The organism is Thalassolituus pacificus (assembly GCF_025318105.1).
GTDB classification, from domain to species: Bacteria; Pseudomonadota; Gammaproteobacteria; order Pseudomonadales; family Oceanobacteraceae; genus Venatoribacter; species Venatoribacter pacificus.
The window spans coordinates 16,054-73,724 of the sequence record NZ_JAOANI010000015.1 but is presented as its reverse complement, the minus strand read 5'-3'; the positions used below and the strand labels follow the sequence as shown (position 1 = coordinate 73,724).

Here is a 57,671-nt window from a genome sequence, read left to right as displayed (position 1 = left end):
AGATTTTCCGGGTGCGGATCTGATCACGGCGCGCCATGGTGCAGTCATGCGGTTCTGCGAAAGTCGGGCCATCGTGTACCAGTTTCATTTCTTCACCGGAAATATCGATCAGCTGATCATTTTCCGGGTGCAGTGGGCCAACCTGCAGGAAGCGGTCTTTGGAGAACTTGCATAAGGCAACCAGCCACTGGCCATCGGCTTCGTTGGTTTCACACAGTGAGGCATGAATATGACCCGGCTGATACTGCACATCCAGTTTCTGCTTGATGTAATTAACATTCTCACCGTTATAGGCACGTACCGCATCGGCCATATTCCACTTCACGACCTGACTGTCGATAAACAGTGTGGTGTAGGCATTGCCACGACCATCGAAGGTAGTGTGCAGTGGCCCAAGGCCCAGTTCCGGTTCTGCTGCAATGGTGTCACGCGGATCTTTGATTTTGCCGTTAAACAGGTCTGGCAGTCTGGCAATTTCGATCATGGATACGGTTGGTGACAGCTTGCCGTTGGCAATAAAGTACTTACCATCGGATGAGGTGTTACAGCCATGCGGGTTTTTCGGTACAGGAATATAACGGGTAAACTGGCTGTCTTTGTCGCCTTTTTTACGGCCATCCAGTACCGGCACTTTAGAGTCGCCCAGAGTGGTGAATTTACCGGCTTTAACCGCTTTTTCTGCAGCCTGGATATCAAATACCACAACCCAGTCACGCTCATTCCGCATCATGCCGCCCAGATCATAGGCTTTTTCTGAGTTGTAACAGGTGGAGGCAGCAAAGCGACCTGTGTAGTCGGCATCACAGTTGTCCAGGTTACCGTCAACCATAATCTGAAATGCCATTTCCATGCTTTCTGCGTCAATGACGTTAAACATGGTGTAGCTGTAATCAGCCTGCAAATCGAAATGCTTGCCATCGTTCGGATGTGGCATAACAAACTCAGCATTAGCAAACACATACTTGGTATAGGGTGCTTTCTGCAGACGCAGTCCGTGGATAGCCTGAACATTAGGCACGGTCAGCATCTTGTCACACTTCATAATATCCAGGCGGATACGGGCCACACGGCTGTTGGCTTTATCGTTGATAAAAACGTATTTGCCATCGTATTTACCATCTTTCATGGAGATGTGCGGATGGTGACAGTCACCATTCAGGAACTTCGCACTGTCACCCATTACGGCCTTACTTTCGTTGGTGATGCCCCAGCCGGTAGCCGAGTCGATATTAAATACCGGAATCCGCATCAGTTCGCGCATGGATGGAATACCCAGTACGCGGACTTCGCCCTGGTGACCACCACTCCAGAATCCGATGTAATCGTCCAGTTCACCTGGCTCTACATGGTATTTCTTTTTGGCGTCTTTGGCGGCGGCGGCAAAGGCTTCGCGGCTCATGACTGCAGAGCCAAGGCCTGCTGCGCCGACCAGCGCAGCACCGGCACCAGTGAGGGCGCTGGCACCGAGAAATCCGCGGCGGCTCAGTCCGGTTTTTTCTTTTCCGGATACATTTTTATTGCTGTCATCTGTCATGGTCTATCTCCTTGAAAAAAATTGGATTTTTCAGTTTTGCGGATCCATCTGTACCACCGGGATGCGCTGTGGAACGGGTTTATTTTTTTGCTGTTTTTTACGTTTGGCAACCAGTGGCGGACATTTATGATCGTTGTGATATGTCATCTGGCAATCAAGGCAGTAGTGACATTCGTTGTGATTAATATGACCATCAGGGTGAATCGCCTGGATCTCGCATTCATTGGCGCAGAGCTGGCAGGGCTGGCCACATTCTTTGCGGCGTTTCAGCCAGTCGAACAGGCGGGCTTTACTTGGTATTGCCAGGGCAGCTCCCAGAGGACAGATATAGCGGCAGTAGACTTTGCGCGTAAAAATATTGATAACCAGCAACAAAACAGCGTAGAAAACAAAGCCCCATTCACGGCTGAATTTGAGCATGATGGCGGTTTTAAAAGGTTCCACTTCGGCATATCGTTCTGCGGTAGAAAGTGACTCCAGAGACAGCCCGAATAAACCCAATAAAATAATGTATTTAACGGCCCATAAGCGTTCGTGCAAAGCAAAGGGCAATTCATACTGGCGGATTTTTAATTTACGGGCGGCTTCGTTAATCAGCTCTTGCAGAGCACCGAACGGACACAGCCAGCCGCAGAATACTCCCCGTCCCCAGAGCAGGATGGTGGCTGCTGTAAATGCCCAGAGAATAAATATAACGGGATCGCTGAGAAACAGCTCCCAGCGGAAGTCCTGCATCAGTGAATGAACAAAGGTCAGTACGTTGACAACCGACAGCTGGCCGAGGCAATACCAGCCAATAAAGAACACGGTAAATAACAGATAGCCCCGGCGCAGCCAGTGCAGAAATGCAGGCTTGCTGGTGAAATAATCCTGCAGGAATAAAATCACCAGTAAAACACCCAGGGCAATTATCAGAACTCCGATCTGGAAACTCTTCTGATACCAGATGTTCAGCCACAGAGGGCGGTTGGCTTCTTCAATGGCAGCCAGTTCTTCGGCTGTTAATGCTGGCCGTTCGAAGTAGGTTTGTGGCAGTTGATAACCCAGTTCGAAACTGGTGAATACGCCATCCACCGGGCCTGTCTGGCGGCGTACCAATAACTCAAAGGTCCAGTCAGTGCCAGGGTCAAAATGGCTTTTGTCACGGATAATAAACAGCGATTTTTCTTTAAACTCCGGTGCACCGTCGGCCATGACATCGTACAGACGTTGCTGGTCCAGATCGCGGAAGGAGATAACATCACCAAACTGACGCAGCTGGATGCGATCAAAAATACCGCCGCGCACATAGCCTGATCCTTTAAATGAGAACATGCCGTTGGCCAGCACAGCAATGGCGTGCTCGCCGGGTTTCAGTTCTTCCATCAGGAAACGGTACTGACTGTCACCCAACAGGTTGCGGCCAATAGTTGGCGCGTTCAGATAGGCAACATACAGATCAATAAAGGTATTGTTGAGCTGATCCGCTGTGGCTTTTTCCACCTGCTCGGCGTCGGTGCCCCTGAATGATTCGTCCACCTGGGAGCGTAACAGGTGCATACGACGGATGGAGCCGTCTCCGGTCAGCTGCTGCCAGCCGGCGTTACTGTAAACCTCTGGCAGAATATTGGCGGGCTTCTGTTTCTGTGACAGTTGCGCTTCGACCAGTCCCAATGATGCGGCGACTGTGTGAGTGGCCTTCATGATGATTTCATTCACAACCATCACGGTAACGGTGGCACCGGTGATGGCATCGACGGTCACGGCGTTTTCATCATTGGTGCTGCCAACCACGACGCGCTGATCAGCCCTGACGCCCTGATAGGCTACGCCAAAATCAACCAGCTTCTGTTCCGGAATACCGACCAGCAGAATTGGCTCGTGGTGTTCCAGCAGCCAGGCATCAAGAATAACGGCCTCAGGACTGAGGATAACCTGCATATTAATCGGCTTGCCGGAGTAGGCAGGAATATTGGCTACGTTGATTGTTTCAAACATATAGCCCAGTAAACGGTCGTTTTCTTTGATGGTCCGGATACCGAAATCACCTTCGGGAGACGATATCTCTGTCGCCTCAGGCAGAATAAGGCGGAGGCGTTGCTGTGCGGTGTCTTCTGATTTATCGGAGGGCTTATGAGCCTGTAGGCGTTTCTGCTGTCGATTTTCTGCTTTGTGTCCACCGTTTTCTGAGGCTGCCACTTCCGGAACCGCTGCTACGGAAATACTGAGGACAAAAAACATCAGGACAAAAAAAGGCCATAAATAATGTTTCAGGGGGCTGTCAGGTGCTGACATCATACAATTCCTATTCAGCGTCAGCCTGATGTCTGGAGTGAGCATCAGTCTGGCTAATGCGTCAAATTGTCGCAGTCACCGGACACAGCCAACATACCCCATCGGAGGTAGGTTGAAGGACTCAGGTCAATTTTTTGTGTTTTTAATCAATAACCGTTGTTGTTTGCCGTTAAGTATTCCTTTGCGGAGAAAAACAAAGGTGCGGTGAGAAGCATTAAACGCTCGCATGGACGAGATGCGACAGTCATTCACGGAAATACTGATACCTGTAGAAGTCGTAAAATTTTTTGTCGGCGGCGGAATAACCTCACATGGAAGGCCACATTCAGACGCTGTTGTATTTTCAGAAGAGAAACCATTGACGTATAGGCAGGCAGAAACACCAATCTGGTGGGCAGGTTGGTGTTCTGTTTATCGGGCTGGCTGGAATCCGTTAACGGCTAACAGGTTTTAATAAGCCCAAATGATAACCATCAGCATAATCCAGGCGAGAAATGCGGCGGACATTATCGTATAGGTTGCAGACATGCTGACCACATCATCCGTATTGCGGTGACAGAGCGCGCTAGTTCCAAGGTAGAGAATGACACAGGAAGCGACTAATCCGACACCTGCAAAAATGCCGGTAATTAAAGCGGAAGGAATAAGTAATCCCAGAGAAGACAGCCACATAGGAATGGGGGCAATAGCCGCCAGTAAGTAGGCGTCGTGATAGTTAATGGCCAGATCGTGGCTTTCCAGTACCGAGTGAATAAGCCATCCCATTACAAAAAAGGTCAGTAATTCTGCGAGAAAAAATGTGGTGGTAATGAAATGCCAGTTTTTCTCCGCAAAGCCCTGAATGTAGCTGTTGTCGTAATGGGTTCCGGCATAAAAAAGAAGAACCGGGGGCAAGAAAGACAGCGGCAGAACCAGCTTCCAGGCCAGAGCCGGTATAGAGATATTCATTGTCTGCATTTTTTCCCAGCCTTTCGCTGACCAGGGCATTATCAGTTCTGACAGGTTCATAATTCCCTCCATATATATCATGCTATGATGCATCTGTTTTAGATCACCTTTAATCCGGTGGCAAGCATATCGGGCCGTATTGCTGAAGCTGTCTGAGGATCAGATTCTTTATGAATAAATTGAATAAGCAGGATTATCAGAGCCTTTCGGACTTTCGCTATCGCCTGCGTACCTTTCAGCGTCACAGCGAGAATATCTGCAAAGCTCATGGGCTGACTTCGCTGCAATATCTGTTATTGCTGCATCTGAGAGGATTTCCAGGACGGGAATGGGCGACGATCAGTGAATTATCAGAAAAGCTTCAGGCTAAGCATCATGGCACGGTGATGTTGGTCGACCGTTGTTGTGATCTGGGTCTGGTAGAGCGCCGTGAATCCATAACAGACAAACGATGCGTTGAGATACATTTGCTCCTCAGAGGAGAAGAGATTGTAGATAGCATTGCCTGGCAGCACAGGCCAGAGCTTGAGCTGTTGGAACATGAGTTTTCTCTGGTGCGCCCAGAAAAAGAGTTTTGAAGCCTGAAGATTTACAGTGTTGAATCTTCAGGCTGTCTGCTTTCAGTTGCTTTTTAATCACAGGTTCCGGATCGGCTTTTCTTCTTGCTTTAAGCGTTTTCGGAAAATTCCGGGTAAAAACAGCATTAAGACAGTAAGCAATGAGAAGCTACCGGCTGAAGATGAATCGCTGTTGTCCTTGTCGTCAGGGATTTCGACGTCAGGAGTGGGTGTTTCAATGTCAGGAACCAGAGTTCCAATCAGGAATGTTTTACGAACGGAATCCCCAGCGGTATAGGGAATATCCAGATTGATAATTTTATTGTCAGTTTCTGCAGTGGTATATTCCACGGGATTGATCGTGACTTCTACTGATCCTGTTTTTGTTTCAGGGGAGTAAGAAATTTTTGTGATTTTATCATAAATATTAAAGTATGCAGGAGGTTCTTCAGAAAATTCTATTGAAAACTGTAACTGATCGTACCCTCCCGTTATTACTGACATTGCATCCAGACTGAATTCCAATTCTTTATATGCAATATCTTTCTTGTCGTCTGTTTGTAATAGAAAAGTGTCTTCAGGAGTTACTTCGTGTGCTTTTACCGAGGCTGCAGAGATATTGATATTATCTCTGCTTTTAAAGATAAATACGGAGTTGTCAGATAATTTCATTCCCTGAGCGGCGCTGGCATCGTTCTCATACTCGGCCTCATAGATATCAGCTATACCATCTTTATCAGTATCGTAGGGGCGAATGGTTATCCCGATTTCGTCAGTATTCATTTTACCGTCTTTATCATTGTCAGACGAATCCGGATTCAGATTAAGAAGCCCTGCTTGTATGTCGGTAATGCCATCGTTGTCTGTGTCTTTTCCATCGTCAGTTATCATGGAGGTGGCGACAAACTGTGGCTGAACAACATAAGGGAAAACCCCGGAGATGCGACTTCCGGGAACACCATCCGGGCCATCAGTCTCGTTATCAATTGTTTCGATCTTTAACTGACCAGATGGTGTTTTAATTATGCTGAAGGTAGTGCTGGTCTGACCAATCGGGTAGTCGGCCATTTGCAGATAAATTTTCAGCGCATAATCAATCCTGTAAGTGCCGTCATTATTGTCGGTAAAAGGCATGGTTATTTCTTCGGTACTGGCTATATCCAGTTCGGTATCATCTTTTCTTTCTGGCATTGCTGACAGGTTAAAAAGCTGATAGTCGGGAGTGACCATGTACATTGCATAGAGTTTGTCACCTGCCCAGGTGACTGTTTTTGCGTCAAAGTCCCAGATCCAGAGTGGCTGCCCTATGCTTTGACCAAGCACAATATATTCAACACCATTCAGCTCGGTTTTTGGCAGGGTCAGCATCTTAAGCGCTACAGGATCCGCCGTATTCATTGTAAGACTGTAGTAGCCAATGTACTGACCGCTCAAATTCGTCGCAGGTTCATCAGCAAAAGTGGAGGTGGAGAAAATAAGCAGCGAGCTTAGCAGTATTCTTTTCGTGTGATGGTTCATGTAATAGTCTCCTTCCTGCCCTTAAATGATGTTGTTTCCTATCAACAGGGCAGGATTTCTGTGTCAAATTGAAAATCAGTTGGTGGTACCGTGCCAGTCAAGTTCGATGTCGAATGGGAAAACCCCATAGATTGCTTCGCCCGGTACACCGTCACCATCAGAATCCAGAGTCCTGATCGTCAGACCTGTGCTTGTCTGGGTTATTTCAAATGTTGTGGTTGTTGCTGATGACGGATTCCCAAACAATGGGTTATAGGCCTGGAATACATAGTCTGCGGTGTAAGTACCGTCGCCATTGTCAATCAGGGATACCGGTTGATGAGCTGCATAACGGAGCGGAATCAGAGATAGTGGGCTGACAATATAGCCAGATGTAAAAGCAGCAGTCTGCTGATCAAAATTAAATTCCCAGGAGTAGCTTTGGTAGCTGTTTGCCATTACAAGCCCGGTATTTGTCCGGACTGTCAGGTCATAGTTTCCGGAATGAAGTCCGCTGAGTCCCGGTGTTCCGGCGTTGACCGCTGCAAATTGCAGCAGCAGAAGTCCGGTTAAAATTAATGGGTTGGTTTTCATTACTCTTCCCTCGTCTTATTAATGGGCACCAATGACACTGTCATCAGCAGAGTAATAATTTCACAGCTATTTGTTGATGCTAATGATAATTGTCATCATTTGCGAATTTGTACTAATAATAAGCCCGATAGTAAAAAAATAACCAGATAAAGATCCAGGGCTCCGGCGCTGCTACTGAACCCGCCAAGCGTGTTAATGGCTACGGCTACCGTTATAGAAAAATCATGGTTAGGTAATGGCGACAAATTCCATTCCGAATTCTGTGGGATTGATAATCGCAAAGAATAATCGTCGATCCGCTTCCAGTTGGCGTTGGGGATCAGGGTAAAGCTATCGGCAATATTGCGGTCCGATTGTGCGTACACCAGTAACTGACCTTCGGCAGATAATTTTTCTTCAAATCTGAGAGTCAGTTGTACATTTCCGGTATGTCCCAATGCCTGGTTTCTGGTAACCAGGCCAATACTTATCAGACCGTAGCGATAATCCAGACCCGGCACACCAAGGGTGACATCTTTTATCTGCTGACTGTTGCTGTCGGATGGAGACTCATCAATCATTAGCGCGGTATGGATACTATTAAAGCGCCAGTTATCCTTAACGCTGATCGTTACGCTTTGCCCTGACGGAGTGCCTTCAGTAGCGGCAAATCCAGGAATAAGATTCAGTAAGCCGATACCGCCAGCTATCTGATCATTCATTGCGGATTCTCCAGGCTCCAGAGCATCAATGATGGAATCAGAATCAGAGTCCAGTGGACTATCCTGCCAGTGAATACCCAGCTCCTCTGCATCAGGGATGCTATCTCCGTCGGTGTCGGTTTTATCCGGGTGCAGGCCGAGGGCAATCTTTTTTTGTGCAGAAAGACCAGTATCATTATTATTTTCTGAAACAGCCCAGCCATCCATTTGCGGTTGTACGGTCATTGGAAACACCCCGGAAATCTGGCTGCCGGGAATACCGTCACCACTACCATTATTTTCGTTATCAATGGTTTTTATTGTGAGTGTTCCGGCAGGATTGCCTGTGACCGAAACAGTCGTACTGGTATCTGCCCGGGGATTTCCGACATTGGGATTGAATATCTGAAATCCATGGTCAATACGGTATATACCATCGGCTATCTGTGTGAACCTGGCTATGTTGTGCTCGCTACTGGCATTGCCAATATCCTGAATCTCATAAGGAAAACCAACACTGAGCATGGTTCCCTGTATATCAACTTCGCCCCGGTCAAAATCCCATGTCCATGTGACGGGTTTAATACCTTTTCCCAGAATGGTGGCCGATTGCTCTGAGCAAACCCCTGGACAGCCCCACATGGTAATATCATAACTGCCATAGTAAACCCCGCTCAGCTCTGAGGCTGTAGCGGTTTGGATCATCATGCCGTGAATGAATAAGCATGATAATACTGTTGAAAGATAACGGGCTGAAAAAAATCCGCTCTTTTTATTCTTACCATTCATAACTTACTCCCAACATATAGTTACGCGGCGGGCCAGGAATAAAGGCCGGTACGTCAGGGTCATCAGGGGAGTAGCCTCTGACAACATAGGCGCTCTGATAGACTTGGTTGGCAATATTATTAGCCTCGACGAATAGCTTTATCCCTGCAGAGGATTGATATTGGAGTTTGCTGCCGAACAGCTGATAGGCATCTTGCTTTAATCCGGAGTTAGAGTGATCCACAAAGGTAGATTGCGGCTGAGCACGCCAGTCAATGGATACAGAAAAGTTCTGGTCGATATTAAATATGACTTCAGCCGCCAGTTGGTGCTGTGGTATCCCGGCTATCCGGTTTCCTTTGTAGCGGCCATCCATAAAACGGAAATCACTCCAGTTATAACTCAGATACCATTGACTGAAATCGACTGGGCCAAAGGAGGAGGTCGTTTGCCTGATTGCTGCCTCTGCACCCCGGTGTACCGTGCCATGGGTATAATTTACGGTGGTTCCGTCGATGGCAAAGTCCTGAACTTCCGATATCAACTCATTATTTACTCTGGAATAGTAACTGCTGAACTCCCAGTTAAGACCCTCTCTGCTACTCCGGATTCCCACTTCAGCGGTATTTGCGGTCTGTAATCTCAGGTCCCGAATGATGATATATGCATTCAGAGGGTCATTGGGGTTGGGACTACTGGTGGCTAGTTGCCAGAATGTCGGGGCTTCGGATGAACGGCTGATGTTGGCAAATATCAGGGTTTCAGATTGTATTTTATAAATAGCGCCGATCTTTGGGTTAATGGCCTGATATTTGAACCGGCTGTCGAGAATACCCTGTAGACGGTCATCAATGTTTCGTTGATTAATGACGGCCTGTAGAGCAGTAATAAATTTAAATCTATCATTTATGTGCTGAATGATTTCAGCTCCGGCGACACTATTGGATGCATGCTGGTCTAGATCGGCAAATACTTGTAGATTCTGGCCATTATCAGGATGAATTGAAGTATATTTTCGTGGCATATTTCCGTAATTAAAATAGGAAAAAAGACGGACTTCAGTTGGATGGCGGGAAAACCAGTAAAAATCATCTGAGAATGACAGATCCAGACCAAAATTATTTTCATAGGTATCCATGACAATGGCCGGGTTTCGGAATTTATCGTCTATTTTTTCAGCGTATGCTCCGAGGCTGAATGTACCGGCTGAAGAGGTTACTGAACTTTTGTTGGCCAGGCGTAATTGCCGGGTTTTTCTATAAGGATCGCGCTTGTTGACGTCCATGAAGCGATCAAAGGCCGTGTTGTAATCCCCCATTACCGATGATGGATCTTTTTTACTCCGTTCTTTACTCAGCATAAAGGGAATATCAAAATCATTCTGAGCAATATTCAGATAGGTTCTGTTTTGCAGTATTGCTGACTGCCAGCCGGAATTCAGTGCCAGCGTCTGGCGATTGGCTTTACTGTGAGAGCGCCAGCCATCTGACATGGATTGCTCGGCCCTGACGTAAAAATCCCGGCTGTTATTGTATTGCCCACCGGAGAGAGATAATTTTTTGAAATTAAAACTTCCGGCTTCAGCAGATAGCTGCAATTCCGGAGAATTCAATGCTGTCCGCGGGTGAAAATTAACAGCTCCGCCAAGGGTTGTCGCACCATAACGGGTAGCATTTGCCCCTCGGTAGGTGGTGATAAATTTTGTCTGACCCGGATCGCTCAGGCCAATGATAAATGACCCATCTGCCTGATTCGTAGCCAGTCCATCGTGAAGAATCTGGATGCCACGCGAGACGGGGTTGTCCTGGATGCCTGAGCCGCGGATATTTATTCGGGGCTGATCATTGCCGCCAAAAAACTCCTGAACAATGATGCCAGGCTCCATTTTCAGTACCTTGGCCAGAGATGACAGGCTGCCCCGGAGCGTTGTGATATTGATCAGGTTCGTTCCGCCGGGAACCTGATCCAGCCTTTGGCGTAAATCCACACCTTCTGACTCTGCCGGAGTTTCTGTAGATTCAACAATCTGCTTATCGAGTTCAGTTGTTTCCTGTGCCAGTGCCTGTGCGGAGCCGAACAGCAGTAGCGCAAGGATGATTGATCTCCTGCAATGCCGACAGCCAGTATTCATCTGGTCTTCATGCATAGAACATTGCCTTTGCCAGAATCACAATCAGGATCATGTGCGCAAAGACACTGTAGTGTGTAATCCGGAATCTGCGTGAGGTCATCCGGTTGCAAAGTGATGCCCGAATTGCCAGAACAAAATGTATCAGCACACTCAGGGCAAGAAGTATCTTCAGGGTCAGTAATACCGAAAAAGGTTGGGCAAATAGTGGCAGCCAGAGATTGCTGTAAACCCTCCACAGCATGCCGATCCCGGAAGCAAACAGCAGTACAACCACGAAGGGCATAAAACGTCTGGCCCGAACATGAATACCGGCTTCAACCAGAGTCATCATGTTTTCGGGTAAATGCTTCCTTATAGGTTCCAGAAAGACCACCTCAAAGAATACGACGCCAATAAACAGAATGGCGCACAGAAGATGAAGTGTTTGCAACAGAGCGTGTTCCATAAGAGCAGTGTCCAAAATCCAATTAAGAATGGTTATTATTATCGGATTGGGTGGTGTACACTAATGACAATTATCAATACTACGGTAAGCAGAGGGAGGAATGTCTTCGTTATCCAGCAACAAACTCTTCAGTGTGCTTAGCCATCAGGAGATTCTGCAGCTGAGTCATGGCGCTAGCACCCTGACGTATTCGAAAGGAGAGCATCTCTTCTGCCAGAATGACATTCTGAATCACTATTACTTTCTTGAGTCGGGGCACGTTCGGCTTTACCGCCTGGGTTACGACGGTCAGGAGAAGGTTTTCCGTGAAATTACAGCGGGTATGGTATTTGCTGAGACCGTTGCATTTGCACCCGGAAGGGTGGCTCCTCTTAATGCGCTGATGGTAAAAAAGAGCCGCGTAACAGCATTAGACAGTCACCGGCTGGCCGAGCTTTATGAGAAGAGCAGTACACTTGCTGTGACGTTGATTGCTTTTATGGCCGAAAACTTATCATTGGCGGTAAACAGAATCGATCAGCTGACTGTGAATAAGGCCACACAACGATTGGTTTTATATCTTGCTGATCTTTATCAGCTTCAGGGAAGTCAGTGGCTTATTCTGCCGTATTCGCAAAGTATTCTGGCAAGGCAGCTGAATATCGAACCGGAAACACTTTCAAGATTGCTGACAAAATTTCGCAGGAATAATCTGATCAGCGTTAATGGCAAAGAGTGCGTAATTCTTGATCCTCAGGCTTTGTGTGAAGAAGTAAGCCTTCCTCCCGATACCTTTGAGAACAACACGTCCTGCTCTGACAGCTTCCGCTGCTGTGGCTTGTAGCTTATTTGAGAAAAAGAGAATTATGTTGAGTAAAAAAGACCTGCTGGACAGGTCGAAATAACCGTCCGGCAAGAACTTTTATATGCTTCTCAGTAGATATCGTGCTGAGTGTTTTTCACGTTGAATTTACCGGTTGGGGTAATCAGGCGTTTATCCTTAATTACCTTTTTCAGTTTCAGTGTTTTGTCATCAACAACCACAATCGCGGACGGTTCTTCCTGGCCGTTCCAGACCGAGAACCAGACTTCATCACCGTTGGCGTTGAATTCTGGTTGTACCACACGCTTGGCGCCTTCTTTGATGCCCGACCATTCACCAATCGGCAGCACTGTGTAACCGGCTTTCAGATTGTTGATGTCAAACACGGCGACAGACTGGCTGACGGTGGCATCCGGATGGAAGGTGGTGTCCAGATATAGGTGTTTGGATTTCGGGTGAGTCTTAATGAACAGGGAGCCACCGCCCTGGCCTTTTAGAGTTTCCACTACTTTCCAGGCCTGTTTAGGATGCTTGTCCGGGTCAGTACCAATAAGGGAAATGGTTTCATCGCCCAGGTGACTGGTGGCCCATACCGGGCCAAACTCCGGATGCACAAAGTTTGCACCACGACCCGGGTGTGGGATTTTTCCTACATCAACCAGGGCGGCCATTTTGCGCTCTCTTGAGTCAATAACGGCAATTTTGTTGGACTGGTTGGCTGCAGTCATAAAGTAGCGGTGTGACACATCCCAGCCGCCATCATGGAGGAAGGGAGCAGTGCCGATGGTGGTTATGCTGAGATTATTGATGTCTTCGTAGTTGACCAGCATCACTTTGCCGGTTTCTTTGACGTTGACGATAAACTCCGGATGTTCATGCGAGGCAATAATGGCGGCCACGCGTGGTTCTGGGTGGTACTCCTGCTTGTCGACCGTCATGCCACGGGTGGAAACAATCTGTAGTGGCTCCAGGGTTTCGCCATCCATAATGGTGAACTGTGGCGGCCAGTAAGCTCCGGCGATGGTGTATTTATCTTCGTAGCCTTCAAACTTGGATGTTTCGACCGAGCGGGCCTCGATACCAATTTTAATTTCGGCTACTTTGCCGGGTGATTTCATCCATAAATCAATCATATCAATCCGGGCATCACGACCAATCACCAATAAGTAACGGCCAGACGCAGACATGCGGGAAATGTGTACGGCGTATCCGGTTTCGATGGTTTTTACGATTTTTTTGGTGTCACCATCGATCAATGCAATTTTACCGTCGTCCCGCAGTGTGACAGAAAACAGATTATCCAGATTAAGATCATTCATCTGTTTTTTCGGGCGGTCTTCAGGTTTAACAAATACCTCCCAGGTATTCAGCATTTCTTTCATGCCCCACTCAGGAGGTGTTGGTGGTTCATGCATAACGTACTTGGCCATCAGGGTGACTTCTTCCGGCGAAAACTGACCGGATGATCCCCAGTTTGGCATACCGGCCGGCGAGCCATAACCAATCAGTGCTTCGAGGTAAGCCTGGCCTTTTTGCTGAGTAATATCTGGTGTCAGTGGCTTGCCGGTTGCGCCTTTACGCAGTACGCCGTGACAGCCGGCACAGCGCTGAAAATAAATCTTCTTGGCTTTTTCAAATTCTGCCTCAGTCAGATCCGGTGCGCCGGGTGAGCGCACAACTTTAGCCGATGCCGGGTCGATAGCAGACGCTTCGCCCTGATAAGCCGATGCTGCATTTTCCGGGTTGGGTACCGCGTGAACCGCTAAGCTGAGCGCGGCAATGGCTAGGCAAAGTGGATGTTTCCAGTATTTCATGATCGTTCCTCTCTCATATATCCCAGTTTCAGGTCGTCTGGTTGTCATCAGAAACGCCAATGCATTTCGGCATTGAGCGCACGTCCGGCAGCCGGTAATTCTTCAGGGTTCTGGTAGCTTTGATTGGTCAGGTTATTAACCGCAGCGGTCAGCATCAGGTTGTTAACCGGCTGATACTGCATGGCGATATTGAATTCTGCGTAGCCACCGCTGTGTGCGGTCTTTACGCCATTTTCGTCATCCCGCCGGGCATCACCGTAAGAGCGCAGAAAGATATCCAGCTGTGTATTTGGCAGGGCTGACCATTGCACTCCGGACTGCAGCTGGTATTCGGGCAGGCCGCTGTTCCAGGTGTCTTCACCGCTGGCGAAATCGAGCTCCCGGCGTTGTACGGTAATGTTGGCGTAAGGGCGGAGCGTTTTAAGCTGACGGGAAACGGCCAGTTCCAGACCGTAGCTTTTGGCTTTATTGATGTTGACCCAGCGCCAGAGAGACTGTGATGCTGTGGTGGTTGTGGTGTATTCAGGCGGAGCCGCAGTCAGGGCTTCGCGGTCGATAAAGTCACGTGCGCGGTTGTAATACAGCGCGAGGTCAAGCAGCCACTGCTTGTTGTCGAGGCGGAATCCGAATTCCAGAGTGGTTGCTTTTTCTGCGGTTAAATCCGGGTTGCCAAAATGCACATTGCTGCCACCGGCGGTAACGGCAAATTGCTGGGTGACGCTGGGGTAGGAATATCCCTGAGCAAGGTTGATGCGTAATGCCGAGGCCGGAGTGGCGCGCCAGACCATGGATACGGAGCCAACCATTTCATCATCATGGTTATCGCTGTCAGAGCGCTCTGTGCTGTCGGTCAGGCGTGAATTAATGCGGTAATAACGCAGACCGGCGTGTGCCTCAGCATCTGCGGTTAATACAATCTGTTGCTGTAAAAATGCTGACCACTGGTTTTGTTCCGCTTGTTGCGCGGATGTTTTTTCTGTCACGGTTGGCGGAACCGGCAGAGTCAGCATACGCAGTGTTGTTTGCGAGCGCTTGTCTGTATCCAGGCGGTCGCTCTGATAATCCATACCAGCTACCGTCAGGTTATTTCCCAGCCAGCGGGCTTCTGTACTTAACTGGCCACCACTGGTCAGCAGATCATCATCGGAGAAATTATCAACATTCACAGCCACCACGGGTGTCTGACTGCTGATCGCATTTTCCATAATGCGCCGGCCATTATGCTGATACATCCGGGCATTAATTTTTTGCAGGCTGCCGTGATCCTGAAAGTATTCATAATTCAGCGCATGACGGAGAGAGTTGCGCTCCGGAAAGCGCAGATAATCAATACCCGAGTCGGGTTCCACCCAGGCGCTGGCATATTGTTTGAAATAGTCGCCCTGCCAGCTGATATGGTGTTGTGCCTGGCTGTAACCCAGCTCTGCTGAAACTGAGCGCTGCAGAGAATCGGAATTCTCCAGTGTGCCATCAGCCAGACGGCGATCCTGATGGGATGTGCGGCTGGCCTGCAGGCGCATATCCAGCCCTTGCCGGGCAGCCAGTACGCCGGCAGAAACGCGTTGTCCGCGGGTTGCTGAGTAATATCCGGAGCTGAAAATAGCTTCCTGCTCACCGGCAGATGCCTGGCGGGTGATGATATTAATGACACCGCCGAGAGCATTGCCGCCATGTACAACAGAGGATGGGCCACGAACGACTTCGACACGTTCGATCATATTAATATCGATCAGAAATGGCGTGCCGTAATTGGAATGGTCGGCCAGCGGCTGGCCATTAATTTTTACCAGCACACGGCGGGCGCTTTCCCCCCGCAATGACAGACGCTTCATGCCGGGAACCCCGGAGTCGACAATGGCTATGCCGGGAATATCACGCAGTACTTCGGCGAGGTCGGATACCGGTTGCTGATTCAGTTGCTCCTGTTCCAGCACGGTAATGGCTGCCGGGCTCATCAGTGCCTGTTGGCGGTAGCCGGTTGCGGAAACCACCATCAGTGGCAGGCTTGTGGTTGTGTTATCGGCCCGGGATGGCAGGGCGGGGGATGCCAGAGGCAATACAAATAACAGGCCGAGGAGGCCCGGAGGTTTGCGTGTCATGCCGAAATCCATTAATTCCTGAATGGAATTGCATGCTCAACCAGATGTGCGGATAAAAAACTGATTCAGGTCAAAAATATAATCACGACTGCCTTGTGCCGGCTATAAAATTGACTTGAGTTGGTGTTTTTTATACTTGGGTATATTTAACCATTTCGATTGAATAAATAACCATTTTTAGATTTTTGGTTTTACTTATTAAATTAAAATCCTTAATAAACAATAACTTGCTTTCATTCGGTTTTGATTCTGATAGTTGGTTGAAGAGGTATATTTTGCCTGTTTTAAGGAAAAGTACCTATATGTAGGTATATCGATCTCTATTGTTTGGTATTTATGACCTCTTTGCTAAAGGACAGCATTAGCAACGTAAAGTTACCCATAGGATCGGCATATGAATGCTCCTGCTGTGTCGCCAGCGGACTCACGGCTGCACTTTTATCAGCCGCAGGGAAGTGAGGTTGAACTCTTCCTGCACGCCAGCCGTAATCAGCTTCCTGTTTTGATTAAAGGCCCTACCGGCTGCGGTAAAACACGTTTTATTGAGCATATGGCGGAGCAGCTGAAGCGCCCGCTCTATACCGTTGCCTGTCATGATGATCTGACCGCTGCCGATCTGATTGGCCGCTACCTGATCGGTAACGACGGCACGTTCTGGCAGGACGGCCCACTGACGCGCGCTGTGCGCGAAGGGGCAATCTGTTATCTGGACGAGGTTATTGAGGCCCGCAAGGATACAACGGTTGTTATTCACCCCCTCACCGATGACAGACGCATTCTGCCGCTTGATGGCACCGGAGAGCAGCTTCATGCCGCGCCGGGTTTTATGCTGGTCATGTCTTATAACCCGGGTTACCGCAACCTGATGAAAGGGCTTAAACCCAGTACCCGCCAGCGCTTTGTCAGCATCGGTTTTAACTACCCGGATGAACAGCAGGAAGCCCGGATCGTTATGCAGGAAAGTGGTATCGATCTGCAGACTGCGCAGCGTCTGTGTGCGGTTGCTGCTGCTCTGCGCAAGCTTAATGACGCCGATCTTGAGGAGTCTCCTTCTACCCGCCTTCTGATTCATTGTGCCCGTCTGATCCACAGCGGGTTGCCGGCAGAAATCGCAACGGAAGCGGCTCTGACTGAAACCCTGAGTGACGAGCCCGCCGCCCAGCAAGCTGTTCGCCAGATTATCCGCGCTCTTATGCCAGTTGGTGAATGAGCCGTCTTTTTATAACCGCGAGGAGACATTTTATGTCAGAACGTTTCACTAAGGGCATGGCCCGGAATATTTACTACGGTGGGGGCGCATTCTTTTTCCTCCTCTTTGTTGCTCTGACGGTTGATACCGTTACGGTGCTGCCGAAGCGTGAGAATCGTGAACTGCTCACCGCTGAAGTCGCACATGGCAAAGAAATCTGGGAAAAAAATAACTGCGTTGGCTGTCATTCATTGCTGGGAGAGGGTGCCTATTTTGCTCCCGAGCTGGGGAACGTTTTTCAGCGCCGCGGGATGGAAAATGAACAGGTATTCAAGGCGTATTTTTCTGCCTGGATGAAGGCAATGCCTACCGGTGTTGAAGGACGCCGCCAAATGCCACAGTTCCATTTAAAAGAGCAGGAAATTAACGATTTAGCTGAATTCCTGATCTGGACTTCCCGCATCGACACCAACGATTGGCCACCAAATATCGAAGGCTGATGCATGACGACCATTTCAATTTAATTATTCAAGGATCAAACATCATGAAATATCAAAGCCAGGCGGTTGCAAAACCGTACTTTGCCTTTGCCATGTTGCTGTTTGTCGGTCAGATTGTCTTCGGTCTGATTCTTGGCACGCAGTACATCATCGGTGATTTCCTGTTTCCGGAAATCCCTTTTAACGTTGCCCGTATGGTGCACACCAATCTTCTGATCGTCTGGCTGCTCTGTGGTTTTATGGGCGCGACTTACTATCTTGTACCTGAAGAAACTCAGTGTGAGCTGTATAGCCCGAAACTGGCCTGGATACTGTTCTGGGCTTATGCCATTGCCGGCACCCTGACCATTGTTGGTTATTTATCGGTTCCCTATGCAACGCTGGCGGAGATTACATACAACAATATTCTGCCAACCATGGGGCGGGAATTTCTGGAACAGCCAACTATTACCAAAATAGGTATTGTTATTGTTGCACTCGGATTCTTGTTTAACGTTGGTATGACTATTCTGCGTGGCCGTAAAACCGTGATTAACATGGTGCTGATCACCGGTCTTCTCGGTCTGGCAGTGTTCTTCCTGTTCTCTTTTTATAATCCGGCATCACTGACTCTGGATAAGTATTTCTGGTGGTGGGTTGTGCACCTGTGGGTTGAAGGTGTGTGGGAGCTGATTCTCGGCAGTATCCTCGCCTTTATTCTGATCAAAACCACCGGTGTGGATCGTGAGGTTGTGGAAAAATGGTTGTACCTGATTATTGCGATGGCTTTGATCAGCGGCATTCTTGGCACCGGCCACCATTATTTCTTTATCGGCGCTCCGGAATACTGGCTATGGATCGGATCGGTTTTCTCTGCCGTCGAGCCGTTACCTTTCTTCATGATGATGGTGTTCGCTTTCAGCATGATTAAACAACGCCGCCGCGAACACCCTAACAAAGCCGCCGTTACCTGGGCTGCCGGCTGTACCATTATGGCTTTCCTTGGTGCGGGCGTTTGGGGATTCCTGCATACCCTGGCGCCGGTAAATTATTACACCCACGGCTCTCAGATTACGGCCGCTCATGGTCACCTGGCATTCTTTGGCGCTTACGTGATGATTGTGCTGGCGATTATCTCTTACGCATGGCCACAGCTGCAGGGACGTTTAAGTAACAGTCTGCAGGCGCAGAAAGTGGAAATTGCCTCCATCTGGGTCATGTGTGTATCCATGCTGATGATTACTCTGCTGCTGACTGCGGCGGGTATTATTCAGGTGATGCAGCAGCGTATGCCGGCTGATGGCATTGCCCTGGGCTATATGGCGACACAAGACCTGATTGTTCCTATTTATTGGGCACGTCTGGTTGCTGGTATCGCTTTTGGTGGTGGCGTGATGCTGTACTTATACAGTTTTGTTGTCGCCAGCCGTACTCAGGCTGATGCACCTGCTTTACCTGTCAGTGCCTGAATATATGCAAAGTTCACAGCCGCTGCCTTCGGGCAGCGGCCAGGAAGACAGGCTGATGAATTCAGGGGTGCAACGCTACCGTCTGATCAGCCGCAGCGTATTTTTTTTATTATTTCTGCTGGCGCCGGTTCTGGATATTTTTCGTCTGGATCTGACGCTCGGCCATTTTATTTTTTTTGGTTATGACTGGACGCTGGAGCTTGCACCTGCTGCTGGTCAGAGTGCTGCTTCAGTATTTTCACAATTATTCTGGCGTCTGGCGCTCCCCGTCCTGCTGACAGTCATTGTACTTATTGTTTTTGTCTGGCGCTGGGGACGAATTTACTGCGGCTGGTTGTGCCCGCATTTTTCTGTTCTGGAGTGGCTGGACAGTAAAATGCATTACTGGCTTGGCAGGCGTTCGTTGTGGGAAAAGAGCAGCAGCGGGGCGCGCCCTGGTTCCAGAACGGTACTTTTTTTCTGGATTCTGGCCTGTTCTTTTTTATGGGCGGTTTCTCTGCTCAGTTATCTGATCCCTCCGCTGCCTTTATGGCAGGGTATTTTCCGGCTGCAGGTTGATACATATCCGCTGATTTTTCTGTGTGCGGCAACGGTATTATTTTTTATCGAATTTACGCTGGCGCGTCACTGGTTCTGCCGGTATGGCTGCGCGGTCGGAATTTTTCAGAGTCTGATCTGGGCGGCCAATCCGCGTGGCCTGGTGATTGGTTACCGCAAAGAGCGGGGAAAAGACTGCCGTGACTGTCATGCCTGTGATCAGGTCTGTCCTATGCGCCTGCCGCCAAGAGCACATAAGCAGCGGAAGATTACCTGCACTCAATGCAGGCTCTGTATTGATACCTGTGCTGAAGTGCAAAAACACAATCCTGCCGGATCACTGCTGTATTGGGCCAGTGGCGATGATGCCAGACAGTATGAGCGGCAATTACCAGTAATTATTGCCCGGGAACAGGAGTAACTGCGATGGAAGAAGCTGTTGGTATCCGCTGGCATCATTTTATTACCCGCGTGGCTGTCCGTACTTATCCGGATGCGGCGGTGTTGCTCAGCGATGAACAGAAAACACTGGCGATGATATTCAGGGCGCTGGGCGGCGATGCCGGGTTGCGTCTCTCGGTTGCTGCTGAGCAACGGGTTAAAGCGTCGCGCTCGTGGTTGCAGAAGGTGGCAGGTTCCGGCCTGCGTCAGGCGCTGGCGTGGCGCGATCAGAATCATTTATATCTGCCGGATCATATCGACTTTTATCCGCAGCGGACGCTGAATGCTGACCTGTACCTATGGTTGGCGGCATTGGCATCCTGCACGCTTCCGGCAGCTGCCGGCTCCGCACCTTGGTTTGTTGATAATCAGCATAGCGTGCAGCATTGCTTGCAACGCTATCCCGGCCTGGTCCCTGTCTACCGGCGTCTGGTTGAGGCCGAACTGCAACAGAGAGATTTCCGGCTGAAGCTCCGTGCTGCGGCTTTGCCCAGAGAGATGGCATTACGTGCTGCTCTGAAGGAGCCGGGATCTGTTACTGCGCTGCCTGACGGGCCGGGAGATCCTGATCCTGTGCCCCTGTGGTTATATCCGGGCAGAAATCTGGCTCCGCTTCAGCACAGTGGCGATGTACAGGAGCCCGCAGCGTCTGAGGTGCAACAGAAAAGCACGGCAAATATCCGCCGCCAGGCCGAATTTGCCGATGATCCTGATGGCCGTAATGGCCTGCTGTTATTTCGTCTGGAAAGCTTATTGTCGTGGTCGGAATTTATTCCTGTTGACCGTACCGCAGATGATGCCGATGACGCGGATGCCGGAAACATAGCAGAAGATCTTGATCTGATTACGCTATCGCGGACCCGTGGCGGTCAAGCTTCAAAAATACGCCTTGATCTGGATCTGCCCAGTGCGGCGGAGGATGACATCCCGCTGGGCTCTGGCCTGTCTTATCCGGAGTGGGATTACCGCCAGCAGCGTTTACGTGAGGATTACTGCCGGGTTATTCCGATGCTGCCACGCGGTGCTGAGCCAGCCCCTTTACCAGATGAACTTAAGCAGACTGCGCAGCGTCTGCGCCGGCAGTTTGCCTGCTTTAACACTCAGCCGGTGCAACTGCGCCGGCAGGTTCAGGGGCAGCAGCTGGATATAAATGCTGCGATTGATCACTGCACCAGCCGGCTGCAGGGACACGCCGAAAGCGTGGCGCCGGTATGGCGGCAGCAGCGTCGTCAGAACCGTGATCTGGCCTGTCTTGTTCTCGCTGACCTGTCGCTGTCGACCGACGCCTGGGCCAACAATGATAAGCAGGTTATCGATGTTATCCGCGACAGTCTGCATTTATTGGGGGAGGCACTGGATGCCAGCGGTGATCGCTTTTCTATGTATGGCTTTTCATCACGCCGGCGCGATCACGTGCGGATTAATATGATCAAAAACTTTAATGAACCCTGGGGTGAAAATGTTCACGGCCGGATTAAAGCCTTAACGCCCGGCTACTACACGCGCATGGGAGCGGCTATCCGCCAGGCAACCGATATCCTTAATGATCATCCGGCAGAAAAGCGCCTACTGCTGATACTGACCGACGGTAAGCCTAATGATCTGGATCTGTATGAAGGTCGTTATGGCCTTGAAGATACCCGGGTATCAATCACCGAGGCTCACCGTGCAGGGGTAGCAACCCACTGTGTCACCATTGATCAGAACAGTGCTGATTATGTTCCCTATGTGTTTGGTCATCAGGGGTACTTCTGTATTAACCGTGCGGATCAGCTGCCACGGATGCTGCCGAAGCTCTATCTTAATCTGACCGGACTGAATATATGAACAGCCCGCTGACTCTGAGCGGAAAAGACAAGATCCCGGGTGATATTGCCCTGTGGTTTTTTCTTTGTGCTGAACTGGCTGTTTTTGGCCTGCTGATCGCTGGCTTCTCTCTGGTTCGCCTCCGGCAGCCGGAGATGTTTCAGGCCGGCCTGCAGGAACTGCATGTTTCTGCCGGGGTGATTAATACGATGGCATTGCTGACGGGCAGTTACCTGGTAGCAACAGGCGTTAATAAGCTCCGCATTCAGGGCGATGGCTATGCGCGTTATTTTTTCGCGGCATCCGGCTGTGGAATGATCTATGTCATTAGTAAAGTGAGTGAATATCAAACACTCTATAGCAATGGGTACTCGTTGCACTACGATATATTCTTCGGGTTTTATTTTTTCACGACGTTCTTTCATTTGCTCCATGTACTTGCCGGAATAATGATTCTTATTATTCTCGGTCGTTGGCTGAAAAAGACAGGCTCGGATGATGAACAGAAACTCAAGGCGGCGGAAAGTGCAGCCTCTTACTGGCATATGGTTGACCTAGTGTGGATTGTTCTTTTCCCTGCGCTTTATGTACTAAGATGACTGATGGTAATACGATGAGCAGCACAGCAGGATTGTCATTAAAAACCTTGTGGTTGTTGATGTTGGTACTGACATCAGCTGTTGTTATCGGCCGAACAGATTATTTTATTATATTAGCTTTTTTCGCCTGGCTCGCAACGTTGATAAAAGGCTTTTGGATAATCCAGTATTTTATGGAAATGAAGCAGGCCCCACTCATTTTACAAATATTTCTGCATGGATGGTTGCTCGTGACCATTTCTGCAGTCACGCTGACTGCCATCTGGCAGCTATAAGCCTCAGGGCAACCTTAAGGAGATTGATGATGAAAAAAATACTTCTGGCAAGCGCCATTGTTACGTTGGCATTCAGTTCTGCCAGCATGGCGGCCGGTGATGCGGCTGCCGGGCAGGCAAAATCTGGAATTTGCACAGCCTGCCATAATGCTGACGGTAACAGTATGGTTCCAATGTACCCGAAACTGGCCGGACAGCATGCGGCCTATCTTGAAAATGCACTCAAGGCTTATCGTGATGGCCAGAGAACCGGAGGCAATGCAGCCATTATGGCGCCAATGGCAAAAGGCCTGAGTGATCAGGATATTGCTAACCTTGCTGCCTATTACAGTCAGCAGAAAGCCAAGTGACAGGCTTGTCGGTTGTTTATTTTCGTTTTTGAGGCAGTCAATGCAAGGCAAAAACCGGCGAAAAAGCGCAGTTTACAGGTCGTAAATGAGCATTTTGAGTTGGTTTTTAACACTGCAGTGGCAACGCAGATAGAAAATCAACAGCCTGCTAGGGGGAATGGCCTTTACTATGGCTGATACCCAAAGAGTGAGCCTTTGAATAATGGATTATATCCATAAAGAAGTATTCAAAGGCTCCTTATCTTTTCCGCATAATACCGACATTTATTCTTAATGGATTATAGTAAAAAATATTTGACGTGATATATTGAAAATCAACCTCTGCTCTGCAGATTTTTTCAGTGGAGAGTTCTTATGAAAGATCCTGCAAAACCACTGGTTTATTCTTGCTCTGGCTGTTCTCAGGTGGCACAGCTTGCCAACCGGATTGCCGTTCAACTGGATCGTTCAGGTGTTGCAGAAATGTCCTGTGTCGCCGGTATCGGTGGCCAGGTTAAACCTATTATCCGGCTGGCTCAGTCGGGTCGTCCGGTTCTGGCAATTGATGGCTGTCCTCTGCGCTGCGTACAGAGGAGTCTTAACAGTATTGATGTCATCGAGAGTCATCATCTGTTGCTTTCTGAATATGGCTTAAAAAAACGCCAGGACAAAGAGTATGGTAACGATGTTCTGCTTGATCTGGTAAACCATATAGAAAGTAAAATTATCCCCGATATTCATTCCTGATTCTGTATCTTGTCATTCAGCTGAGTGATTCCTCTCCCTTTCGCCAGTAAAAAAACCAGTTAATGATCATCCCTGTCAGGTAAAAAATAGATAGGCCGGATAATACTGCTGCCGGCCCGGCACTTTGCCAGTGATCAGCAAACAATGCAGGAATATAGAAAAACCCGAAGGACGATATACTGATTATCCATATCAGGCTGTGGTCGGCGTAATTTGCAGGAATCTTCTTAATGGCCAGGCTGGTAATGCTTCCGGATGACATGCCAGAAGCAATGAAAAATAACAGGGTTATCATGTAAAAACGAAAGAAATAGAATTCCGGATTCGGTGATGAGAGGGCTGATGTTATGGTCAGAGCCATGCCGACGGTACTAAGGAAAAGCGCAAACAGTGCCACCTGATGAATCTTTCCCGGATTGATGTGTTTAGACATCCAGCTTCCCGCTGCTCTGGCCGAAAGCCCTAACAGAGGGCCTATCCAGCAGTAGGACAGGATGGATGGGGCGGCGGGATTGATCCGGCTGCCGGTATGTCCATCGGTTGGAATATAGGAAAATATCAGGTCTGTCAGAAGAGGCAGGCTGACGGATAATCCAAGAAAAGAACCATGGCCCATAAGGTACATCAGCGCCAGTATATGGACTTCGCGATTAGCCAGGGCTTTCAGTTGCTGCTCTGCAAATATTTGATTGCCCGCAAGATTCTGCATGGCAAAAATCACGAGAAAAATAACGATAAAAATGCTCATTTCCCTGACGGCAGGAAAGGCACCGGTAATCATGCTGTTATTCGACACATAGGGCATGGCGATACTGGCCAATATGACCAGCAGGAGCAGTAGCCAGGAACGCCCCCAGGAAAAGATACCGGCTGACCGCATCAGCATCATATTCTGTATATTAACTGCCGGTGAAAAGCGGTTCAGCCAGGCGGCTAAAAGACACATTCCGGCAATTGGAAGTATTAACCACTGAAACCAAAGTCCGTGGCCTTCATGGATGACACCGATCAGGTTGCTGCTGTCATGAATAAGAACGTATTCGGTAAAAATATTTTTTAGTGGTGGATTCCAATAAATGATCGTTGGGATCATTACCATAATCAGAATCAGTCCGGCATCACCCAGTCCAAGGGGTATTTCCTGGGAAATAAAACGCATACGGCGCGGATAAATATAGCGGTTGATGCTGGTTATCTTGGGCAGGAGGACAGCACCAAAGCCACAGCAGGCTGCCGCTATTCTGAATGCCCAAAGAGGCGTATTTGATTCTTTAAAGACCCAGAATATGGCAATCAGCGAAATCCATATTCCAATAATTCCTGACCAGATTACGGCCCGGGTACCCAACTGAAATACCAGAAACCTGCCACACAGACGCAGCGCTGCGCCAGAAAAGCCTGCGATATAAATCAGCGAAAAAAGCTCTTGCGGGCTGAAGCCCCAACTGCTGTCGGCCATCAGGGCCGAGAGTACTGACCAGCCCATCCATACGGACGAACCGGCAAGTAACAGAATTAATTGCAGAATCGGCAGGTGGCGTACATAACGGTTGCCTGTATTTTTCCAGAAATCCGTATCGTCCGGCTTCCAGCCTGTCAGATTCGGCATATAAGACCCTGCCATTAAGCTACGTAGAATAGGCTACGATGACAGAATAAACTGTAAAAACAATTCGGCTGCAGAGATACCCAGAACTCACTTAGTGGGTATATTCAATACCTCCTCTGAGGTGCGAAGGAGCTTGCCAGTATAAGGCGTCAGAGCGCCTCGATTTCATGAGTCAGCATTCCAGCCAGGCGATTCCAGTAGCCGTTGCTGTCCCCTTCCTCGAGTTTGATCGGATGTTTTCCGCGGATGTTATCCCGAAAATGGTTCAGCCATTCCAGGGTTCCCTCCGGTTCAGGGCTCAGGCGGACAATATCAACCAGCCGGTGCATGGAGGGTAAATCGTTAATAAGGTTATAACGCTGGCCTGACTGGGTCTGAATACCATTTAAAACAAATACTTGTTTTCCATCCTGGCTGTAAACCTCTCTGCCTTTTGGATAATTGATACAGCAAAGTTCACATTGATCTTTTTGCCGGTCTTCCGAGCGCGCAGTAAAACAGCGGGCCGACCATGCCAGAGGTATATGGCCAAAAGAGAACACTTCTGTTTCAAAGTAACTGCGGATATCACGAATAACTTCCTGATCCAGTAATGTTTTCAACCAGTCCCGTGAAAGTTCAACTGGCATTACCCAGCGTGCTAAACCTGCATTTACCAGATATTTCAGGGTGTGTTGGTTATAACAGTTAATGGCGGGCCCGGCGATAAAAGGAAGATTCCGTTCTTTAGCAAGTTGAACAGCACCAATGTCATTGGCTTCAACAATAAATTCACCATTATCGATGTAGCGTGCCATCTCTCTGAGTAACGCAGGACTTTCAAGTAGGGTCATTGTTGACAGACAGACCTGTTTCCCTGATTCGCGCAGCTGATGTGCAATATTAAGATAATCTTTTAAGCTAACTTCACGGCGTTTGCTGCATACCGTTTCACCAAGGTAAACAATATCGACTGAAGAATCAGCAACGTTCTCGTAGAATTTTTGAACGACGTTTTTTGGCCAGTAATACTGAATGGCACCGAGAGAAAATTTCATAATTTACTTCCACTTCCGGTGGTAAGCGCCAAGAGTGGTTTGGCTGCCTTCCGATAATGAGTTCAGAATCTGATTCCATTCATCCTGTACCCGGAATCGCTGCGGATCTTTCTGAACGGCATCAATTGCCTGGCGCCATACCCGGGTGATTTTTTCTACATAGGCGGGACTGCGTTGACGCCCTTCGATTTTCAGGGAGGCAATTCCTTCACTGAATAACTCTGGCAGCAACTCCAGTGTATTGAGGCTGGTCGGTTCTTCAAGAACATTATACAAGTCGTTTCCAACCTGAAATCGCCCTTTGCACAAAGTTGGATAACCGGCATTTTCATCGGCATTAAAACGATCAATCATGACCCCGTTAAGGCGTGACTCCAGGGTTCCATCGGCTTTTTCATCCCAGCGAACATGGGCTGCCGGTGAACAGACGCCGGCAGTATTCGGAGATTCACCTGTCATGTAAGAGCTCAGGTAGCAGCGGCCTTCCGCCATAATACACAGACTTCCAAAAGCAAAGACCTCCAGTGGCATATCCGAGATACGTGCAAGTGCCTTCACCTGTTGCATGGATAGCACCCGCGGAAGAACGACACGGGATACGCCCAGATTACGGTAAAAATCGATAGCAGCAGGGTTGGTTGCCGATGCCTGAACAGACAGGTGTTTCTCTATTTTCGGATAACGGTCATGTGCGTAAGCTAGGAGTGAAATGTCTGCAAGTATCAGAACATCTGCACCAGCCCGCACGGCGGTGTCGACCGATTTTTGCCAACGCTCCCAACCATCGGTGTGCGCAAATGTATTGATAGCAACATGGATTTTTCGTCCATGTTTGTGTGTATAAGAAGCAGCTTCGTCCAGCCCTGAACCTGCCAGGTTAAGGCCGGCAAAATGACGGGCATTGGTATCTCCGCGCAGGCCAACGTATACCGCATCTGCGCCTTGATTTATTGCTGCTTTTAAGGCGGGAAGGCTTCCCGCAGGGCAAAGCAATTCCATAGTATTTCTGCCATGATATGACCTGTCGACACTAGTTAAACAGGCCTGTTTTCAGCTAAAAATTTCTCAGATAAGGCGCTGAGAGTGTGGCCTAACGGGTTAAGCGAACGAACAGCAACGCAGGATGAGGAATTTTTAGCCATAACCTTCCGGGCTTAGGCCGGTTTTTTCCATTAACGTCGTTGTTCGTCATTCATTTAACCCGTTACCCATCTGCCCGGAGCGGATGAGCGCGAAGCTCGTAGGGTCAGGAAAATGGATGTTCCTGACAATATCGCTCCTCTCTCGTTGTTCTGAGAAAGACTGGTTCTCAGCAGGCCGATTTAATTAGTATCGACAGGCCCTAAAACACTATTGATATGTTAATGAAATCAGGTGGTCGCCGCTAAACCTACGAATAGGTAGGTTTGAACTACCCATTAATGGGCTTTGCCTATTGGCTTAAGAATTTTTTATTCTGGCGTAAATGCAGGTATTGGGGTGTGAAGGTTCGTTATGCTTTCCCGGAAATTTCATAAGGCCGCAGGTTATAGGCTGGTAAAACTACCTGAAAAAATAACACGCTATACGCCCGATTTTATTCTTGAGCAGGTAATCGCATCTGCGCTTAATCATCTTCTTGGCAAAGAGCTGTCTGCCGGAGAACTTGATTTTCTTGAGCGTAAACTGGCGACGGTTAATATCCGTGATCTGAACTTCTCATTTACCGTTACGGCTTATGATAACAGAATCAAAGTGATGATCCCGGCGCAGATATCAGAGGTTACTCTGCGCACAGATCAGCAATCGTTGTTGGAGATGCTGCATAATGAGGTGGATCCGGATACGCTGTTCTTCCAGCGTCGGCTGTTAATAACAGGTAACACCGAACTCGGGCTGTATCTGAAAAACTTTATCGACAGTCTGGAACTGATGGGGAGAATTCCGGCCCCGGTTATGAAGCTGATCAGCCGCATTCATAAACAGAGCCAGAGATCTCTATAAATCAGCAAAGGGCAAATCAGTAAAGGGCGATCAGCTCACCATTGCGGTTGAACGTCAGGTATTCGGATATCATGCCGGCGTTGATCTTATTCACCATAAGCTGCAGGTACTGGTCAGCCTCTTCCGGCTGTGGCGGGAAGCCGTCATGGCCAGACATGGCACTGATAAATGCTACATCCCACTGCTGTCCGGTTTTTTCCGATTCGCTGACAAGTTCATGAAAGTGCATCACTTCACCAGGAAGTTTATCAACGCATAATACCGGGCTGAGTACACCGCCTTCGCCTTTCTCAAAGCGTCCCTGCTGCTCTTCTGTGTATCCTTCGGGCAACTCTGATTTTGCCAGAACAAACAGCAGGCGTTGTGGCTCCTGCTGGCTCATGGCAGCCAGAATGAGTTCCTCATAGTTTTCAATATTCATCTAAGCACCAGTATCGAATAGCGTTAAAAGAAACCGATGACCCGACTGCCCGCAAAAAAGTACCACCAACCCTCTTATCCCGATGATACAAGCACCAGCAATCCTGCGTAATCAAGTCCAGCTCCGGGGTCATCAGTTATTTTTGATTTTATGTGGACGGCCGGCATCTTCAATAGCATGGGCCGGATCATTGTGGGTATATCCTGTTTGGATAACGCGGTGCTGCGGAATTGATATGGCCCGCCCCACCCAGTTGCTCTGCCGCGTCCAGCGTGATGTTGATTCAACTAACGGAAATGCTGGCCTGCAGAGTCATTATTGGTGGCCCATGGAGTCAATCCGAAATAAACGTTACCGACTATCGTGGCTAACAACAAGGCGACGCACGAAGCATGTCCGGCGTGGTCATCTATGGAGGCTGAGCTATGGCGTTATTGCAAGCGGATACGGTGGTGGTAGGGGGTGGCCTGGCGGGCATCGTCACAGCGTTAGAGTTGCTACGGGCGGGCCAGCGGGTGGTGCTGATCGACCGGGATACACCTAAACGCCTCGGCGGCCTAGCGCTCTGGGCCTTCGGCGGCATGGCTCTGGTGGGTACGCGACTGCAAAAGGCCATGGGTATTCCGGATACACCCGAGCGGGCTCTGTATGACTGGATGCAGTTTGGTGAGCTGGATTTGCAGGATGAATGGCCGTTGCAATGGGCACGCTACTACGTAGAGCATTCGCGCCGTGAGGTGTATGACTGGCTGAGGAGTGAAGGCATCAAGTTCATGCCAGCGGTGAACTGGGTGGAGCGTGGCCTGAATGGCGATGGTAATAGTCTGCCGCGCTATCACGTGGTTTGGGGTACCTCGCGTGAACTAGTGCGCTGCCTGGTGGCGGCTCTGCATCGAGCTAACCATGATGGACACCTGACCCTGTTACACGAGCATCGGGTGACCGGATTGGAGCATGCGGCCGGCAAATTGAGTGGTGCCCTTGCCATTAATGAGCGGACCGGCGAGGTCGTGTGTTGCAGTGCGCCAGCGGTGGTGCTGGCCATGGGGGGCATCAATGGAAGTCACACAGAATGCAGGGCCAATTGGCTCAAAGAGCGCCCTTTGCCAGAGACCATGCTCAATGGCGCGCATCCGATGGCCGATGGCTGTTTGCACCACTGGGCTGCCGAACAGCTCGGTGCGCAGATTATCCATGCTGGCGAGATGTGGAATTACGCCGCTGGCTTTCCGCACCCCTATCCGCATTTCGCCGGCCATGGCTTGTCGACCATTCCTTGTAAGTCGGCATTGTGGCTCAACCATCGTGGTGAGCGCATAGGGCCGCAGCCGCTGGTCACCGGGTTCGACACGCACTGGATGTGTCAGCGCGTGGCTGAGCAGGAAAAGCCTTGGACCTGGCATCTGCTCAACTGGCGTATCGCCGCCAAAGAGTTCGCTATTTCTGGGGCAGAACACAACCAGCGTATTCGCGACAAGCAGTTCATCCGTTTCATCAAGGAGATGCTGCTGGGTAACCATCGCCTGGTGCGTCAGATGCAGAAGGAAAGCCCACATTTCATCGTGGACGACAGCCTGACTGGGCTTGCCACGAAGATGAATATGCTCACCGCCTCGCACGACATCGACCCCGCCAGGCTGCAGGCCACTGCCGATGCGTTCGACGCCAATTTTAGCAAAGGCCAGTGTTTGCATAACGACGACCAGATTCGCCGCATCCTGCATGCGCGGCAGTGGGGACCTGACCGCTTGCGCACCTGCAAGCCGGCACCGTTGCAGAAGCCTGGTGCTGGCCCGTTCATCGCCATTCACATGCAGCTGATTACCCGCAAGAGCCTGGGTGGTCTGCAAACCGACCTGAACAGCAGGGTGTTGGATGCTTACCAACAACCGGTTCCTGGGCTCTACTGCGTAGGCGAGGCGGCCGGCTTTGGCGGCGGGGGAGCCAGTGGCAAGCGCTCGCTGGAAGGCACCTTCCTGCCTGCTTGTATTATGACTGCGCGCGCGGCAGCGCGGGCCATTACCTGCGATGTATAACACCGTTAAGGATTCACTCATGCACAGCAACGCTGAGCATCTCTACGGGCATATCCCGGCAGTCATGCGCCGCTGCTTTGCCGCACAGCGTGCCGCTTTTGCCCAAGACCGCAACTCCGGCCAGCCGCGTCGCGAGAGTCTGCTCGTGGAAACGCGTGAAAAAGCAAAGGTGCTCATTGAGCACCCCCCAGTCCTGCGGGCACGTGCCTATGTCATGCCGCTGGCCGACGTCAACCGAGTTACCGACAACAACCCTAGTCATCTGGTCACCCCACAGGAGCGCTCATGAACGGAGCCCAAGCCCTGCTACAAACTTTGGCCGATGCTGGCCTCGAGGTTTGCTTCACCAACCCCGGAACCAGCGAAATGCACTTCGTTGCCGCCCTGGACAGCGAGCCGCGCATGCGCGCTGTGCTGACTCTGTTTGAAGGCGTGGCCACCGGCGCCGCCGACGGCTATGCGCGCATGGCTGATAAACCTGCCGCCACGTTGTTGCACCTGGGCTGCGGCCTGGGCAACGGCTTGGCCAATCTACACAACGCCCGCAAGGGCAAGGTGCCCGTGGTCAATATCGTTGGCGACCATGCCCTTTACCACACCCAGTACGACGCGCAGTTGCAGTCGGACATCGAAACCGTCGCGCGCAACGTCTCGCCGGGTTTCGTGCGTACCTGTGGCAGTACCGCGCAACTGAGCCAGGATGCGGTGGACGCGGTGCGTGCCGCCCAAGGCTTGCCGGGTCAGGTGGCCACACTGATCCTACCGGCCGACGTATCCTGGGGGGCGGGAGGACAGCCATGCGCTATGCCGCCTCGGCGCACGGCTCCGGTAGCCGATGACTCCGTGGTACAGAGCATCGTCAAGGCCATTCAGGGCGGCGGCAAGACTGCGCTGCTGCTTGGCGGCCAGGCACTGCGCGAGCCGGGTTTGCTGGCGGCGGCGCGGATTGCCGCGCAGTTCGGGATCAAGCTGCTGGCTGAAGTATTTCCCACCCGGCTGACGCGCGGTGCTGGTCTGCCGTCGGTCGAACGTATCGCCTATCTGGCTGAGATGGCCGGAGTGCAGCTGGCCGATATTCAGCACCTGATCCTGGTCGATGCCAAGGCACCGGTGTCCTTTTTTGCCTACCCCGGTAAGCCGAGCTATCTGGTGCCTGACAGCTGCACTGTGCATAACCTGGCGACCCCTGAGCAGGATGCAGCGGCCAGCTTGGCCAAGCTCGTCGTAGCCTTAGGCGCCAGCCAGACACAACCGCAGCGGCAGGCTCCCGGGCGCCCCGCTCGGCCGCGCGGCAAACTGACCGCGCCCAAAGTGTGTAAAGCCGTCGGCTATTTGCTGCCGGAGAATGCCATTCTGATCGACGAGGCCATCACCTCGGGGCTGATGCTCGGCGCGATGACCGCCGGTTGCCCGCGTCACGATCTGATCACCCTGACCGGAGGAGCCATCGGTCAGGGGCTGCCCAACGCTGTCGGCGCCGCCGTGGCCTGCCCGGATAGGCCTGTGGTGGCGTTGATCGGCGATGGAACCGCGATGTACACCATTCAGGCGCTGTGGAGCATGGCCCGCGAAAACCTGCACGTGGTCAGTATCATCTTCAACAATGCCAGCTACTCGGTACTTAACGTCGAACTGGAGCGCGTGGGGGCAGGCAATGGCAGCGAAAAGGCACGTGCACAATTGGATCTGGACGGGCCGCGCCTGAACTTTGCCCGGCTGGCCCAGGGGATGGGCGTGCACGCGGTGCGCACCGACAGTGCCGAGGACTTCACCAAGGCGCTGGAATACGCCTTGGCCACACCAGGACCACACCTGATTGAAGCACTGGTACCCGAGACACTTAGCGGGATTAAGCGCCGTATGCTGCCTTGGCTGCTGCGCTCGCTGCCCAGCCTTCCGCAGCCCATGGCGCAGGCTCTTAAGCGTAAGATTGCGCCTTAGTTAGCCGTTCATCCGGCGAGGGCGTGCGTGCTGGTCGGGGTTTAGCAGGTGAGTCTGGTGGTCAGCTTCGGTCTCATCCCTGCGCGGATTTCGAAATGCCGCCGGGCAATTCCGCGCAGCATGCTCTCGTCGCATTGATAAGAACCGCCAGACCTTTGAGCAGGACGCTAAAGCCCTCAATGAAGCCATTATTAAAAGTTGCTGTACTTAGTGCCTACTTAATTCAACACATTTCACTACCTTTCACCGCACGTTTTTATCTGTGTGCGGTCTCTGATTGTGAATAGCGAAAATTCACCCGCATGGATACTCATCTTTCACTTGTCTTTCACGGGCTATGTCCGGCCGATATCTGAAAGTGAAAGATCCATGAATGGCGTGAAATCACCGGTTTTAAAGATCGGTGTATCCTACTCGCAGCGACTTTTTGAGCATTGCCACCCAACGGGAATAACCTGCTTATACCTTACGAATAAAATCAGCGCGTTCCTGCAGTCCGTTAAAGATGGAGTCTGCGATTACTGCCGGAAAATCATGTGGTAAAAGCATCTCAACCCTGCTGATAACAGCTGTAGTACTCTCCGCCAACTCCATTAATAATTGCTGTGCTCTCTGTATCAAAAAAACCCACCGCTTTGGCGGTACTCATAAAATGACGCAGTTCGATACGTTGCCAATGGTAATGCCGGCTTTTCCTTTCACCGACATGGCCATTTTGGCCTTGGCAGCGGGCAGAGAATTTGCCCGCATTAGCGGATAGGCAGACAGCACATCGTGAATCGGTGTCATGCGGAAAGCTGAATCCGGCTCAATGAACAGGCTGAAGTTTTTGGCGTGGCCATCAATGGCTGCCAGCATCCAGAACACTATCTGCAATTTAAAGAAGGTTTCACGGTCATGAATTGCCTGTTGGGAGCCGCGTAACAACTCCATACCTTCTTTTATTCCTGGGCAGCCATGATTCTCGTATTTCAGGACGGGCGATACGCAAAGCGCCTGGCAAAAATCCTCCTGCGGCAATTTCATCAGCCAACAGCGATCTTTCTGGGTTCCAGAACCAATTCCAGATTAAGCGCCGACAGCAACTTAAACAGTGTTTCGATCTTGGCATGTTCAGGCGAGGTTTCAAAAGCAGCATGCTGTGCTCTGCTTGATGCCCGGCAGTTCACCTATGGCCTGCTGTGTTTGGTTCTGCTGTTTACGGGCTTACTGGAGCGCATTTGCCAATCCACGTGGCGATGTGATCTTCATCAGGAATATCCTCTATAAAGGATAAAGATTGGAATATCCTCCCTAGAGGATAAAGGCAAGCTTATCCCCCAGGGAGGATTTCATAATCGGGAACATAAAATTGATGAAAATAGGTAGAAAGTACATCGGCCAAAGTGAGGGTAGAGGTCAAAAAACCTGAAATGTGGTGCCAACTTTTGTGACCAGTAATTTTGTAAAGATGCATAAAATTGAAAAGAATATCGGAAAGCATTGAGAATAAAACCTTTTAAAATCAGTTATATGTGATTTAATGACTATTAAGGCTGTGCCCTCCGGAGGCAGAGGTCAGAGGTTCGAATCCTCTCGGGCGGGCCATTAAATAAAAAAGGCTCCTGAATCTGTGTGTATAAGACGCACAGATTCAGGAGCCTTTTTTATTTACCGCAAGACGGAGAGACTTGGTTCGGACTCTCAGGTTCGACAAATTGCCGGGAGCAATTTGGTCCGCCGCAGGCGCCCGCAGGGATGAAGGCAGGATGCCTGAGTGACAATCGTGTGAGCCTGCGAGCGGAGAGAACGGAGGAGCTTGCGACGAAGGTCATCCTCCAGCCCCTCATAACTGATATCTCTGTTGGTTAGTCTGTGATGCCGGTATGGAAATCCCATATACTGCGTGAAATATGCCTCCGCTAATGGATTTCAAATGAGTCATTTGTACGACCAGTTTTCTGACAATATTTTCTATGCCAATACACTTTCTGGCGCAGACCCGGACGACGTCAAAGCGTTGTATGTTGCTTATCATAATGAGTGCGTCGACCTCAGTACTTATACCGGGCTGAATTATTTATCGTATGCCTTTTCTGTCATTGATTGTGCTGGTCTGGCACGACAGCAGGAGCTTCGGCATTTCAGCTGCAGCAATTCATCGCTTAGTAAAAAGCAGGGGCTGATCAGCCTGTTACAACAAAACCGCTCGCTGGCTGAACTGACTATCAGCCGCTTGTCTTTGTCTGCGGAAGACGCGGCGCGGATATCCGGGTTTGCAGAGCTGCGCTATCTTACCCTCAGCGACACGTCGATGACCGCCGTTCCTGGCGGCTGGTCGTTACTGTCGCAGCTGCAGGAACTGACTCTGGAAGCACAGCCGCTTACGCAGTTGCCGGATGAGTTGGGAAGTCTTGCAGCTCTTACTGCGCTGTCGTTAAAACAGTGCCGGTTCAGCAAGGTGCCCGATGTGATTGGTCAGCTGAGTGCGCTGAAGACACTGGATCTCAGTGATAATCCGATCCGTGAGTTGCCTGAAAGTATGGCCAGGCTGACGGCTCTGGAGGAAATAGATCTGTCGGGGTGTCAGTTGGCCAGTTTGCCGGAGTGGCTCACCGATCTGCCAGCATTAAAAAAGGTGAATGTCAGAAATAATCCATTCACCGATCTTCCGCCAGCGCTTAAAAAATTAAAATCAAAGCTGAAAATCGACCTTAAAGATAAAGCCTTATACGACAGCAGTGCGCGGGAAAAACTGATGCAAAAGTCCGGGCTGGTATCCGATTTTGCTGATTTTGGTTTCAAACTGATGGTGATTCAGAAACTGATGTATGAAGACAAAACCCTGAGGCCGGCTTTTGATGTCTGTGAGTTTGTCAAAAAACCGGAAAACGCTCATATGGATCCTGAAAGTGAACAGGCCTATCAGGTGATGCCGGAGGTCAGGGATTATTTCCAGAAGCTCGGTATTCCTCAGCATTTGTTAGCGGATATTACCGAGCTTTGTGCCGATGGCGGCGATGACATTTACAGCCAGCTGGCTCCACGTTGGAGTGGCAGCGAAGACTATTTTGATATGCACTCTGCGCAGGATATTCGTCACCTGCCGAAGCTTAACGTGATTGAGTCTCCCTTTTTAACAACTTCATTTTGTGATGAAGCGGATGCCTTTGATGTTGAAGTGATTGCGCTTTAAATTCAGCCCCGGACTAAATTTCCGGGGCTTCAGGTTTCATTCCTGATATCTCCTCAATACGCCGCCGCCAGCAGCGCATCACAGGCTTCATGCGGGTTACCGGTTGAATCGTAAACCCGTACCCACTCGCCGTAGTTGTGAATTACCGGAATATCTTCCGGGTGGAAACTCGGGCGGAAGTACATCAACAATTTAGGCAGCATGGATGAAAGAATACCTTTGCGACCATACATCCAGTTCAGGTTTTTCATAAACATCATGCGCCGCTGAAACCAGTTATAGCCATCGGTTTTCAGCAGTACATCGGCGTAGTCGAACATGACTTTGGTGGTATGGCGGGTGGCGATAATCATGGCCAGACAGCGTTTGATATAACCGACTTTGGCGACGTTTTTCATCACGTTAAAGGCAACGGAGCGATGTTCCATTTCTTCAATGGCGTGCCAGGCCAGCATGGCGCGCATTTTCGGATGAATGCCGGCACTGACCTCTTTGCGGGAAAAAAAAGTTTCTGCCAGCAGCGCGGTAAAGTGTTCGTAGGCTGCGGTTAACGCCAGATTAAATTCGTCGGAATACTTGTTCTGATCTCTTTTAATGTATTCCTTAAGCTCATTCAGAATAGTTTCCATCGGCATGCCCTGTGCCGCCAGCAGGTCGTTGAACTTGGTGTGTGCAATACCATGCTGAGCTTCCTGCATGGTGAATTCTTTCACGTCATGCTGCAGTTTCGGGTCGGTTATACGATCACGGAAGGCGCGTACACTGGAAATAAAATAGCGCTCACCGTCAGGAAAACTGAGCTGCAGCGCATCCATTATGCGGGTTTTAAACGCATCGCCAGCGTTCCAGTATTTCGGGAAATCGGCGTCCAGACCGAAGTCGATGTCTTTACGCGCTTCAATGGCTGGCTGAAATTTTGTATTCATAATGTCTCCCTGTTTGGCAGATGCCATTTTTATTTTTCTGTCAGCTGCGTGGTGATGACGTGGAGTTTTGTTCGATCAGGCCGTTTTTTTGTACCTGCGTCAGCTGGTGAATACCTGTTCGCAATACAGACTTTTTTGTTTATTGAGTCTGCTCATTTTATGAACGGGGCTTTCAGGCTTCAATGTACAAAACAACACTATAAGGGATATATTTGGTGCGTATTGCACCAGGTTGGATTGGGATTCGTTATGAAAATGGCCATCAGTACCCGTCATCGCTGGCCGAGCGTGCCGCAGCGCATTTTGTATCTGATGCGTTGCGGCGCGGAGCTGGCACTGCAACTGGCAACCAGTCCAGAGGTTCTGGATGAACTGGAGGGCAGTAATTTTAAAAGCGGCGATACCGATACTTTGTACGCCGATCCGGTGTTGTCAGCCAAGCAACGGCGAGCTATCCGTGCCGGTACGATTCATTGGCTGAATGCCGTGATCGAACGGCCGGATCAGCCTGTCAGTGCTTTTCTGGTGGAAGAGGCCGTGCTCGGCATCAGTGAGCTGTATCCGACACAGGCGGCACAGGTGCTGCTCAATAATGCACGCTCGGTGCAGGATATTGCCTGGCAATACTGGATGAAAATTGTGTTTCAGCTCACCCAGGACCCACTGGAGCTGCAGCAATTGCTGGAGATTTCATCGGTATCGATCAATACCTTTATTGATGACAGCCTGCAGTTGGGCATAGAGCGGATGCAACGGGATGTCGAAGCACGTAAGAGCGGTCAGCTGGAAGAGCAGCGCGAACTGATTTCACAGATTATCGCCGGTGATGCGGTGGATCTGGCGGGTGCAGAACGATTGCTGAATTACCCCTTCGCGCAGACGCATCACAGCGCCATTATCTGGAGTGAAGAAATTGATACCGAAATTTCCGATCTGGAACACCTTGCTACCGCTTTTCAGAAAGCCTGTCAGCAGGCGGAGTCGTTAAAAATTCTTGTCAGTCCTTCGGTGGTCTGGGTATGGGCGGCGGCAGAATTTCCGGTGAATGAAAAAGTGCTGGAAATGGCATTAAAGAACAAAGAAAACATCCGCATCAGTTATGGCGAAGGCGGCAATGGAGTTGATGGTTTCCGCCGCTCGCATCTGGATGCTCAGGCGGCACAGCGGGTTTTGGGACGATTAAAATCCAACGTACAGCTGGTGAGCTACGACCGTGTGCGGTTAATGGCGTTTTTAGCCAAAGATGCAAAATCGATTCAGCATTATTCCGGGCACGTATTGGGCGATCTGGCACAGGCTCCGGCCGCGGTGCGCCAATCATTGCATGCTTTTCTTGAGTGCGGCTGTAACGCTACCGAAGCGGCAAAACGACTGCATACTCACCGCAACACCTTATTACGACGGCTGGCGAAAGCCGAAGAAATGCTGCCACGGCCATTGGCCGAAAACCGTATTCAGGTAGCGGTGGCGCTGGAAGCTTTGTACTGGATTTTATAAAAAAGAATGCGTTTTCCGGGTAATAAAAAAGGGACTCGTCAGAGTCCCTTTTTATTTTTCTGTGCGATTGATTAACCCTGCAGATACGCTTTTAACGGCGCGTGCTGTTCGGCATCCAGACGCGGACCAAACTGGCTGACAACCTGAGCCGAAGCGGCGGACGCCAGACGTCCGGCAACATCAAAACCATAATCCTGGGTGATCGCGTAGAGGAAGGCACCGGCAAACATATCGCCTGCACCGTTGCTGTCGACGGCGGTGACGCTGTACGGCGCAATTTTATGCAGGGTTTCACCGTCGAACGCCAGCGCGCCTTCGGCCCCCAGAGTAATTGCGAAGGTTTTGGCGTGCTGTTTAATCACATCGATGGCGATATTTAAATCGTCGGTATCGGCCAGCAGCTTGGCTTCCTGTTCGTTACAGAACAGCAGGTCGACGCCGTCGCCGAGCATTTCCAGCAGGCCGTCTTTAAAGAACTGCACCATCGCTGGATCAGAGAAGGTCATCGCCACTTTCACGCCGTGTTTGCGTGCCAGTTCGCGTACGCGTACGGCGGCTGCGCGGGAGGTGTCGGAGGTCACCAGATAGCCTTCAATATACACATAATCCGATTGCGCTAACGCATCTTCGTGGATGTGCTTTTCGTGCAGGTCGCTGGTAATGCCCAGATAGGTATTCATGGTACGTTCGGCATCCGGCGTTACCATCACCAGGCATTTACCGGTTACACCCTGATCACGCTCGCCACCAATATTGGTATCGACTCCGGCGGCTTTTAAATCGGCGACGTAAAAATCACCGGCTTCGTCGTTGGCTACGTTACAGGTATAAAAGGTTTTTGCGCCGAAATAACTGGCACCAATAATGGTGTTGGCGGCGCTGCCACCACAGGCGCGTTTTTTCAGGCCGTAATCGCTGGTCAGGGTTTCCAGCATGCTGGCCAGTTGCTGTTCGTCGATGAGGGTCATCATGCCTTTCTGGATGCCCGCTTTGGCGAAAAATTCATCGCCGACTTCAAACTCTTTATCGACCAGTGCGTTGCCGATGCCGTAAATGTGGTAACCCATAACAGGAATCTCTTTGGTGGGAAATAGCGCGAGTGTAGCGGATTACGCTGGCTTTTTCAGGTACTGATGGCTTGGGGATGAGGTAAGGCCGGGCTATGATGCGGACATGAATAAAGTAACCCGTTTTATCCACCATCACCGCCGTGTCCGTCATGCGGTGTACCAGACCGATACCAATATCCGTCGTTCGGTTATTCGCTCGGCGTTGTTGCTGCTGGGGTTTGCGGCCGTACATGTGACGGCGATGGTATGGCTGGAAGACATGGCGCTGTGGCACGCCATCTGGCTGACCATGACCACGCTGACCACCGTGGGGTATGGTGACGTGTCGGCGTCTACGCCGGCCGGACAGGCGGCGACGATGCTGTTGATGTTTATCTGCGGCATTACGCTTATGACTTTTTTAATCAGCGATTATGTGGATTTCCGCATTGCGCGGCGGGAACGTATCCGCACCGGACACTGGGACTGGAACATGGCCGATCATATTCTCATTATTAATTCGCCCAAATATAACCGCGAAGCCTATTTTCAGCGCATGATCATGCAGATTCGTGAAAGCGACGAATATCGCGATACGCCGATCCAGCTGCTGAATGAAGATTTCCCCGATGGTTTGCCCGACAGCCTGCGTCAGCTGGGAGTGGTGCATACCACCGGGCTGGCCAGCCGGCCGGACGATTTAAAACGCGCCGGAGCCGAGCGTGCCAGCCATATTGTGGTGCTGGCGCGGGATGAATATTCCGCCGACAGCGATTCTTACACCTTCGATATTGCTTACCGTCTGTTCGAACTGCATCTTGGCCACCTGACGATTGTTGAATGTGTGGAAGACAGCAACCGGCCACGGCTGCGCAATCTGCAGATTAAAACCGTGCTGCGCCCGATCCGCTCTTATCCGGAAATCATTGTGCGGGCGATGGTCGCTCCCGGTGTGGAGCTGGTGATTGAGGATATGTTTACCCATGCCGACGACCACCCGGTGCGCTTCCCGGTCTGGCTGGAAGGCGAGCGCTGGGCCGATGTGGTGAATGCGGTGGTGCAGGCCAATCTGGGCACACCGCTGGCGTATGTGACCAAAGACGGTGAAGTGGTGACCCATCCTGATGGTGATCATCATGTGCATGCGCAGTCGTTGATTATTCTGGTGCATACCGAAAAAACACCGACCATTCGTGATGTGCAGCGGGCGATAGAAGTGCACTTCAATATCCACGCGGCTAAGCTGGATTGAACAGGTGTTTAATTTAATCCTGTTGTGTCCGTTGTTGCTGCGGAGGTGCTATGGGTCGTCGTCCGTCTTTTACCCTGTTACTGCTGTGCCTTGCCCTGATCGTGCTGGGCAGCGTCGACAGTCTGACTGAGCGTCTGAGCAATGGCGGACAAGGGCAGTGCCAGCAGTGTGAACTGGCTGACAGCCCGCCGCGCTGGTTACCACCGCTCCCCGTGACTCTGCCGGGTCTGTTGCTTGATCTGGCGCCGCAGACGCTGATGCCGTTTCTGCTTCCCACCTTACTGCAGGATAACCCAGGCACTTCCGCTACTCAGGAATCGGCCGCTGCCTGATTGCCCAGTTGCACGAAAACACTGATGAATGCTTGTTTAATCATACTCGTGATGTCCGCTATTTTTTCTGTGAATGAATTCGGGCCAAACTGGTCGTAGCGGTTGTGCTGTCGCAGTCCGCCAACCAGGCATTCAGAATAAGAGGGTGGTGTCATGGCGGATAATGAGTTCTGCTGATGGCCCCGATTAACGCAGGCAATGGCAGTTGCTGGCCTGAAGGCGGTCATCAGTCTTACTGATAAAAATGTAAAGGTTGGTAATGGTCGATAGCGCAAAGCCGCCAGACCGATAAACTGCCCACGTAACCGATAATGCTGAGAGGATAAAAGCATGAACCTGATAACACGTACCGCCGTTCTGGCCGCACTGATGGCGAGCAGCACCCTAACCCTGGCTGAAGTAAAAGTGTCTGATGCCGTGGAATACCGTCAGGGTATCTACAAAGCCGTGCGCTGGAACTTCGGACCTATGGGCGACATGGTGAAAGGCAAGCAGGAGTTCAATGCCGACGAGTTTTCCCGTCGTGCTGCGAACCTGGCAGCACTGAGTAAAATGCCTCTGGAAGGTTTTGTTGCCGGTTCTTATAACGGCACTTACAGCGGCTCTACCGATGCGTTGCCCGCCATTGAAAAAGATTGGGAAACCTTTGCCGGCATTATGTCCGACTTTGAAACCAACGCTGCCGCACTGGCAGAAGCCGCCAGCGCGGGTGATATGGATGCCATCCGTCCGGCCTTCATGAGCGTGGCGAAGACCTGTAAGTCCTGCCACGACAAGTTCAAAGACTGAGTCGTTTAAAGACTGATCAGTCCCCAGACGCTGGCGGCGGCAATCGCTGCCAGCACTAAGGCTTTCAGCCAGACGCCAGTCTCGGTCGCCACAATTCTGTCGGCGGCCTGATTGGCGCGATGGCTGGCCGGTTTTTTCCCCGTCAGCATACCTTGCAACAGCGGCTCTTTACGCAGCAGTTGGTGATAGGCCACCGCCGCGATATGAACCGCGACAAGGATCAGCAAGCCATCGAACAGCAGCTTATGCCAGCGGGTAATCTCAATACTCAGATCGTAGCCAACCAGATGCGCCAGCGGCCCTTCGGTAAAGATATCGTCGTTGGCAAATAAGCCGGTGCCCGCCTGCAAAGTACACCATAGCAGCAACACCACGACTGCCCAGCCGCCCAGCGGGTTATGGCTCAGGTACAGCGGCTCGCGACCTTTGAGCATGGCCGCAACGTAAGCCAGAGTGGCTTTCGGAGAATACAGAAAGTGATTAAAGCGGGCGTAAGCGCTGCCGGCAAAACCCCAGAACACGCGAAAGATCACCAGCCCCAGCACGGTGTAGCCACAGCGCTTGTGCCACTCCATCCAGTCACCGCCTTGCTCGCCACTCCACCAGGCAAAGCCAATCACCGCGACCAGAATCCAGTGAAACAGGCGCACAAAAATATCCCAGACGCGGATGTGGTTGTCGCTCATATCTGACTCCACTAATAATGAGGGTGTTAATAATAACTCAGGAGTGCGGGCTTATGGGTAAAGGAAGGTCAGGGCAACCTGTTCTGCGCCTGAGGGATAGCAAGGCATCGCCCGGAAGTGACAGGTCACTCCGGGCGATACGGTTTTGCTCAGGGCTTCTGGCTCAGGGTTTCTGATTCAGTGCTTCTGGTTCAGGGCTCAGTGAACAGCCTCGCTGCAGAAGGTATAGCCGGCCAGCACCTTTGCCAGATCCGCGGCCAGGTTCGGGGTCAGCGTCTGGCTGTCAGCACGACAGCGATAGCGCGCCACGATGCCACGCTTCGGCTCCTGCTCAACGTCCACCTGCTCCAGTGCCAGACCGAGTAATTCCGCTTCGCGGCGCACGGCCAGTTCGACTTCACGCATCATCAGCGCCGGCTTGAAGGTTTTACCCACAGCGGTCAGCGGCAGCGCATCAACCACAATCAGCGCTTTCGGCACCGCCGGGCGCTCGGCAATGTGCTGACGCGCGTGCTCCAGCAGTTCTTCATCACTGACACTGACGCCCTGACGCAGTTGCACATAGGCCACCGGCAGCTCGCCGGCATAGATATCCGGACGGCCGACCGCAGCGCACATCGCTACTGCCGGGTGGGCTGCCAGCGCATCTTCAATACTGCGTGGGTCGATGTTATGACCACCACGGATTATCAGTTCTTTTTTACGCCCGGTAAGCCAGAAGAAGCCTTCGGCATCGCAGCGGCCCAGATCGCCGGTGTTGAACCAGTGCTGGCCCTCAGGCGTGGTGAACCAGACGCCGTGGTTGTGGGCATCGTCGAGATAGCCCTGAAAGACGTTCGGGCCGCTGATGCAGATCACACCGGTTTCGTCGGTCTGCGCATCGCGCAGCCACTGCCCGTGTTCATCCAGCACCATGGCACGCATGTCCTGCCACGGCAGACGCATGCCAATAGAGCCCGGACGCAGCTCGCCTTTCACCGGGCTGACCGACGAAGCACAGACGCCTTCGGTCAGGCCATAGCCTTCCAGTACGCGCAGTCCGCATTGCTGCTCAAAGCGACGGATCAGTTCTGCTGGCATGGGCGCGGCACCGCAGATGGCAGCACTGAGCGAGCTGATATCCCAGTCGCCAAAGGGCACCTGCAACAGTGCGGCATAAATAGTTGGTACGCCGGAGTAACCATTCACCTTGTGGGTGGCAACGATTTCCCAGAAGCGCGGAATCAGCCCCGGCGCGCGGAAACCCGCCGGCGCGGCCAGCAGCACGTGGCTGCCACTGGCGAAGGCGGCCAGTCCGGTTCCGAGCAGCGCATTGACATGGAACAGCGGCAGAGCGGTCAGTACGGTGCGGCCACGGCCGAGCATCGAACCGCCGACAGCCGCATTCAGCTGGCCGGCGAAGATCACTTCGTTACGCTGGCTGTGGCGGGCAATCTTCGGCAAACCGGTGGTGCCGCCGGTACAGAAGTAAGCGGCAATATCGTCAGCCTGTGGCGCATCGAACAGCAGTTCATCCGCCGGGGCGGCTTCCAGCAGGTCGTTAAAACTCAGTAGCGGCAGTTCATTGCTCATGCCCGCAGGCACCGGACTGACGCCGTAACGCTGACCGCTGACGCGCAGAATGCCCTGCAGGTCAGGCAAACCGGCGCAGGCCTGCGCGGTACGCGCCCACATATCGGCATCCACCCCGGCATCCACGGTGACAACCCAGCGGGTTTTGGCGGTGCGCAGCAGCTCGCTCAGCTGCGTACTTTCCAGCTGGTTGTTGACGGCAAAGGCGATACCGGCGGTCTCGGCACCCCACATGGCGATATGGGTTTCCGGCAGGTTAGGCAGAATCAGCGCCACTACATCGCCACGCCCGACACCTAAGCGGCGGAACAGATTGGCGGCGCGGGTGACGTCGGCAAACAGCTCGCGGTAGTTCCAGCGGTGTGGCTGGTGGTGATCGTCGACATGAAAGAAAAAACTCAGTGCCGGTTCGGGGCCAAACTGCTGCGCGCTCTGTTGCAGTAATTCGTAAGTGTTCGCCAGTGCGGCGTTGGGTTGTGCTGCCTGCTCGATGGTCAGGATGTCCTGATATTGCCCAATCATGTGTGTGACCTCTTGTTTTTATTACTTGTCATATTCCCATCGGGCCACTTTAATTACTTGGCATTTGGCAACATTTACTTGGCATTTGGATACAAGATGACGCGTGCAGAGTTTCTGGTAAGAACCCGGGCACTGACCGGGTTTGTGCCGTTGGTAAAACAGCTGGGTGGCGATGCGGCCGCGCTGCTGGCTGCCAAAGGGTTAACCGTGCGGGAGCTGGAAGACGAGCAGTTCAGCCTGCCGTTGCGTGCTTTCGCCGAGCTGATCAGCGATGCCGCCGCGGCGCTGAATAAACCCGACTTCGGCATTCTGCTGGCGGCCAGGCAAAACCTGTCGGTGCTGGGGCCGATTGCTCTGGCGGCCCAGCACGCTGGTTGCGTGGGGGACGCGCTGGAGCTGGTGGGGCGCTATATGCCTTACCACTCGCCGGGCCTGACTCTCACCGTCAGCATCGAGGGCGATGACGCCGTGCTGCGCCTGCGCCATAACCTGATACTGCAGGGCGAAGTACGGCGTCACGTTACCGAGCTGCCGTATGCGGTGTCGCTGGCTTTTATGCGCATGATCAGCCGCCGCGAAGGCCGCGACTGGCAACTCAGCTTTCAGCACGATTCACCGCTCAGTCTGGCCCGCTATCGCCGCTTGCTGGGTTGCCCGGTGGCGTTGCAGCAGGCGGAAGACAGCTTGCGCTTTCCCGCCAGCCTGCTGACGCTTCCCATTGATGCGGCCAACCGCGATCTGCAGGAAGCCGCGGCGCGTACCGTGCGTTATCTGATTCAGCGTTCGCCCCTTGATCTCGGTCAGCAGGTCAGCACGCTGGTGGAACGTTCGCTGGCAACGGGTAACTGCACGCTGCCCGTGATTGCAACGCAGCTGCAGATGCCCCGTCACCAGTTGCAGCGTCAGCTGGCGGCACTGGGTATGCGCTTTGAAGATATTGTCGATAACCTGCGCCGCGAGCGGCTGCAGACTCTGTTGCCGCACAGCCAGATTCCCCTGACCGAAGTGGCGCTGCAGCTTGGTTATGGTGATCCGAGTTCACTGACCCGCGCCTGTCACCGCTGGTTTGGGCAGTCACCCAAAGCGTTGCGTCGGGCGGCTCTGCCCGGCATGCAGCAGGGCACGCCGTCAGCGCCATAAGTCGTCTCTTTTCCTTCTTTCTCTTTTTATCCATGACTGCCGGTGTGTCAGCGGGCACTGCCGTGTGGACTCTGTGCTGTGGCTGGTGTCCGGACGATTATGCAAATCCGGCTTGCAGCTGATCAGCGATTACTTATTATGGCGGGCCACGCCGTTTTGCTCCGCATGGCCGGTCTTTGGCGTATGACAAAACGATTCTTACTAACCTGTTCAAGGAACGATATTCATGGCTTTTGATTACGGCAGCCAGTCCCTCGGCATTACCAACCCGTTTAAAACCGAAGGCAAAATCAAACTGCTGTCTGGCATTCTGATCAGTGCATTGGCACTGCTTCCTCTGTTTGGGGTGGCCGAAACACTGAAGCACAATCCGGTAAAAGCCTGGGGCATGGTTTTCCTCGGTCTGTTTTTGCTGACCTGGGGACTGCGCACGCTGGCCAGTGCCGCGATTCAGTTATTCCGCTTTTATGTGGGCCGTTCGGTGCCGTCGTCGCTGGCCTACAACTATGCGCAGAGCGAGCGTGAAAATGCCGAGCTGGAAAAGAAATCCGGTGCACTGGCCTACAGCGCCGAGCGTCTCGAGTCGATGCTGATGGGGCGTAAGAATATGACCTTCAGCGAACCCACGGGCTGGCTTTCGCGTCTGGTGCATTCGCTGATTCCCGGCCTGATTCTGACGCCTTATCCGCTGCGTAATCTGGTGCAGGAGCTGGCGGCGGTACTGTCCTCGACGCTGGTCGGCCTGACCGCCTTTGCTCTGGCCTTTTTTGTTACCGCCACCGGGTTAGCGGGCAGTGCCGGCGAGCTGATCAACACCATTATGTCGTTGTTGTTGTTGGTGTATCTGACCTTTATCTGGCGCAGTGCGGCCAACAATATGAACACGGGTCGCAATCAGAGCCTGCACCGTAAAACCGCCGCTGGTCTCAGCCGTTTGTTTGCGTTTGCCATTGTGGTGCCGGTACTGATTGGTTACGGCCATTCTCAGCTGACCGCCAATCTGAGCGGCAAAAATCTGGATAAGCTGAGCGCCAGTCTGGATAACCTGATGGTGTTCGATGCCTGGCTGAATCTGATGCTGCTGCTGGTGATGACTGCGGCGGTATTAATTCCGGCTTTCCTGCTGGTGCGCGAGCGTATGACCCTGAATAACCGCAGCACGGCGGTCAGCGAATACCGCGATAATATGCAGGAGTCGGTGCATCCCAATGAAATCTTCATCAATATCGAAAACATCGTGCTGGCCAACCGCCGCAGCCATGATATTCCCAATCGTATTTACCGTGATTTTGAACCTCAGCTGCAGGAACAAAGCCAGGGTAAAGGGACGTTTAAAGGGCAGTTGTTGATTGAAACTCAGCCGGAATTCCGCGCCATGAACTTCAGTAAGCGTTTTACCCGCTTACGCCTGCTCAGCACGATCAGCGGTCAGCTGCTGACGGTCGGCAGCGCGGTGCTGCTGTATGTGCTGTTTAATCAGGGGTTTGAATCGGCTGCGGCACTGAAAGCCTTTTTTGCTGCCCATCCGGGCGGTCTGAAAGACAGCACTGTACTGGAACTGAGCACGCTGATCGGCGCTGAAGCCAGCACCTTCCTGACCCTGTTGTTTGCATTCTTCGCCGTGGTGTTTGCGGCTCGCATGCTGACCAATGTGGCGCATACCTTCTGGTCAGAAATGCAGTTCAGCAGCCTGCTGATGTCGATGAAAACAGAAGGCACCTATACCGAAAGTAAAATCTCTACAGGTATGGCCTATAACGATTCCACCCGCTCCGAAAACGTGGTGGTGCGCAGCTCGATTACGCCGTGGATTCTGGTGTCGCGTATTGAATCTTCGACCTATGCCACCAGTGGTATGCAGAACCTGGAAATGCCGCGTTTGATTCTGGGAATGACAGAAGACAAACAAGAGATGGATGCCATTGTCGGTGAAATCCACGGCTTCCTGCGCGGTCGTGAATTCATTGCCTCGATCAATAATGAAAAAGATCTGGCCAATGCCGAGCGGATTTATCAGGTAAACCGCATCAGCAAATCCGATGACGGTGACATGCGTACTCTGGCGGCTCCGGAAGAAGAGGAAGTTGCAGCTTTAACCGCATCACAGGATGCGGACGACAACAGGCAGTAAATCTGATGTCTGCTTACTGAAAGCGCCCTTCGGGGCGCTTTTTTCGTTTATCAGACAGACATTCATTGTGGTCAGCTGACTGCGGGCCGAAGGTTCTCTTGCCGATCCCGGACTGAGAGCTTGGTTACCGATCCCGGGCTGAGGCTTGGTTGCCGCCTGCCTGAAAGCTCTGCCGCTGTCGGGCGTGTTATTGCTTTTGCAGACTGGCACAGCGGGCATAAAAAAGCGCCCCGCAGGGCGCTTTTTACGCACGTCAGATCTTACAGATCTTACAGATCTTTCAGAGCGCTGATGGTTTCCTGCAGAACTTTCTTTGCATCGCCAGATACCATCAGGCTGTTGTCGCGGATGAACAGTTCGTTCGGGATACCGGCGAAGCCGGGTGACAGACCACGCTTAACCACCACAACGGTTTTGGCGTTGTGTACATCCAGAATCGGCATACCGAAGATCGGTGACGCCGGGTCTTTGGACGCGGCCGGGTTCACCACGTCGTTGGCGCCCAGTACGATGGCCACATCAGTCTGCGAGAACTCAGGGTTGATGGTGTCCATTTCTACCAGCTGATCGTACGGCACTTCGGCTTCCGCCAGCAGTACGTTCATGTGGCCAGGCATACGGCCGGCAACCGGGTGGATGGCGTACTTCACGTCGCAGCCTTTGGCTTCCAGCATGCTGGCCAGTTCGCGCGTGGCGTGCTGTGCCTGAGCAACGGCCAGACCGTAACCCGGTACAAAGACCACTTTTTGCGCGCCGTCTAACAACATCGCCAGCTCGTCAGCGGAAGAGAACTTCACTTTGCCTTCGTAGAAAGCATCGTTCTCTGACTTGGTGATACCGGCTGCTGCGGCCATAGAGCCACCGAACAGAACGTTGGTCAGGGAGCGGTTCATCGCCTTACACATGATGGTGGTCAGGATGATACCGGACGCGCCGACCAGAGAACCGGTGATGATCAGGCCGTTATTGCCCAGGACGAAACCGGCAGCGGCACCGGCCAGACCGGAGTAGGAGTTCAGCAGAGAAACCACAACCGGCATATCGGCACCGCCGATTGGCATCACCAGAGAAACACCCAGAATCAGACAGACCACAATCAGGCCGGCAACCAGCATGTCGGAGTGCAGCGGATCAACGATGGCGAAGTAAGCCGCACCACCGATCAGGATCAGGAAGCACAGTTTGACGATGGCTTTAAACAGCATCACTTTGCTGCTGTCACCGATTTTGCCTTTCAGTTTGCCGACGGCGACGAACGAGCCGGTCAGGGTTACCGCACCGATCAGAATCGACAGAATAACCGCCAGCGACCAGTCGTAAGAGGCCGTGAACTGACCCATGTCAGCCAGCTTCTGGCTTTCCAGGTAGTTGGCTGCCGCAACCAGCAGGGAAGCACCGCCACCAATACCGTTCAGGCTGGCGACCATTTCCGGCATGTCGGTCATGGCCACTTTCTTGGCGATAAGGGCACCGATAGCACCACCGACCAGAACGCCGATGATGATGAATTCGAAGCGCACGACGTTGTGATCCAGCAGGGCGGCAACAACCGCAACCAGCATACCGATAGCGGACAGTTGGTTACCGCGCACGGCGGTTTTTGGAGTGGTCATGCCTTTGATGCCGAAAATAAACAGCACTGCGGCAGCCAGGTAACCTAAATTAATCAGAATTTCCATTGTGTCCCGCTACCTTATTTCTTTTTGAACATGTTCAGCATGCGGTCGGTTACCATAAAACCGGCCACGATGTTGATGGTTGCCAGAATGATGGCGGCGACGCCCAGCACGGTAGACAGCACAGTGGTGTGCTCGCTGCCGCCGGAACTTAAAATGGCGCCAACCACGACGATGCCGGAAATCGCGTTAGTACCGCTCATCAGCGGAGTGTGCAGCGTAGGGGGTACTTTGTTGATCACTTCCACGCCGACGAAAATCGCCAGCACGAAAATGGTCAGGCTCATGATGAACATTTCCATCAGACTGATTCCTTCTCGATCAGGGCTTTCAGGCCCGCGTGTTTGATTTCACCATCTTCGGTAACCAAAGTGGCGGCCACGATGTCGTCATCCATATTCACGTTGAGCACGCCTTCTTTCGACATGTTCAGCAGGAAGGTGGAGACGTTTTTCGTCAGCAGTTGGGACGCGTGTACGGGTACACGGCCCGGGTGGTCGGTGTAGCCAATGATGGTGACGCCATCGACGTACACTTTTTCGCCGGCCACGGTGCCTTCGACGTTACCGCCACGCTCGGCAGCCAGGTCGACGATGACCGAACCTTTCTTCATGTAATGCAGCATGTCTTTGGTGATCAGACGTGGTGACATCTTGCCGGGGATCGCCGCCGTGGTGATGACCAGATCCGCCTGGGAGACTTTGGCGGTCATCTGTTCACGCTGCATACGGTAGAACTCTTCAGATTTCTCCGTGGCGTAGCCGCCGGTAGCGCCGCCTTCTTCCTGTGGCAGGTCGAATTCAACGAACTTGGCACCCAGCGATTCAACCTGTTCACGGACTTCTGCACGGGTGTCGTAGGCTTCAACCACCGCACCCAGACGACGGGCGGTAGAGATTGCCATCAGACCGGCAACACCGGCACCAATGATGAATACGCGTGCCGGGTGAATAGTACCGGCGGCGGTCATCAGCATCGGGAAGTACTGTGGCAGCGCCATCGCACCGGTCAGAACAGAACGGTAGCCGGAGATCGCGCCCATGGAGCTGAGTACGTCCATTGACTGTGCACGGGTGGTACGTGGAATAAATTCCAGCGCGAAAGAGCGTACTTTACGCTCGGCCAGTTGCTGTACCAGAGGCTGGTTGAACCAGGCGTCCAGCATACAGATCAGCGTGGTGCCTTCTTTCAGCAGTGGCACTTCGCTGTCCAGTGGCTGGCGGACTTTCAGAATGATGTCGGCCTGTTCGTACAGAGACTCAGCGGTTGGTGCAATGCTGGCACCGCTGCTGCGGTATTCTTCATCCCCGAAGTGGGCTGCATCGCCTGCGCCTTCCTGAATCACGACTTCAAAGCCGGCGGTCAGCAGGGTCTGGATCCCGGCAGGGATCAGGGCGACCCGAGCTTCCCCAGGATAGATTTCCTTAGGTACACCAATCAACATAGGTAAAACTCCTGTTGGATTATCTTGAAATTGTCAGCTGACCTGCGCGCGTTAATCGCGCAGCAGGCCAAGGGTGCTTAATGTGTTCTTGCGAATACGGCCTAAAAGCTCAGCATCGTTAATCAGGGATTCGCCGTACGATGGCACCAGCTCCTGCAGGCGGGCTTTCCAGCCGTTCTCCAGGCGCTCTTTAAAGCAACGCTCAATCACTTCGATCATCGCCTGCGCGGCAACCGATGCACCGGGTGATGCCCCCAGCAGCGCGGCCAGCGAACCGTCTTTGGCCGCTACCAGTTCGGTACCGAACTCAAGCTTGCCGCGGCCACGGCCGTCTTTTTTGATGATCTGTACACGCTGCCCGGCATCGGCCAGCGTCCAGTTGCCGGACTCGGCACCGGGGAAGTATTCACGCAGCGATTTCATGCGGTCTTCGTGGGATTGCAGTACTTCACCGATCAGGTATTTGGTCAGATCCATATTGTTCATACCCACGTCCATCATCGGCAGCAGGTTATTGGCGCGTACGGATTTGATCAGGTCCAGTTTGGAACCGGCCTTGAGGAACTTGGTGGTAAAGCCGGCGTAAGGGCCGAACAGCAGCGCCGGAGTGCCATTGATAATACGGGTGTCCAGGTGCGGCACGGACATCGGTGGCGCACCAATAGCAGCCTTGCCGTAGACCTTGGCGTAATGACGTTTCACGGTGGCTTCTTCTTTGCACACCAGCCATTGACCGGATACCGGGAAGCCGCCGTAGCCTTTGCTTTCCGGAATGCCGGATTTCTGCAGCAATGGCAGGGCGCCGCCACCGGCACCGAGGAAGACGAAACCGGCTTCAATGGTTTTGCTCTTGCCGGAGGTACGGTCTTTCAGGCGCACTTTCCAGTTGCCGTCTTTGTTCTGTTCCAGTTCGCTGACTTCGTGGCTCAGCAGCAGCTCAAAGGCTTCGCGCTTTTTCAGCGTGGCGACGAGGTTGCGGGTCAGGGAGCCGAAGTCGACGTCGCTGCCGTAGTTAATACGGGTAGCGGCAATCTTTTCCGCAGGGTCACGGTTTTCCATCACCAGTGGCATCCACTGGCGCAGCACATCGTGGTCTTCGCTGTACTGCATATCGCTGAACAGATGATGCGCGGACAGCTTTTCCCAGCGCTGACGCAGAAACGCAACGTTGTCCTCCCCCCAGACAAAACTGATGTGTGGGGTAGGATTGATAAAGTTGTCCGGTGCCGGCAGGTCGCCCGTGCCGACCAGAGACGTCCACAACTGCAGAGACACCTCAAAGTTGGCGTTGATGGTCAGTGCGCGGTTGATTTCAACATCGCCCTGATCGTTTTCCGGGGTGTAATTCAGTTCGCAATAGCCTGCGTGGCCGGTACCGGCATTATTCCAGCCATCGGTACTTTCATGAGCGACATGATCCAGGCGTTCCACCATGGTCAGTCGGAGGGAAGGATCAAGCTTGTTAAGCAGGGTGCCCAGAGTGGCACTCATAACCCCGCCGCCAACAAGCAATACATCTACCTTGTTTGTTGCCATTCGATTTCGCCTGTAGGTAAAAATCTGTACACAGTTCGGCACTGTTGGTGCCTGCCAGCGGGAGCTTGTGGCTCAATGTGTCTGCTGACCAGAATTCAAACGAGCGTTTTATACACATGTTAGGCTTTAGTCGCAATGCAGGTGGGGCGGGCGGTATGAGACTTTCGGGCCCATAAGGTGCGTTGTCGCACCCTGATTTCGATCAATTTTTTGCCAGTATTTTGCACGGATTTTTCTCTCTGACCGGGCTGTATCCCGCATGGCGCTTGCTGCGCACTGTCATTCTTATGAGCGAGTCAGTTTCTGCCATTACGGCTACCGATATAGGGTGAACGCATATTTTTTATACCGGACATTTTCTCTGGTGATGTGAGAATGTGATGCAGGTGGGAATAAGTGTTATTTGTAGTCTGTCATTAATGGTGTTGCTGGGGTTACTGAGGCGGCAGTTCGATCCACAGATGCTTGTCTGTTAGTGGTGTCAGTTCCGGCAACAGGGGATTATGCAGGGGGATAATCCAGCTGTTGCTGAGCCGGCTGAGGGGGAATATGTCGCGGGTGGTCGGATGTTGCTGTAAAAAACGCAGCAGATCGCCGCTGCTGGCCATTTGCTCCATCCCTATGCGCAGGCGTTCAGCAAGACGCGGGTTGTCACGGCTGACAAAGAAGTACATCGGGAACGGGTAATTCAGGACGATGCGCTCGTAGACCATCAGGTCGTGGCGACTGACATGGCTGATCTCGGCATACACTTCGTTAATGCCGCGCGGAAAATAATCGCAGCGACCGGCCTGCAGCATCTGATACATCACTTCAAACTTGGTCGCCCGCTGCACGTTAAAACCATTGGCCTCAAGGATGTCGGAGTCTGGCCAGTGGTCGCCCTGACAGGCGCTGAGCGTCTGCAGTTGGCCGAGGTCATGCAGGGCGTCAAAGCGGGCCTGATCGGTTTTGCGGATAACCGGTATGCGGATACCAAGCAGACCGGCATGCAGAGGGATGCGTATCGGTTGCACAAATACTTCGCGCTCGCGGTTGGTGCCAGCCCAGAAGACATCAATCTGATTGTCGTTTAGTGCCTGAAACGCCCGCGCCTGGGTCAGGCGATTAACACTGACCAGTTCGGCTTCACCGTATTCCTGCCGGGTATTGTCCAGCACTTTGCGCAGTAAATCGGTGTAATAAAGGTAGCTGCCATCGACCGCCGTTCGTTGCGGCTGAATACGTATTGTCTCGGCGGCAAAGACGGGACTACTTATAAATAACAGTATCAGCAGAATATTGGCCATGGCTGTCTCTGAATCATAAATCGCTGATGGATCTGTTCAGTATGGATGAAAGCCACCGGGCTGCGCAGAGCAAAATGATTCTCTGCGGAAAAGGGTGTGCTGTGTGGGGTCGGCTGATCGGGTATATTGCAGCGCGGAGGTAGCACTATGCTGAACAGAATTCTTGAATTACTCGCCGATGGTCAGTTTCATTCCGGCGAAGAACTGGGCGAAACACTGGGTGTCAGTCGTGCAGCGGTGTGGAAGCAGTTGAAAAAGCTCGATGAGCTGAACATTCCTTATTCATCGGTAAAAGGCAAAGGCTACCGTTTGCAGGACGCCATTGAATTGCTGGACAAAGAACGCATTCAGGTGGCGCTGACGCAGCGTCTCGATATTCTTGAAGTGTTATTAGATGTCGGCTCGACCAATACCTATTTATTTGAACGTGCCAGTGACCATATGGGGAAGCGCTATGCGGTACTGGCCGAGAAACAGGTTGGTGGTCGTGGTCGCCGTGGTCGTCAGTGGGTCAGCCCTTTTGGTAAGAATATTTATTTGTCGCTGTTGGTTTCTTTTGCCGGCGGCATGGCGGCCCTTGAGGGACTCAGTCTGATGACGGCCATTGCGGTAGAAAAAGCGCTGGCCAAATTAGGCATTGAGGGAATTGGTCTGAAGTGGCCGAACGATGTTTACGCCGATGGTAAAAAGTTGGCCGGTATTCTTCTGGAAGTGACGGGGGAGTACAGCAGTCATTGTCAGGTGGTAATTGGTATCGGCCTGAACCTGGCGCTCAGCAGCAGCGATGCTGAAAGTATCGAACAGCCATGGGCAGAGTTACGTACGCTTAAACCGGGTTTGTCCCGCAACGATGTCGCGGCGACCATTCTTGATGAGCTGCTTTTATTAGTGGACGAATTTCAGCGCAATGGTTTTGCACCGTATCAGCAATACTGGTCGGAGCGTGATATTTATCACCAGCAGGAAGTGCGCATTATTTCTGCCGCCAACGAAAAACGCGGCAAAGTAAAAGGTGTAAACCGCAAAGGTGAACTGATGCTGCACACCGAACATGGCATCGACATTATTAATGCCGGAGAAATCAGTGTCCGTCCTGTTAATTGATGCCGGTAACAGCCGCATAAAATGGCAGTGGCGTGACGGCCATGCAGTACGTGCAGAGGGCGCTGTGGCGCATGCCGAACTGACGCAGGCCGGCAGCCTTTTCCCTGTGGAATGCGAGCAGGTGTTGGTTGCCAGTGTCCGTGATAACACCGAACTGCATGAATATCTGCATGCGCACTATGGCGCCAGACTGCATTGGCTGGCGCAGCCGGTAAGCCATCATCCTGAATTTATACATTGTTATCCGCAGCCGGCGCGGCTGGGAGTGGATCGCTGGCTGGCTATGCTGGGCGCCCGTTGCCATTATTCCGGGCATTTAATTGTGGCTGATGCCGGTACCGCACTGACGGTTGATTTAATGTCGGCAGACAATCACCATGAGGGCGGATTTATTGTGCCCGGGCTGCAATTAGCGCAGCAGGCACTGTTTAACAGTACTCAGCGGGTACGGCCCTATACTGACGAGCAGGCAGAGCAGCATTTACTGCCGGGGCAGGATACGGTCAGTTGCGTCAGTGCTGGTGCTTATCGCCAGCAGTTAGCGCTGGTGCGCTCGGTGCAGCAGGATTATCCGCAGCACGTATTAGTTATCACCGGTGGTGATGGTTTTTGGTTGGCCACGCAGCTTGGCTGTGAGTACCGGCCTGATCTTGTATTTGATGGTATGGATTCCTTATGCGCTGGATCTTTTTCACCTTAGTGTTTGGCAACTTGCTGTTGCTGGCAATGTTCTGGCAAAAGCAGAGCGATGTTAATGCTGCGCCGTTGAGTGCTCTGGAAATTCCCGGGACAGTAAAACGCCTGCAGCTGGTCAGTGAGGCCGGTGACAGTCTGCAGCCGGCCGCGCCGCGTGAGCTGACCGATCATCGTGGCTCACTGTGTTATGTCGCCGGTCCTTATGCGGATGATCTGGACGCCCGGCATTTATTGGCGCGGGTCTCTGCGCTTAGCTTGCATGGCCGCATCAATATTGTTGATATCGCCAGCGGAGAGCCTTCGGAGTACTGGGTGCATGTGCCACCCCGGGCAACGCGTGAAGAAGCATTGCGCACATTAAAAGAACTGCAGAAGCGTAAGTTCGACAGTTACATCATTACCCAGGGCGATCTGGCGGAAGGGGTGTCACTGGGGTTATTCCGCAATAAAGAGTCGGCCTACGGCCTGCAAAAAGAGGTTGAAGGTTCGGGCATTCCGGTAGAAGTACTGGTCGTCAATAAATCCGTGCGCGAGTATTGGGTTGAAGTGATCGAAGTGTCGCAACTGAATGAGCGCATGCGTGAACGTATCCAGGCTGGCGATAAGGAAATCAGCTGGGAGCTGGTCGAGTGCAGTCGAGCGGGTTGATTGTGTGTAATCTGAACAATCGGCGCTGTTTTTGCTGAAAAATCGTAAGTCGATAATAAATAAGCAGAAAAAGTGTTGACAGGTATTACTCTCATCAAGATAATACGCGCCAATTCGGTGGGGTTCCCGAGTGGCCAAAGGGATCAGACTGTAAATCTGACGCGAAAGCTTCGCTGGTTCGAATCCAGCCCCCACCACCATTTTTTAACAATCTTTTAATTAAGGTTGTTGGAGCCAGCAGGCAGCTGGGGCCAATGTTCCGGTCAGCCTTCTGAGTAAAGCGGGTATGGTACAATGGTAGAACCTCAGCCTTCCAAGCTGATGATGCGGGTTCGATTCCCGCTACCCGCTCCAAGTTTTTTGCTGATATAGCTCAGTTGGTAGAGCGCATCCTTGGTAAGGATGAGGTCCCCAGTTCGACTCTGGGTATTAGCACCAAATTCAAAAAGGTAGGCCAGTGGTCTGCCTTTTTGTGTATATGCAAAAGAATCTGATATTCACACTGATAAAGAGACAGGGTCATGGCAAAGGAAACGTTTGAACGCTCAAAACCCCACGTAAACGTTGGTACTATTGGTCACGTTGACCACGGTAAAACCACTCTGACTGCGGCTCTGACTCGCGTATGTTCCGAAGTATGGGGCGGCTCAGCAGTAGCGTTCGACGGTATCGACAATGCACCTGAAGAGCGTGAGCGTGGTATCACCATTTCTACCTCACACGTAGAATACGAATCTCCAAACCGTCACTACGCACACGTAGACTGCCCAGGACACGCGGATTATGTTAAGAACATGATCACCGGTGCTGCGCAGATGGATGGTGCGATCCTGGTATGTGGTTCTACTGACGGCCCAATGCCTCAGACCCGTGAACACATCCTGCTGTCCCGTCAGGTTGGTGTACCTTACATCGTTGTCTTCCTGAACAAAGCAGACCTGCTAGCTGAAGATTGCGGCGGTGCCGATTCTGAAGAATACGCAGAGATGCTGGAACTGGTTGAAATGGAACTGCGTGACCTGCTGTCTGAATACGACTTCCCAGGTGACGACACGCCAATCATCCCAGGTTCTGCCCTGATGGCCCTGAACGGCGAAGACGACAACGAAATGGGTACTACCGCTGTTAAGAAGCTGGTAGAAACTCTGGATTCTTACATCCCTGAG

Annotated in this window: 49 protein-coding genes and 3 tRNA genes (1 of these 52 running past the window's edge); 28 read left to right on the top strand and 24 right to left on the bottom strand. The window is 51.9% G+C overall.

Going from position 1 to position 57,671, the window contains the following annotated elements; genetic code table 11:
* The 3 genes from nosZ to NYR02_RS07485 form a co-directional block, all read right to left on the bottom strand.
* Nucleotides 1–1,534 carry the 5' portion of a TAT-dependent nitrous-oxide reductase gene (gene nosZ / locus NYR02_RS07495; protein ID WP_260975758.1) on the bottom strand. The gene continues 389 nt to the left of window position 1, outside the view, so the window shows 1,534 of its 1,923 coding nt (coding positions 1–1,534); its start codon is at nucleotides 1,532–1,534; its stop codon lies off the left edge, out of view.
* Nucleotides 1,535–1,564: 30 nt separating this feature from the next.
* Nucleotides 1,565–3,811: a transcriptional regulator NosR gene (nosR, locus tag NYR02_RS07490; RefSeq protein ID WP_260975757.1), complete on the bottom strand. Its 2,247-nt coding sequence runs from the start codon at nucleotides 3,809–3,811 to the stop codon at nucleotides 1,565–1,567.
* A 447-nt stretch (nucleotides 3,812–4,258) separates the two neighbouring features.
* Nucleotides 4,259–4,816: a Yip1 family protein gene (locus NYR02_RS07485; protein WP_260975756.1), complete on the bottom strand. Its 558-nt coding sequence runs from the start codon at nucleotides 4,814–4,816 to the stop codon at nucleotides 4,259–4,261.
* Nucleotides 4,817–4,926: 110 nt separating this feature from the next.
* On the opposite strand from NYR02_RS07485, the gene NYR02_RS07480 reads away from it, so the two are divergent.
* Nucleotides 4,927–5,334 (top strand): MarR family transcriptional regulator, encoded by a 408-nt coding sequence (locus tag NYR02_RS07480; RefSeq protein ID WP_260975755.1) that lies wholly within the window; start codon nucleotides 4,927–4,929, stop codon nucleotides 5,332–5,334.
* A gap of 57 nt (nucleotides 5,335–5,391) precedes the next feature.
* Here NYR02_RS07480 and NYR02_RS07475 read toward each other — a convergent pair whose 3' ends face one another.
* The 5 genes from NYR02_RS07475 to NYR02_RS07455 all read right to left on the bottom strand — a co-directional run bounded on the left by NYR02_RS07475 (nucleotide 5,392) and on the right by NYR02_RS07455 (nucleotide 11,428).
* Nucleotides 5,392–6,831, bottom strand: a complete 1,440-nt coding sequence (locus tag NYR02_RS07475) for a hypothetical protein (RefSeq protein ID WP_260975754.1) — start codon at nucleotides 6,829–6,831, stop codon at nucleotides 5,392–5,394.
* Nucleotides 6,832–6,906: 75 nt separating this feature from the next.
* Nucleotides 6,907–7,404, bottom strand: a complete 498-nt coding sequence (locus NYR02_RS07470; protein WP_260975753.1) for a hypothetical protein — start codon at nucleotides 7,402–7,404, stop codon at nucleotides 6,907–6,909.
* Nucleotides 7,405–7,499: 95 nt separating this feature from the next.
* Nucleotides 7,500–8,873 carry a hypothetical protein gene (locus NYR02_RS07465; RefSeq protein ID WP_260975752.1) on the bottom strand — a complete coding sequence of 458 codons (1,374 nt, stop codon included), beginning with the start codon at nucleotides 8,871–8,873 and terminating at the stop codon, nucleotides 7,500–7,502.
* On the bottom strand, nucleotides 8,863–10,998 hold the full coding sequence (locus NYR02_RS07460) for a TonB-dependent receptor family protein (protein WP_260975751.1): 2,136 nt from the start codon (nucleotides 10,996–10,998) through the stop codon (nucleotides 8,863–8,865). The genes NYR02_RS07465 and NYR02_RS07460 overlap by 11 nt, the downstream gene beginning before the upstream one ends.
* Nucleotides 10,991–11,428, bottom strand: a complete 438-nt coding sequence (locus tag NYR02_RS07455) for a CopD family copper resistance protein (RefSeq protein ID WP_260975750.1) — start codon at nucleotides 11,426–11,428, stop codon at nucleotides 10,991–10,993. The genes NYR02_RS07460 and NYR02_RS07455 overlap by 8 nt, the downstream gene beginning before the upstream one ends.
* A 100-nt stretch (nucleotides 11,429–11,528) precedes the next feature.
* Between NYR02_RS07455 and NYR02_RS07450 the strand changes: the two genes are divergently transcribed.
* Nucleotides 11,529–12,251: a Crp/Fnr family transcriptional regulator gene (locus NYR02_RS07450; protein ID WP_260975749.1), complete on the top strand. Its 723-nt coding sequence runs from the start codon at nucleotides 11,529–11,531 to the stop codon at nucleotides 12,249–12,251.
* 89 nt (nucleotides 12,252–12,340) lie between these two features.
* Here the strand turns inward: NYR02_RS07450 and NYR02_RS07445 are convergent, their stop codons facing one another.
* On the bottom strand, nucleotides 12,341–14,044 hold the full coding sequence (locus NYR02_RS07445; protein WP_338055936.1) for a cytochrome D1 domain-containing protein: 1,704 nt from the start codon (nucleotides 14,042–14,044) through the stop codon (nucleotides 12,341–12,343).
* 47 nt (nucleotides 14,045–14,091) lie between these two features.
* Complete coding sequence (locus NYR02_RS07440) at nucleotides 14,092–16,143, bottom strand: TonB-dependent receptor (RefSeq protein WP_260975748.1); 2,052 nt, start codon at nucleotides 16,141–16,143, stop codon at nucleotides 14,092–14,094.
* Nucleotides 16,144–16,537: 394 nt separating this feature from the next.
* Here NYR02_RS07440 and NYR02_RS07435 point away from each other — a divergent pair, with 394 nt between their 5' ends.
* The 8 genes from NYR02_RS07435 (at nucleotide 16,538) to NYR02_RS07400 (ending at nucleotide 24,014) form a co-directional block, all read left to right on the top strand.
* Nucleotides 16,538–17,353, top strand: a complete 816-nt coding sequence (locus NYR02_RS07435) for a CbbQ/NirQ/NorQ/GpvN family protein (protein ID WP_260975747.1) — start codon at nucleotides 16,538–16,540, stop codon at nucleotides 17,351–17,353.
* Between the two features lie 32 nt (nucleotides 17,354–17,385).
* Entirely contained in the window at nucleotides 17,386–17,832 is a 447-nt protein-coding gene (locus NYR02_RS07430; RefSeq protein WP_145468014.1) for a c-type cytochrome, read from the top strand.
* 44 nt (nucleotides 17,833–17,876) lie between these two features.
* Nucleotides 17,877–19,280, top strand: coding sequence for a cbb3-type cytochrome c oxidase subunit I (locus NYR02_RS07425; protein ID WP_145468016.1), 1,404 nt, complete (start codon nucleotides 17,877–17,879; stop codon nucleotides 19,278–19,280).
* Between the two features lie 55 nt (nucleotides 19,281–19,335).
* On the top strand, nucleotides 19,336–20,238 hold the full coding sequence (locus tag NYR02_RS07420; protein ID WP_260975746.1) for a 4Fe-4S binding protein: 903 nt from the start codon (nucleotides 19,336–19,338) through the stop codon (nucleotides 20,236–20,238).
* A gap of 5 nt (nucleotides 20,239–20,243) precedes the next feature.
* Nucleotides 20,244–22,085 carry a nitric oxide reductase activation protein NorD gene (locus tag NYR02_RS07415; protein ID WP_260975745.1) on the top strand — a complete coding sequence of 614 codons (1,842 nt, stop codon included), beginning with the start codon at nucleotides 20,244–20,246 and terminating at the stop codon, nucleotides 22,083–22,085.
* On the top strand, nucleotides 22,082–22,663 hold the full coding sequence (locus NYR02_RS07410; protein ID WP_260975744.1) for a cytochrome c oxidase subunit 3: 582 nt from the start codon (nucleotides 22,082–22,084) through the stop codon (nucleotides 22,661–22,663). Before NYR02_RS07415 ends, NYR02_RS07410 begins: the two co-directional genes overlap by 4 nt.
* A gap of 49 nt (nucleotides 22,664–22,712) precedes the next feature.
* Nucleotides 22,713–23,288 (top strand): c-type cytochrome, encoded by a 576-nt coding sequence (locus NYR02_RS19525; protein ID WP_260975743.1) that lies wholly within the window; start codon nucleotides 22,713–22,715, stop codon nucleotides 23,286–23,288.
* A gap of 354 nt (nucleotides 23,289–23,642) precedes the next feature.
* The gene (locus NYR02_RS07400) at nucleotides 23,643–24,014 is read left to right on the top strand and encodes a putative zinc-binding protein (RefSeq protein ID WP_260975742.1); all 372 of its coding nucleotides are present in this window, start codon (nucleotides 23,643–23,645) and stop codon (nucleotides 24,012–24,014) included.
* 16 nt (nucleotides 24,015–24,030) lie between these two features.
* Here the strand turns inward: NYR02_RS07400 and NYR02_RS07395 are convergent, their stop codons facing one another.
* The 3 genes from NYR02_RS07395 to ubiU form a co-directional block, all read right to left on the bottom strand.
* A complete protein-coding gene (locus NYR02_RS07395; protein WP_260975741.1) occupies nucleotides 24,031–25,623 on the bottom strand; it encodes an MFS transporter in 1,593 nt (530 codons plus the stop codon).
* 149 nt (nucleotides 25,624–25,772) lie between these two features.
* Nucleotides 25,773–26,660 (bottom strand): U32 family peptidase, encoded by an 888-nt coding sequence (locus NYR02_RS07390; RefSeq protein ID WP_260975740.1) that lies wholly within the window; start codon nucleotides 26,658–26,660, stop codon nucleotides 25,773–25,775.
* 3 nt (nucleotides 26,661–26,663) lie between these two features.
* Entirely contained in the window at nucleotides 26,664–27,659 is a 996-nt protein-coding gene (gene ubiU / locus NYR02_RS07385; RefSeq protein WP_260975739.1) for a ubiquinone anaerobic biosynthesis protein UbiU, read from the bottom strand.
* 495 nt (nucleotides 27,660–28,154) lie between these two features.
* Between ubiU and ubiT the strand changes: the two genes are divergently transcribed.
* On the top strand, nucleotides 28,155–28,643 hold the full coding sequence (gene ubiT, locus NYR02_RS07380; protein ID WP_260975738.1) for a ubiquinone anaerobic biosynthesis accessory factor UbiT: 489 nt from the start codon (nucleotides 28,155–28,157) through the stop codon (nucleotides 28,641–28,643).
* A gap of 16 nt (nucleotides 28,644–28,659) precedes the next feature.
* Here the strand turns inward: ubiT and NYR02_RS07375 are convergent, their stop codons facing one another.
* Nucleotides 28,660–29,064, bottom strand: a complete 405-nt coding sequence (locus NYR02_RS07375; RefSeq protein WP_260975737.1) for a ribonucleotide reductase subunit alpha — start codon at nucleotides 29,062–29,064, stop codon at nucleotides 28,660–28,662.
* Nucleotides 29,065–29,489: 425 nt separating this feature from the next.
* Here NYR02_RS07375 and NYR02_RS07370 point away from each other — a divergent pair, with 425 nt between their 5' ends.
* Genes NYR02_RS07370 through NYR02_RS07360 form a run of 3 tightly spaced genes read left to right on the top strand, consistent with a single transcriptional unit; the run spans nucleotide 29,490 to nucleotide 33,041 of the window.
* The gene (locus tag NYR02_RS07370) at nucleotides 29,490–31,100 is read left to right on the top strand and encodes an FAD-dependent oxidoreductase (RefSeq protein ID WP_260975736.1); all 1,611 of its coding nucleotides are present in this window, start codon (nucleotides 29,490–29,492) and stop codon (nucleotides 31,098–31,100) included.
* A gap of 19 nt (nucleotides 31,101–31,119) precedes the next feature.
* The gene (locus NYR02_RS07365; protein ID WP_260975735.1) at nucleotides 31,120–31,389 is read left to right on the top strand and encodes a hypothetical protein; all 270 of its coding nucleotides are present in this window, start codon (nucleotides 31,120–31,122) and stop codon (nucleotides 31,387–31,389) included.
* Nucleotides 31,386–33,041 (top strand): acetolactate synthase large subunit, encoded by a 1,656-nt coding sequence (locus tag NYR02_RS07360; protein WP_260975734.1) that lies wholly within the window; start codon nucleotides 31,386–31,388, stop codon nucleotides 33,039–33,041. The genes NYR02_RS07365 and NYR02_RS07360 overlap by 4 nt, the downstream gene beginning before the upstream one ends.
* 645 nt (nucleotides 33,042–33,686) lie before the next feature.
* Here the strand turns inward: NYR02_RS07360 and NYR02_RS07355 are convergent.
* On the bottom strand, nucleotides 33,687–34,070 hold the full coding sequence (locus tag NYR02_RS07355; RefSeq protein WP_420864301.1) for a HipA domain-containing protein: 384 nt from the start codon (nucleotides 34,068–34,070) through the stop codon (nucleotides 33,687–33,689).
* Nucleotides 34,071–34,956: 886 nt separating this feature from the next.
* Between NYR02_RS07355 and NYR02_RS07350 the strand changes: the two genes are divergently transcribed.
* Complete coding sequence (locus NYR02_RS07350; protein ID WP_260975732.1) at nucleotides 34,957–36,216, top strand: leucine-rich repeat domain-containing protein; 1,260 nt, start codon at nucleotides 34,957–34,959, stop codon at nucleotides 36,214–36,216.
* A gap of 53 nt (nucleotides 36,217–36,269) precedes the next feature.
* Here the strand turns inward: NYR02_RS07350 and NYR02_RS07345 are convergent, their stop codons facing one another.
* Complete coding sequence (locus NYR02_RS07345) at nucleotides 36,270–37,142, bottom strand: metal-dependent hydrolase (protein WP_260975731.1); 873 nt, start codon at nucleotides 37,140–37,142, stop codon at nucleotides 36,270–36,272.
* 249 nt (nucleotides 37,143–37,391) lie between these two features.
* Between NYR02_RS07345 and NYR02_RS07340 the strand changes: the two genes are divergently transcribed.
* A complete protein-coding gene (locus NYR02_RS07340; protein WP_260975730.1) occupies nucleotides 37,392–38,639 on the top strand; it encodes a PucR family transcriptional regulator in 1,248 nt (415 codons plus the stop codon).
* 71 nt (nucleotides 38,640–38,710) lie between these two features.
* Here the strand turns inward: NYR02_RS07340 and NYR02_RS07335 are convergent, their stop codons facing one another.
* Complete coding sequence (locus tag NYR02_RS07335) at nucleotides 38,711–39,706, bottom strand: adenosine kinase (protein ID WP_260975729.1); 996 nt, start codon at nucleotides 39,704–39,706, stop codon at nucleotides 38,711–38,713.
* Nucleotides 39,707–39,812: 106 nt separating this feature from the next.
* Between NYR02_RS07335 and NYR02_RS07330 the strand changes: the two genes are divergently transcribed.
* The 3 genes from NYR02_RS07330 (at nucleotide 39,813) to NYR02_RS07320 (ending at nucleotide 42,061) form a co-directional block, all read left to right on the top strand.
* Complete coding sequence (locus tag NYR02_RS07330; RefSeq protein ID WP_260975728.1) at nucleotides 39,813–40,940, top strand: potassium channel family protein; 1,128 nt, start codon at nucleotides 39,813–39,815, stop codon at nucleotides 40,938–40,940.
* 50 nt (nucleotides 40,941–40,990) lie between these two features.
* Nucleotides 40,991–41,272, top strand: coding sequence for a hypothetical protein (locus tag NYR02_RS07325; RefSeq protein ID WP_260975727.1), 282 nt, complete (start codon nucleotides 40,991–40,993; stop codon nucleotides 41,270–41,272).
* Nucleotides 41,273–41,602: 330 nt separating this feature from the next.
* Entirely contained in the window at nucleotides 41,603–42,061 is a 459-nt protein-coding gene (locus NYR02_RS07320) for a c-type cytochrome (RefSeq protein WP_260975726.1), read from the top strand.
* A 5-nt stretch (nucleotides 42,062–42,066) separates the two neighbouring features.
* Here the strand turns inward: NYR02_RS07320 and NYR02_RS07315 are convergent, their stop codons facing one another.
* Nucleotides 42,067–42,747, bottom strand: a complete 681-nt coding sequence (locus tag NYR02_RS07315) for a cytochrome b/b6 domain-containing protein (RefSeq protein WP_260975725.1) — start codon at nucleotides 42,745–42,747, stop codon at nucleotides 42,067–42,069.
* Between the two features lie 198 nt (nucleotides 42,748–42,945).
* On the bottom strand, nucleotides 42,946–44,841 hold the full coding sequence (locus tag NYR02_RS07310; protein ID WP_260975724.1) for an acyl-CoA synthetase: 1,896 nt from the start codon (nucleotides 44,839–44,841) through the stop codon (nucleotides 42,946–42,948).
* A 96-nt stretch (nucleotides 44,842–44,937) separates the two neighbouring features.
* Here NYR02_RS07310 and NYR02_RS07305 point away from each other — a divergent pair, with 96 nt between their 5' ends.
* Both NYR02_RS07305 and NYR02_RS07300 read left to right on the top strand, forming a co-directional pair.
* Nucleotides 44,938–45,981: an AraC family transcriptional regulator gene (locus tag NYR02_RS07305; RefSeq protein ID WP_260975723.1), complete on the top strand. Its 1,044-nt coding sequence runs from the start codon at nucleotides 44,938–44,940 to the stop codon at nucleotides 45,979–45,981.
* A gap of 226 nt (nucleotides 45,982–46,207) precedes the next feature.
* Complete coding sequence (locus tag NYR02_RS07300) at nucleotides 46,208–48,112, top strand: hypothetical protein (protein ID WP_260975722.1); 1,905 nt, start codon at nucleotides 46,208–46,210, stop codon at nucleotides 48,110–48,112.
* A 269-nt stretch (nucleotides 48,113–48,381) separates the two neighbouring features.
* Here NYR02_RS07300 and NYR02_RS07295 read toward each other — a convergent pair whose 3' ends face one another.
* The 5 genes from NYR02_RS07295 to NYR02_RS07275 form a co-directional block, all read right to left on the bottom strand.
* The gene (locus tag NYR02_RS07295; RefSeq protein ID WP_260975721.1) at nucleotides 48,382–49,791 is read right to left on the bottom strand and encodes an NAD(P)(+) transhydrogenase (Re/Si-specific) subunit beta; all 1,410 of its coding nucleotides are present in this window, start codon (nucleotides 49,789–49,791) and stop codon (nucleotides 48,382–48,384) included.
* 14 nt (nucleotides 49,792–49,805) lie between these two features.
* Nucleotides 49,806–50,090 (bottom strand): NAD(P) transhydrogenase subunit alpha part 2, encoded by a 285-nt coding sequence (locus NYR02_RS07290; protein ID WP_225691014.1) that lies wholly within the window; start codon nucleotides 50,088–50,090, stop codon nucleotides 49,806–49,808.
* Nucleotides 50,090–51,232, bottom strand: coding sequence for a Re/Si-specific NAD(P)(+) transhydrogenase subunit alpha (locus tag NYR02_RS07285; protein WP_260975720.1), 1,143 nt, complete (start codon nucleotides 51,230–51,232; stop codon nucleotides 50,090–50,092). Before NYR02_RS07285 ends, NYR02_RS07290 begins: the two co-directional genes overlap by 1 nt.
* A gap of 51 nt (nucleotides 51,233–51,283) precedes the next feature.
* On the bottom strand, nucleotides 51,284–52,768 hold the full coding sequence (gene mqo, locus NYR02_RS07280) for a malate dehydrogenase (quinone) (protein WP_260975719.1): 1,485 nt from the start codon (nucleotides 52,766–52,768) through the stop codon (nucleotides 51,284–51,286).
* Nucleotides 52,769–53,202: 434 nt separating this feature from the next.
* Nucleotides 53,203–54,057, bottom strand: a complete 855-nt coding sequence (locus NYR02_RS07275; RefSeq protein WP_260975718.1) for a substrate-binding periplasmic protein — start codon at nucleotides 54,055–54,057, stop codon at nucleotides 53,203–53,205.
* Between the two features lie 147 nt (nucleotides 54,058–54,204).
* Between NYR02_RS07275 and birA the strand changes: the two genes are divergently transcribed.
* The 7 genes from birA to NYR02_RS07240 form a co-directional block, all read left to right on the top strand.
* Entirely contained in the window at nucleotides 54,205–55,161 is a 957-nt protein-coding gene (gene birA / locus NYR02_RS07270; protein WP_260975717.1) for a bifunctional biotin--[acetyl-CoA-carboxylase] ligase/biotin operon repressor BirA, read from the top strand.
* Nucleotides 55,142–55,861: a type III pantothenate kinase gene (locus NYR02_RS07265; RefSeq protein WP_260975716.1), complete on the top strand. Its 720-nt coding sequence runs from the start codon at nucleotides 55,142–55,144 to the stop codon at nucleotides 55,859–55,861. The genes birA and NYR02_RS07265 overlap by 20 nt, the downstream gene beginning before the upstream one ends.
* Nucleotides 55,837–56,505 carry an SPOR domain-containing protein gene (locus NYR02_RS07260; RefSeq protein ID WP_260975715.1) on the top strand — a complete coding sequence of 223 codons (669 nt, stop codon included), beginning with the start codon at nucleotides 55,837–55,839 and terminating at the stop codon, nucleotides 56,503–56,505. The genes NYR02_RS07265 and NYR02_RS07260 overlap by 25 nt, the downstream gene beginning before the upstream one ends.
* Nucleotides 56,506–56,621: 116 nt before the next feature.
* Nucleotides 56,622–56,705 (top strand) — tRNA-Tyr (locus NYR02_RS07255).
* Nucleotides 56,706–56,785: 80 nt separating this feature from the next.
* Nucleotides 56,786–56,859, top strand: a tRNA-Gly gene (locus NYR02_RS07250).
* A gap of 8 nt (nucleotides 56,860–56,867) precedes the next feature.
* A tRNA-Thr gene (locus NYR02_RS07245) sits at nucleotides 56,868–56,943 on the top strand.
* Nucleotides 56,944–57,026: 83 nt separating this feature from the next.
* Nucleotides 57,027–57,671, top strand: a 645-nt coding sequence (locus NYR02_RS07240) for a GTP-binding protein (RefSeq protein WP_260975714.1), incomplete at its 3' end; no start/stop codon positions are given.

What these genes read in the sequence shown, in the direction of transcription:
- NYR02_RS07470 (WP_260975753.1), bottom strand. Translation starts at nt 7,404, where the DNA reads ATGAAAACCAACCCATTAATTTTAACCGGACTTCTGCTGCTGCAATTT.
- NYR02_RS07330 (WP_260975728.1), top strand. Translation starts at nt 39,813, where the DNA reads ATGAATAAAGTAACCCGTTTTATCCACCATCACCGCCGTGTCCGTCAT.
- NYR02_RS07460 (WP_260975751.1), bottom strand. Translation starts at nt 10,998, where the DNA reads ATGCATGAAGACCAGATGAATACTGGCTGTCGGCATTGCAGGAGATCA.
- NYR02_RS07365 (WP_260975735.1), top strand. Translation starts at nt 31,120, where the DNA reads ATGCACAGCAACGCTGAGCATCTCTACGGGCATATCCCGGCAGTCATG.
- nosR (WP_260975757.1), bottom strand. Translation starts at nt 3,811, where the DNA reads ATGATGTCAGCACCTGACAGCCCCCTGAAACATTATTTATGGCCTTTT.
- NYR02_RS07480 (WP_260975755.1), top strand. Translation starts at nt 4,927, where the DNA reads ATGAATAAATTGAATAAGCAGGATTATCAGAGCCTTTCGGACTTTCGC.
- NYR02_RS07375 (WP_260975737.1), bottom strand. Translation starts at nt 29,064, where the DNA reads ATGAATATTGAAAACTATGAGGAACTCATTCTGGCTGCCATGAGCCAG.
- NYR02_RS07350 (WP_260975732.1), top strand. Translation starts at nt 34,957, where the DNA reads ATGAGTCATTTGTACGACCAGTTTTCTGACAATATTTTCTATGCCAAT.
- ubiT (WP_260975738.1), top strand. Translation starts at nt 28,155, where the DNA reads ATGCTTTCCCGGAAATTTCATAAGGCCGCAGGTTATAGGCTGGTAAAA.
- NYR02_RS07320 (WP_260975726.1), top strand. Translation starts at nt 41,603, where the DNA reads ATGAACCTGATAACACGTACCGCCGTTCTGGCCGCACTGATGGCGAGC.
- mqo (WP_260975719.1), bottom strand. Translation starts at nt 52,768, where the DNA reads ATGGCAACAAACAAGGTAGATGTATTGCTTGTTGGCGGCGGGGTTATG.
- NYR02_RS07455 (WP_260975750.1), bottom strand. Translation starts at nt 11,428, where the DNA reads ATGGAACACGCTCTGTTGCAAACACTTCATCTTCTGTGCGCCATTCTG.
- NYR02_RS07465 (WP_260975752.1), bottom strand. Translation starts at nt 8,873, where the DNA reads ATGAATGGTAAGAATAAAAAGAGCGGATTTTTTTCAGCCCGTTATCTT.
- NYR02_RS07340 (WP_260975730.1), top strand. Translation starts at nt 37,392, where the DNA reads ATGAAAATGGCCATCAGTACCCGTCATCGCTGGCCGAGCGTGCCGCAG.
- NYR02_RS07400 (WP_260975742.1), top strand. Translation starts at nt 23,643, where the DNA reads ATGAAAGATCCTGCAAAACCACTGGTTTATTCTTGCTCTGGCTGTTCT.
- NYR02_RS07435 (WP_260975747.1), top strand. Translation starts at nt 16,538, where the DNA reads ATGAATGCTCCTGCTGTGTCGCCAGCGGACTCACGGCTGCACTTTTAT.
- NYR02_RS07420 (WP_260975746.1), top strand. Translation starts at nt 19,336, where the DNA reads ATGAATTCAGGGGTGCAACGCTACCGTCTGATCAGCCGCAGCGTATTT.
- NYR02_RS07390 (WP_260975740.1), bottom strand. Translation starts at nt 26,660, where the DNA reads ATGAAATTTTCTCTCGGTGCCATTCAGTATTACTGGCCAAAAAACGTC.
- NYR02_RS07440 (WP_260975748.1), bottom strand. Translation starts at nt 16,143, where the DNA reads ATGACACGCAAACCTCCGGGCCTCCTCGGCCTGTTATTTGTATTGCCT.
- NYR02_RS07310 (WP_260975724.1), bottom strand. Translation starts at nt 44,841, where the DNA reads ATGATTGGGCAATATCAGGACATCCTGACCATCGAGCAGGCAGCACAA.
- NYR02_RS07305 (WP_260975723.1), top strand. Translation starts at nt 44,938, where the DNA reads ATGACGCGTGCAGAGTTTCTGGTAAGAACCCGGGCACTGACCGGGTTT.
- NYR02_RS07475 (WP_260975754.1), bottom strand. Translation starts at nt 6,831, where the DNA reads ATGAACCATCACACGAAAAGAATACTGCTAAGCTCGCTGCTTATTTTC.
- NYR02_RS07315 (WP_260975725.1), bottom strand. Translation starts at nt 42,747, where the DNA reads ATGAGCGACAACCACATCCGCGTCTGGGATATTTTTGTGCGCCTGTTT.
- NYR02_RS07285 (WP_260975720.1), bottom strand. Translation starts at nt 51,232, where the DNA reads ATGTTGATTGGTGTACCTAAGGAAATCTATCCTGGGGAAGCTCGGGTC.
- NYR02_RS07395 (WP_260975741.1), bottom strand. Translation starts at nt 25,623, where the DNA reads ATGCCGAATCTGACAGGCTGGAAGCCGGACGATACGGATTTCTGGAAA.
- NYR02_RS07275 (WP_260975718.1), bottom strand. Translation starts at nt 54,057, where the DNA reads ATGGCCAATATTCTGCTGATACTGTTATTTATAAGTAGTCCCGTCTTT.
- NYR02_RS07445 (WP_338055936.1), bottom strand. Translation starts at nt 14,044, where the DNA reads ATGAAATACTGGAAACATCCACTTTGCCTAGCCATTGCCGCGCTCAGC.
- NYR02_RS07415 (WP_260975745.1), top strand. Translation starts at nt 20,244, where the DNA reads ATGGAAGAAGCTGTTGGTATCCGCTGGCATCATTTTATTACCCGCGTG.
- NYR02_RS07450 (WP_260975749.1), top strand. Translation starts at nt 11,529, where the DNA reads ATGTCTTCGTTATCCAGCAACAAACTCTTCAGTGTGCTTAGCCATCAG.
- NYR02_RS07410 (WP_260975744.1), top strand. Translation starts at nt 22,082, where the DNA reads ATGAACAGCCCGCTGACTCTGAGCGGAAAAGACAAGATCCCGGGTGAT.
- NYR02_RS07360 (WP_260975734.1), top strand. Translation starts at nt 31,386, where the DNA reads ATGAACGGAGCCCAAGCCCTGCTACAAACTTTGGCCGATGCTGGCCTC.
- NYR02_RS07335 (WP_260975729.1), bottom strand. Translation starts at nt 39,706, where the DNA reads ATGGGTTACCACATTTACGGCATCGGCAACGCACTGGTCGATAAAGAG.
- NYR02_RS07295 (WP_260975721.1), bottom strand. Translation starts at nt 49,791, where the DNA reads ATGGAAATTCTGATTAATTTAGGTTACCTGGCTGCCGCAGTGCTGTTT.
- NYR02_RS07325 (WP_260975727.1), top strand. Translation starts at nt 40,991, where the DNA reads ATGGGTCGTCGTCCGTCTTTTACCCTGTTACTGCTGTGCCTTGCCCTG.
- NYR02_RS07290 (WP_225691014.1), bottom strand. Translation starts at nt 50,090, where the DNA reads ATGGAAATGTTCATCATGAGCCTGACCATTTTCGTGCTGGCGATTTTC.
- NYR02_RS07260 (WP_260975715.1), top strand. Translation starts at nt 55,837, where the DNA reads ATGCGCTGGATCTTTTTCACCTTAGTGTTTGGCAACTTGCTGTTGCTG.
- NYR02_RS07430 (WP_145468014.1), top strand. Translation starts at nt 17,386, where the DNA reads ATGTCAGAACGTTTCACTAAGGGCATGGCCCGGAATATTTACTACGGT.
- NYR02_RS07370 (WP_260975736.1), top strand. Translation starts at nt 29,490, where the DNA reads ATGGCGTTATTGCAAGCGGATACGGTGGTGGTAGGGGGTGGCCTGGCG.
- NYR02_RS07300 (WP_260975722.1), top strand. Translation starts at nt 46,208, where the DNA reads ATGGCTTTTGATTACGGCAGCCAGTCCCTCGGCATTACCAACCCGTTT.
- NYR02_RS07425 (WP_145468016.1), top strand. Translation starts at nt 17,877, where the DNA reads ATGAAATATCAAAGCCAGGCGGTTGCAAAACCGTACTTTGCCTTTGCC.
- ubiU (WP_260975739.1), bottom strand. Translation starts at nt 27,659, where the DNA reads ATGGAATTGCTTTGCCCTGCGGGAAGCCTTCCCGCCTTAAAAGCAGCA.
- birA (WP_260975717.1), top strand. Translation starts at nt 54,205, where the DNA reads ATGCTGAACAGAATTCTTGAATTACTCGCCGATGGTCAGTTTCATTCC.
- NYR02_RS07345 (WP_260975731.1), bottom strand. Translation starts at nt 37,142, where the DNA reads ATGAATACAAAATTTCAGCCAGCCATTGAAGCGCGTAAAGACATCGAC.
- NYR02_RS07485 (WP_260975756.1), bottom strand. Translation starts at nt 4,816, where the DNA reads ATGAACCTGTCAGAACTGATAATGCCCTGGTCAGCGAAAGGCTGGGAA.